The organism is Cupriavidus sp. SK-3 (genome assembly GCF_000611145.1).
Taxonomy (GTDB): Bacteria; Pseudomonadota; Gammaproteobacteria; order Burkholderiales; family Burkholderiaceae; genus Cupriavidus.
Genome location: NZ_JFJV02000129.1, coordinates 221 through 57,891 on the forward strand (window position 1 = coordinate 221; position 57,671 = coordinate 57,891).

A 57,671-nucleotide genomic window follows, 5' to 3' on the forward strand; every position below is an offset into this window, starting at 1 on the left:
CGATGTCGTACGCTTTTGGGTCCAACAACCAACACCGAAAAATTAAAATCAAACTCAAATAAAATTTAGATAAAATTCAGACAAAAAAACAATACCTACCCCTCCAAATGGCAAGCCACCATCTGCCCACCCCCCCTCTCCCTCAACACCGGATCCTCCACCCCACACCGCTCAGTAGCCTGCGCGCAGCGCGGATGAAACCTGCACCCCAACGGCGGATTCAACGGACTCGGCACCTCCCCTCTCAGCACTATCCGCTGCCGCTTCGCCTCCGCCTCAACACTGGCCACCGGCACAGCGGACAGCAACGCCCTGGTGTAGGGATGCCGCGGATTCGCATATAGCTCGTCACGGCTGGCGATCTCCACAATGCGGCCAAGATACATCACGGCAATCCGGTCACTGATGTGGCGCACCACCGCGAGATCGTGGGCGATAAAGACATAGGTAAGCCCAAGACGCCGCTGCAACTCCATGAACACATTGACCACCTGCGCCTGGATCGACACGTCCAGCGCGGAGACCGGCTCATCGCAGACAATCAGGCTGGGTTCGACAGCCAAAGCGCGGGCAATGCCGATGCGCTGGCGCTGGCCTCCCGAGAATTCGTGCGGGTAGCGGTCCGCCATGTAAGGCAACAGCCCCACCATCTGCAACAGCTCCGCGATGCGCGCGCTATAACGCGCCTTGTCGCCCGCCATGCCATGCACTTCCAGCGGCTCACCGATGATGTCGCGCACCTTCATGCGCGGATTCAGCGATCCGAACGGGTCCTGGTAGACCATCTGCACGCTGCGCCGGAAGTTCTTTTCCTGCGCCTTGCTGAAGGTAGAGAAGTCGTCCCCGTCGAAGGCGATCCGTCCGCCGCTGGCGGCGAGCATCTTGATGATGGCCAGCCCGGTCGTGGACTTTCCGCAGCCACTTTCACCAACAAGGCCGAGCGTCTCGCCACGCCTGAGCGTGAACGACACGCCGTCCACGGCCTTTACCGATCCCACTTGACGCTTGATGAAGATGCCTTTGGTCACGGGGAAATGAACCTTGAGATTCTCGACGCGCAGGATCTCGTCGCCGATCTCTCCGCACCGGGGCGCGGCAGGCCCGGCCTGTGTCTCAGTCTGCATCATGGAGGAAGCATGCCTTGTAGTGGTTCGGGCGAACGGCGCGCAGCGCCGGGCGCGACAGGCCGCATTGATCGGCGGCGAGCTTGCAGCGCGGCATGAAGGCGCAGCCGGGCGGCAGCGCGGTCAGGTCGGGCGGCTGGCCGTCGATCGGCACCAGCGGCTGACGGGTATCGCCATCGATGCGCGGCACCGAGGCCATCAGCCCACGCGTGTAAGGGTGCGACGGATGCCCATACAGCTCACGCGCGCTCGCGGTCTCGACCATGCGCCCGCCGTACATCACGGCCACACGATCGGCATAGCGCGCTACCACGCCCAGGTCGTGCGTGATCAGGATCAGCGCTGTGTCCGACTTGCTGGCGAGATCCTTCAGCAAGTCGAGAATCTGGGCCTGCACCGTGACGTCGAGCGCAGTGGTCGGCTCGTCGGCGATGATCAACTGCGGCTTGCAGGCCAGCGCCATCGCAATCATGGCGCGCTGGCGCATGCCGCCCGAGAACTGGTGCGGATAGGCGCCCAGCCGGCTCTCCGCTTCCGGGATCTGCACCTTGCCGAGCAGCTCGCCGGCAATGCCGAGCGCGGTCTTCCACGGCATGCCCTGATGCAGGTTGATCGGCTCGGCGATCTGCTTGCCCACGGTCAGCGCCGGATTCATCGAGGACATCGGCTCCTGGAAAATCATGGCGATGCGGTTGCCGCGAATCGCGCGCATGCGCGCCGGACTGAGCTGCAGCAGGTCTTGTCCGTCGAACAGGATCTCGCCCGATTCGATCCGTCCGGCCGGGCTGGGAATCAGCCCCAGGATCGACAGCGCGGTCACGCTTTTGCCCGAGCCGGATTCGCCGACGATAGCCAGCGTCTCGCCCGGCGCCACGTCGAACGAGACCTGGTCGACCGCCGTGACCACGCCACGGTCCGTACGGAACCGCGTAGTCAGCTTGTTCACCTGCAGAATGGGCTGCGTCATGCGTCTCCTCTGAGCGGCAAAGTGGCAAAGTGGGAAAGTGGCCAATTGCCTGAATGACGGTATTGCGCGGGCCGGGCGCTCCGGCCCGCGCGTTCGCGTCACGGGTTCAGAATCCCATCTTCTTCTTCATGTCCTGGTCGATCCACATCCGCGCGTAGATCGGGCCGGGACGCACCGCGCCTGCACGCAGTTCGGCGTCGTAGTTCCTCACCCAGGGCCACCATGCGGTGTACTGGTAAGGGATCGGCAGCCAGATATACGGCGCATCCGCCAGCACGTCCCGCGTCAGCGCGCGCAATGCCTCCTGGCGGCGGCCGAGGTCGCGCATCTGGAAGGCTTCGTTCACGCGCTGCTCGTACTTCGGATCGCCCCACTGAGCGGCGTTCCACACCTGGCCTTTCACAAAGCTCTTGCGGATCGTGGTGGTCGGGTTGGTATGCCCGTTGCTCATCAGGTAGCCGGGCGCGTTGGTCTTGGTGGTCATGGCCGACAGGAAGGCCCCGTACTCCATCGGCTGGATCTCGATGCGCACGCCGACCTGTTCGAGATAGGCGCCGATCAGCGGCAGCAGCTCCAGGTGCTCGGGCTGGCAGGCGCATACCTGCACCTTGAACGTGAAGCCTTTCGCATAGCCCGCCTCCGCCAGCAGCTTGCGTGCCTTGTCCGGGTTGTAGGTGAACAGCTCCTTCACCGGTTCCGGCATGGCGCTCAGCGGTTCGAAGTAGCCTGTGTAATCCGGATGCTGCGGATAGGCGAACAGTTCGGCATTGCCGCCGTAGAACTGCTTGACGATCTCCTGCTTGTTGACCGCCATGTTCAGCGCGCGCCGCACCCGGACGTCGTTGAACGGCTTGGTGTCGACGCGCAGCGCCACGTACTGGCCATTGGTCGACAACCAGCGCGACCACTTGAGCGCCGGCGCGCTCTTCTTGAGTTCATCGACAGCGGTCCAGCGGACGTACTCCAGCACGTCGAGCTTGCCGGTGCGCAGCATGGTGTTGCGGGTGGATTCGTCCTTGACCGTGCGCAGCACCACCTTGTCGACAAAGGGCAGCTTGTAGTCTTTGCCGCCGATCTTGTCGCTGTCCCAGTACTGCGCGTTCTTGGTATAGGTGCTGGAAGTGCCCTGCACGAAGTTGCTCAGCAGGAAGGGCCCGCTGCCGTTCACATTCTTCCAGTTGCCGGCGCCGGCGGCCGCCACTTCTTTGGGCATGATGCCGGAGTAGTAGCCCCAGCCGAAGCGGTAATCCCATTCGGCGTTGTATTCCTTGAAGCGGAATACCACGGTGTACTTGTCGGTCGCCTCGACCTTGGTGAGGTGGTCGTAGTAGGTCGGGATCTTCTTGGCGCTGCTGTTCATCCGGGTGTAGCTGAAGACCACGTCGTCGGCCACCAGCTCGCGCTCTTCCATCACGCCGGCCTTGGCGGGAAACTTGACGCCCTTGCGCAGCCTGACTTCCAGCGTCAGCGGATCGACCCACTTCCAGCTCTCGGCCAGCTCGCCGCGGATCGCATCCTCCGGCAGCCAGGCGTCTGCCTGGAAGGCATATTTGCCGCCGTTGCGCCTGGACTTGGAAAGATCGGCCACAAAGAGTTGCTCGTAGACCTGCCCGGTATCGTAGTTCTGCTTCCAGTTCCAGTCCGCCAGGTCCCAGGACAAGGCGGAGATGGTCGGGTACATCGAGCCGATTTCGAGATTGCCGCCGTATTTCGGCGCTTCGGCCTGCGCACTGGCCGCACCGGCGGACAGCGCCAGTGCCACGCCCGTTGCCACCGAGACTAATGTTTTTTTCAAACCGCGTCCCTCCATCGTTGTCTCCTAGTTGCGCCCGTCAAGTCGCGACGCAAGCGATGTGCCCGCGCCCCTGGATCCTCCCGGGCCGGCGTCATGGCGCCGGCTTCTGGTATCTCGTTACCGCGTGCCGCGCATGCGCGGATCGAGCAGGTCGCGCAGTGCGTCGCCATAGACGTTGATGGCATAGACGACCACAGTGAGGCAGATGCCGGGGGCCAGCGCCAGCCAGGGCCCCTGGAACATGAAGGTGCGGCCGTTGCCGGAGAGCATGCCGCCCCAGGTCGGCGCCGGCGGCGGCACGCCGAGCCCGAGGAAGGACAGTCCGGACTCGGCCAGGATGGCCGTGCCCACCCGCGTGGTGAACAGCACGATGATGGGCGGCAGCACGTTGGGCAGGATATGGCGCCACAGGATGCGGCCGGTGGAAGCGCCCATGGACTGCGCGGCGTGGACATACATGTTCTCGCGTACCGAGACCACCGCGCTGCGGATGATGCGCGATCCGCCGACGCCCAGCAGCAGGCCCAGCGTGCCGATGATCTGCCAGCTGCCCGGGCCGAGCACGGACACCACCACGATCAGGATCACCAGGTCCGGAAAACTCATCCACGCATCCACCATGCGCTGCACGATCAGGTCGAACTTGCCGCCAAGGTAGCCCGACAGGATGCCGATCACCACCGACACCGCGGTGGCCAGCGTGGCGGCCGACAGCCCGATGATCACGGAAAGCTGCGCGCCATACAGGCAGCGCGACAGCATGTCGCGCCCGAGGTTGTCGGTCCCGAAGGGATGCGCCCACGACGGCGGCTGCAGCCGCTTCATCATGCTGATCTCGTTGACGCCATATGGCGCCAGCCAGTCGGCGAAGACGCCGCAGAACAGGAAGATCAGGCAGATCACCGCGCCGGCGGCGCCCAGCGGCTTCTCCCGAAAGAGGCGCTTCACCAGGGCAAGGGCAGCGACAGCCCAACCCGTGCCGGACATCTCCCGCGGCGGTTGCGCCGCCTGGATTGCGGGGGCGTTTGCGATTGGACGGGCCATCAGCGATGCCTCACTTTCGGGTCGAACAGCCCGTAGCTCAGGTCCACGAGCAGGTTGATGAGCATGACCGCCACGCCGACCACCAGGAACACGCCGGTGATGACGGGATAGTCCCGCTGGTTGACGGCGTCCAGCAACAGCAATCCCATGCCCGGCAGCGCGAAAATCTGCTCGATCACCACCGCGCCGCCGATCAGCAGCGGCGCCTGCAGGCCGATGAGCGTCACCACCGGGATCAGCGCGTTGCGCAGCGCGTGGCGCAGGATCACCAGGCGTTCGTTCAGCCCCTTGGCCCATGCCGTGCGGATGTAGTCCTGGCGCAGCACCTCCAGCATCATCGTGCGCGTCATCCGCATGGTGATGGCGGACAGCGCCATGCCGAGGATGATGGCGGGCACCAGCATATTGCTGATGTGCTGGAGCGGATCGTCGAGGAAGGGGACGTAGCGCACCTCCGGCGACCAGCCCCACCACACCGAAGGAAACACCATGACCATCGTGCCCAGCCAGAAGCTCGGCACCGCCAGCATCAGGATGGAGAAGGAGCGCGCCACGTAGTCGGCCGCGGTGTCCTGCCGGATGGCCGACAGCACGCCGACGGGCAACGCTACCGACAACGCCACGAACAAGGCCAGCGCGCCAAGCGAAAACGTCGCAGGCATGCGCGCCACCACCATCTTCAGCACCGGCTCGCCCTGCCACAGCGACTGGCCCAGGTCGCCGTGCAGCACGATGCTGCCGACCCAGTGCAGGTACTGGCGCCACATCGGCTGGTCCAGCCCGAGCGCGCGGATCAGGTCGTCGCGGCTTTTTGCATCGGCGCTGATGTCGTTCTGGCTCAGCATCAGGTCAACCACATCGCCCGGCACCATGCGCACGATCACGAAGACGATCAGGCTGGCGAACAGCAGCGTGGGCAGCAGCGCCAGCAAGCGGCGCAGGATGTAGGCGCTCATAGCGTGGCGCTCGCTTCGAAGAAAGATACCGTAGATACGATAATTCTTGCCGCCCCGACCATAGCGTCTCCTGTTCGGTGCTTCATGTGGCTGACTCGTGCCGCACGCCTGAATCGTTTTACGCTCAAATAAAGCGAACTACGACCAGAAATAAAGAACCAGCACGACGATTTTCCACCGGACTACTGTTTATGCAGATAGCGTACTTAGCATACCCAGAGTTCTAATTCGTGACAACCGAACTCGCCCTTGAATGTCTAGTGGATTTACCTAGGGTCCGCGTTCGCGGCGCGCACGTTGTGCAATGCAAACCCGCCGGCGCAGGAGCAAGGGCGAGCGCAGGCCCCGCGCCTGCGCGCGGAAGGCCTGCGAACCGGTCTCAGGATGGTGCGCTGCGGCGCTCAGTAGCCGCGCAGCGTGGCCCAGCGATGCGCGTGGAAGTGGGTGTCGCCGAGCAGTGTCTGCGCGGCGCAGGCGCGCTTCATATAGAAGCCGATCTCGAACTCGTCGGTCATGCCGATGCCACCGTGCATCTGCACGCCTTCCTGCACCGCAAGCGTCGCCGTGCTGCCGGCCCGCGCCTTGGCGGCCGATACAAGGGCAACAGGCTGGGCGGGGTTTTCGTCGAGCAACTGCTGGCTGCGCAACACCGCCGCGCGCGTGATCTCGATTTCGCTGAACAGGTGGGCGGCGCGATGCTGCAGCGCCTGGAACTCACCGATGATCTTGCCGAACTGTCTGCGCTCCTTCAGGTACTGCAAGGTGCGTTCGAATGCCTCGTCGGCAATGCCGACGAGTTCCGACGCCAGCGCGGCGCGCGCGATATCGAGAACCTGGTCGAGCATGGCCGCGCCGCCGCCCACCCGGCCGAGCACGGCGCCGGCGTCGACCCGGACATCGCGGAACCGCACCCGGGCCGCATTGCGGGCATCCGCCATCACGGTGCGCTCGATGTCCACGCCATCGCTGCCGCGTGGAACCAGGAAGAGCGTAATGCCATCCGGGTCGGCCGTGTCGCCACTAGTGCGGCCCACTACGATCAGCGTATCCGCGATATGCCCGTCGACGACGAACACCTTGGCGCCGTTGAGCACGTAGCCACCGTCCTGCTGCGCCCCACGCAGCGCTTGCCGCTCCGGCCGGTGCGCTGCGCTCTCGTCGATCGCCAGTGCCGTCAGGTGCTTGCCGGCGGCGATGGCTGGCAACAGCTTCGCCTTTTGCGCTTCGCTGCCGAACCGTGAGATCAGCGATGCGCCAAGCAAGGCGGTGGAGAAGAATGGCGTGGGCGCCAGCGTGCGGCCAAGCGCTTCCATGAGGACGCCAGCCTCCACCACGCCAAGCTCGCTGCCGCCATACTGCTCCGGGATCAGCACGCCGGCAAAGCCCAGTCCGGCGAAGTCCTTCCAGAGCTGGATCGAGAAGCCGGTCTCGTCGCGCGTATCGCGCAGCTTGCGCAACATCGCGACCGGCGCGCTTTCGCGCAGGAATGCCAGGGCGCTGTCCCGCAGCATCTCCTGGGTCTGGTTCAATACGATGGCCATGGTTGTTTTCGAAGCGTGGAGTTCAGGCGGGGTCAGGCGCCGGGCAGGCCAAGCAGGCGCTTGGCAACAATATTGAGCTGCACTTCGCTCGTGCCGCCCTCGATCGAGTTGGCTTTGCTGCGCAGCCAGCCGCGCGCGGTGGCGCCATCCTGGCTGCGCTCGCTCTCCCATTCCAGCGCTTCGCTACCGCCGATCGACATCAGCAGTTCATGGCGCCGCTTGTTGAGTTCGGCCCCGTAGTACTTCAGCACCGAGGAGAACGCCGCGATGCCCTCGCCTTGCCTGGCAAGGTCCACCGCCCGCTCGCCCGCCAGCCCGAAGGCCACCTCGTCGATCTCGAAGGTGGCGATCTGCGCGCGCAGCATCGGCGCATCGACCTCCCCGCGTTCGTTCTGGCCCAGCGTGTCGCGGGCAAGCCTGCCCATCGGCGGGGGCCGCCCCCCGCGCCTGCCGATGGCGCTGATCATTTCCCGCTCGTGCGTCAACAGGTACTTGGCGATGGTCCAGCCGCCGTTCGGCTCGCCTACCAGGTTGCCGCGCGGCACCACGACATCATCGAAAAAGGTCTCGCAGAATGGCGACTTGCCCGAGATCAGCACGATCGGCCGCGTTGATACACCCGGCGTCTCCATGTCGAACAACAGGAAGCTGATGCCGGTATGTTTCTGCGCCGCAAAATCGGTACGCACCAGGCAGAAGATCCAGTCCGCCTTGTCGGCGTAGGAGGTCCAGACCTTCTGGCCGTTGACGACAAAGTGATCGCCACGCTCGTCGGCGCGCGTCTGCAGCGAGGCCAGGTCCGACCCGGCGTTCGGTTCCGAGTAGCCCTGGCACCAGCGGATTTCCCCACGTGCGATCCTGGGGAGATGCTCGCGCTTTTGCTGCTCCGTACCGAACTTCAGCAACGCCGGGCCAAGCATCCAGATGCCAAAACTTTGCAGCGGCACCCGGCAACCAAGCGCCTGCATCTCCTGGCGCAGCACCCTGGCTTGCTCGCGGGACAGGCCGCCGCCGCCGTACTCGCGCGGCCACTCCGGCACCGTCCAGCCCTTCTCGCCCATGCGCGTGAGCCAGAGGCGCTGCGCTTCGGACTGGAAGCGGAACTTGCGCCCACCCCAGCAGATATCGTCTTCGTTGCGTACCGGCTGCCGCATCTCGGACGGACATTGCGCTTCCAGCCAGGCGCGTACCTCCTGCCGGAAGGTTTCCAGGTCATCCACGCTTGTCTCCTTTTTTTAGTTTTGGCTTGCTACGTCCTGCCTGCCGTTCCATGCACATCGGCTTAGCTGGTTATATAAGTCAATCCCGGCAACGTCAATACTCCATTTCCTAAAATGGAGGGAGTGCCCAGCCGTCCCTGCCTTGTATCGCAAAAAACGGCCGAACTAGTATTCACAGACAGTGTGATAGGATTCCTAAAAAACATACCACAAACACGAAACCGCCAACGGCAGCACGCTGGTCCGTTCCCGTGGCGCGTAACGAGGAGACAACAATGGAGGGTGAAGCCATCGGCGCGGCGCGCTGTGCCGTCCCGGCCTTCCCTGGCAGCCGCGCACCGGACCGCACGCGCACCGTCAATGCCGACGGCATCCGCATTGCTGTCCATGAATGGGGCGAGCCCGACGCCACGCCCATCCTGCTGGTGCATGGCGCGCTGGATTTCGCGCGGACCTTCGACGCCTTCGCGCCGCTGCTGGCCGATGGCGGCTACCGCGTGGTCTCCTACGACCAGCGCGGCCACGGAGATTCCGAGCATGCCGACCTGTACAGCTGGGTTGCCGACGAGCGCGACCTGCTTGCCGTGGCCGACTCGGTCACACGCGAACCGCTGATCGCGATCGGACACAGCAAGGGCGGCTCCTTGCTGGTCCACGCGATCCAGGCGCTGCCGCATCGCTTCACCCGCTTCGTTGCCATCGACGGCCTGCCCTTCCGCAACCCGCACGCGGACAGCGCCGTGCGCGAGAAGAAGTCGATGACCGCCCCCATCATCACGCGCTGGCTCGATACGCGCAGGCAGAGCACAAGCCTCCAGCGTAAGCCCGGCACGTTGGAGGAACTGGCCCAACGGCGTGCCCGCATGAATCCGCGTCTGAGCCTGGCATGGCTGCGCTACCTGGCATCGCTGGGCGCGCGGCAGGATGCGGATGGCTGGCGCTGGAAGCTCGACCCCGTGATCGGCGCCTCCGGCTTCGGCCCCATGCGGGCGCGCTGGATGACCGACCGCCTGCCCGGCTTCCCCATTCCCATGCTGGCCATTTTCGGCACCGAACGCGAACCCATGGGATGGGATGCCACCGCCGCCGACCTGGCGCCGTATTTCCCGCCCACGACCCAGGTCCATGTGATGCGCGACACCGGGCACTTCATCCATATCGAGCAACCGCGCGCGACCGCGGACCTCATCCTGCGCCTTCTACGCTCATGACCGTCTACCTGCGCCACAACCGCCTGCGCCTCGCCCTGCATCCGCTAAAGCCCGGCAGTGGTCCCGCGCTGCTGCTGCTGCACGGACTTGGCGAACGCGCACCGCAGGCCCTGCCGCCGGAGTACGCGGCATGGCCCGGCCCGGTACACGCGCTGGATTTCACGGGCCACGGGCTGTCAGACATACCGCGTGGCGGCGGCTACAGTTGCGAGTTCCTGATGGCTGACGCGGATGCCGCACTGGCGCACCTGGGCCCGTCGACCGTGGCCGGACGCGGTCTCGGCGGCTATATCGCCTTGCTGCTTGCCGGCGCGCGGCCGGACCAGGTGCGCGGCGCCATCCTGCGCGACGGTCCCGGGCTTGCCGGTGGCGGCACCGCCGCGCGCAATCCGTATATCCCGGTGGTCGACACCACGCGAACCGGTCCGCCAGACCCTTACGCCATTGCCGACCTGGCCACCGACGTGCGCCCGCCCAGCTATGCCGCCAACTACGCGATGCTGGCGTCGCAGCACTCGGAGACGCCGCAGCCGATCTCGGTCTGTACCCGTGAGCGCCCGGACTGGCTGAAGGCGGTGATCGAGCTGCTGTCGCTGGAGCCGGTGGAACTGGACCAGGCGCTGCATCGATATGCGTCGCTGGCGGCCACGCGTGGAGGCTCGCCGGCATGAAAGCGGAATGCGCGTCAGAAGCCGTGGCGGTGGCCGTGGGCGCCGGAGCGGCCCTGCATGAAACACACGCCCCCGGCGCGCAGCACGAACTGGCGGAACACCATTTCCGCGCTCACGTGCAACAGCACCTGCCGCGCAACGCCCAGGCCTACCTGATCCACGGCATGCTGGGCATGACCGGATTCCGGCTGGTGACCGCCCCCACCTTCGTGCCGGCGTACATCTACCTGCTGTCCGGCTCCAAGCTGGTGGTGGGATGCGTGCTGTCCGCGCAGTACGCGGGCATGGCGATGTCCTCCATCTGGGGCGCGACGCAGATCGAGCATCGCCAGCGTGTGATGCCGCTGATCTACCTGGTGGGATGGCTGGTCCGCCTGCAGATCCTCGGCCTGGGCCTGTCCGCCTTCCTGCTGTCCGGCGACGGCGCGCTGACCGCCGCCGCCGTGTTCCTGCTGCTGTTCGGCCTGTTCAACGGCGTCCAGAATGTCACCTTCAATTACCTGACCTCGAAGATCATCCCGCTGGAGCGCCGGGGCATGCTGAGCGCGCTGCGCAATTTCCTCGGCGGCCTGATCGCGGCGGCGGTGGCTTATCTCGGCGGGCGCTTCCTCGTTGGCGGCAATGTGTTCGGCAATGGCTATGCCACCACCTTCCTGGCGGCGTTCGTCCTCACCAGCCTGGGCATCTCCGCGCTGACGCGGATGCGCGAACCGGTATTGCACGATGTACGGTCGCAGTCCGGCTTTCGCCAGCGCATCCGCGAAGTCCCTGCCCTGCTGCGCGCGGACAAGCACTATGTGCGCTTCTTCGTCGCCCGGGCGCTCGTGGCGTTCAGCATGATGGCGGTGCCGTTCTACGCCATCTACGTCGGCAGCCACCTCCCGCTGTCCGGCGCCACGCTGGGCTACCTGAGCATTGCCTACCTGCTGGCGCAGACCACCAGCAACCTCGCCTGGGGCCGCATCGCCGACCGCTACGGCTATCGCCTGGTGTTCCTGGGCAGCATCGGCCTCTGGGCCGTGTCGACCGCCGCGCTGCTGCTCTGCGATGGGCTGGGCGCATTCCTGCTGGTTTTCTGCGGACTGGGTGCCGGCTTCGGCGGCTACTTCCTGTCCGCGGACAATTTCGCCCTGGAGTTCGGCAACCGGCGCGACCGCCCCATGCTGCTGGCCGTCTCCGACACCGCCACCTACGCCATGATGGCATGCGGCCCGGTCCTCGGCGGGCTGCTGGCGCAGGGCGTGCGCTTCTCGCTTGTATTCGTTGCCGCCATCGCCGTCATGGGCATTGCCTTCGCGCTTGCCCTGCGGGTGGAAGAGCCGCGCCGCCGGCCGCGGCCCGTGCGCGAGGGGAGCGTGTAGCGGGACATCGCCTCAGGATCACCAGGATCGCAGAGATCGCCAGGAGACAAGATGGAATTCAGAACCTATCCGGAGTTCAGCACCCACTACCCGCTTCTGCTCACGACCATCATGAAGCGGCCGGTGCGGATGTACCCCAACGAAACCGGCGTTGTCTACCGCAACCCGGCCACCGGGGAATACTTCCGCTTTACCTGGATGCAGTGGTACCGCCGCGTGGCGCAGCTTGCCAACGGACTGAGCAGCGAACTGAAGGCGCGGGCCGGTGCGCCCGGCGAGCCTGGCGACCGCATCGCAACGATGGCGCTCAACACGCATCGCCACCTGGAGCTGTACTACGGCGTGACGGGCATCGGTGCCACGCTGCACCCGATCAATGTCCGGCTCTCGCCGCAGCACATCGTCTACACGATCCGGCACGCGGGAGACAAGATCCTCTTTGTCGACGACACCCTGATGCCCCTGCTGGAGGGCATCTACGACCAGATCAGGGACGTGGTCGAGACGGTGGTCTATATGTCGGACAAGCCGGGGCTGCCGCAGACGCGGATCCCCGGCATCATCGAGTACGAGACGCTGCTCGCCCGCCAGGCCGATACCTTCGACTGGCCCGCGCTGCACGAGGACGTCAACGCCACGCTGTGCTACACCACCGGCACCACCGGACAGCCGAAAGGCGCGACGTTTACGCACCGCCAGTTGTACCTGCTGACGATTCACATGATGGCGCAGCTCGCCATCGGCAACACGCCGGACCACGATATCGCCGATGGCCTGGGCACGCGCCTGGGCGAAGGCGCGGTGCCGCTGCTGAACACGCCGATGTTCCACATCCACGGCTGGGGCCAGCCGTTCGTCGCGGTCTACAGCGCGCAGAAGATCGTGCTGCACGGCACCTTCACCGTGCAGGGCTTCTGCGAGCTGGTGGAACGCGAGAAAGTGACTTCGGTCGGCATTGTCGCGACCATCGCTGCCATGCTGCTCGAATATCCGGACCTCGGCAAATATGACCTCAGCAGCCTGGTGCGCGTCAGCGTTGGCGGCGGCGCGCTGCCGCTCGGACTCAAGCGCAAGCTGGAAGCCCTGATCCCCACCTTCCGCATGAGCTCCGGCTACGGCATGACGGAGACCGCGCCCACCATCGTCGGCTCGTTCATCAAGAAGACCATGGTGCACCTGGACCGCGACGAGACCGATGCCGTGCTCGTCAAGTCCGGCCTGCCGATCCTCGGCGTGGAGGTGGAGGTCGTGGACGAACAAGGCAAGCCGGTGCCGCAGGACGACCAGACCGTCGGCGAGATCGTCGTGCGCGCGCCCTGGACGACCGAGCAGTACTACCGCAATCCCGAGAAGAGCGCCGAACTCTGGCAGGACGGCTGGCTGCACACCGGCGACATCGCCAAGGTGGATGCCGAAGGCTATATCACCATTGCCGACCGCATGAAGGACGTGATCCGCAGCGGCGCGGAAATGGTGCCCACGGTGCTGCTGGAAAACCTGATCGCGATGGCGGACTTCGTCCACGAGGCCACGGTGGTCGGCGTGCCCGATCCGCTATGGGGCGAGAAGCCCATGGCGCTGGTCAGCGTGCGCGCGGGTTATGAGGCCACCGAGGACAGCGTCATCGAGTTCCTGAAGGTGCATGGCGTGGCTACCGGCAAGATCACCAGGTGGATGTTGCCCAAGCTCGTGGCCATCACGCGGGACATCCCGAAGACCAGCGTAGGCAAATACAACAAGAAGCAGATCCGCGACGACCTGGAGAGATTCCTCGCCATCGCCAGGGATGTGTCCCATCGTCATGAATGAGCATTGAAAAATGCATTCCCAGACCTCAACGCACAGGAGATTTCAAATGCGTGAAGCAGTCATCGTATCCACGGCGCGTACGCCGATCGGCAAAGCCCATCGCGGCGCATTCAACAACACCCAGGCGCAGGAGCTTGGCGCCCACGCCATCTCGCATGCCGTGCGGCGCGCCGGCATCGACCCGGCCGAGGTTGCCGACGTGGTCCTGGGTTGTGCGGTCCAGCAAGGTTCGACGGGCGGCAACATCGCGCGCCAGGCACTGTTGCGCGCCGGCCTTCCCGTCACCGTGCCGGGCATGTCGATGGACCGGCAGTGTGCATCCGGGCTGATGGCAATCGCCACCGCGGCCAAGCAGATCATCGTCGACGGCATGCAGGTGACGGTGGGCGGCGGACTGGAATCGATCTCGCTGGTGCAGAACGACAAGATCAACCGCTACCGGGCGCAGGATCCGCAACTGGTCCGGACGCTGCCGCAGATCTACATGACGATGCTGGAAACCGCCGAGATCGTGGCGCAACGCTATGGCGTAAGCCGGGAGGCCCAGGATGCCTATTCCCTGCAATCGCAGCAACGCACGGCCGCGGCCCAGGAAGCCGGCCGCTTCGACGCCGAGATCGTGCCGATGACGGCGACGATGCTGGTCACGGACAAGGCGACCGGCGCGGTCAGCGAGAAGCAGGTCACGCTTGCCAGGGATGAAGGCAATCGCCCAGGTACCACGCTGGCCGACCTGCAGGCGCTCAAGCCCGTGTTCAAGAACGGGCAGCGCGTCGCGGAAGGCGCATTTATCACCGCCGGCAACGCGTCGCAGCTGTCCGACGGCGCATCGGCCATGGTGCTGATGGAAGCGAAGGAAGCGGAACGCCGTGGCCTGCAGCCGCTGGGCGCCTATCGCGGCATGGCCGTGGCCGGCTGCGATCCGGACGAGATGGGCATTGGCCCGGTCTTCGCGATCCCCAAGCTGCTCAAACAGCACGGCCTGTCCATGAGCGACATCGGCATCTGGGAACTGAACGAAGCCTTTGCGAGCCAGGTACTGCATATCCGCGACACGCTTGGCATTCCCGACGAGCGCCTGAACGTATCGGGCGGCGCGATCTCCATCGGCCATCCCTATGGCATGTCCGGCGCGCGCATGAGCGGCCACCTGCTGCTCGAAGGCAAGTGCCGCGGCGCGAAGTTCGGCGTGGTGACGATGTGCATCGGCGGCGGCATGGGCGCCGCCGGCCTGTTCGAAATCTTCTAGGGACGGCGGAAGCCGCCGGTATCAAGTCACCTACGCAGACCTATTGGAGCCAACCCACATGACAGCCGTCAACGCCGTCGCCGATCTCACCATTGAAGACGACATCGCCGTCCTCACGCTCAACTCCCCTCCGGTCAACGCCTTGTCGGCTGCCGTGCGCACCGGCATCCTGGAGGGCGTCGGGCTTGCCATCGCCGACAGCAAGGTCAGGGGCATTGTCCTGACCTGCGCCGGCAAGACCTTTATCGCCGGCGCGGACATCACCGAGTTCGGCAAGCCGCCGTCCGGCCCGTCGCTGGCCGACGTGCAGGCCGCGATCGAGAACTCGCCCAAACCCGTAGTCGCGGCCATCCACGGCACCGCGCTTGGCGGCGGGCTGGAAGTCGCACTGGTCTGCCACTACCGTGTGGCGGCCAGATCCGCCAGATGCGGCCTGCCCGAAGTCAATCTGGGGCTGCTGCCCGGCGCCGGCGGCACGCAGCGCCTGCCCCGCATCGTCGGACCCGCCAAGGCGCTGGAGATGGTGACGTCCGGCATGCACGTCGGGGCCGCCGCGGCTGCCGAGATGGGGCTGTTCGACCTGGTCACGGACGACGCCGCGCTGCGCGCCGACGCCATTGCCTTCGTCAAGCGCATCAACGCCGAGCAAAGGCCGCTGCGCAAGGTGCGCGACCTCAATGAGAAAGTGGAAGCCGCGCGCGGCAGGCCCGAGCTGTTCGCCGAGTTCCGCAAGGCCAACGCTCGCAAGTTCCGCGGGTTCGAAGCGCCCGAGTACAACATCCGCTGCATCGAGGCCGCGGTCAACCTGCCGTTCGACGAAGGCATGAAGGTGGAGCGCAAGCTCTTCCTCGAACTGATGAACGGCACGCAATCGGCTGCGCAGCGCTACTACTTCTTCGCCTCGCGCCAGGTCTGGAACCTGCCCGATATCCCCGCGGATACCCCCACCATCGAGGTGAAGAAGGTCGGCATCATCGGCGCCGGCACCATGGGCGGCGGCATTGCCATGAACATGCTCAACGCCGGCATTCCCGTCGTCATCGTGGAAACCGCGCAGGAAGCACTGGATCGCGGCGTGCGCACCATCCGCGCCAACTACGACAACACGGCAAAGAAGGGCCGCATCACCGCCGCCGATGTGGACAAGCGCATGGCGCTGCTGACCCCCACGCTGGATCTCGGCCAGCTGGCCGACGCCGACCTGGTGATCGAAGCCGTCTATGAAAACATGGACGTGAAGAAGGACATCTTCGGCAAGCTCGACAAGATCGCCAAACCCGGCGCGATCCTTGCCACCAACACGTCCGCGCTCGACGTCAACGAGATCGCCTCCGCCACCTCGCGCCCGGAATCCGTGATCGGCCTGCATTTCTTCTCGCCGGCCAACGTCATGAAGCTGCTGGAAGTGGTGCGCGGGGACAAGACGTCCAGGCCCGTGATCCGTACGTCGATGGAACTCGCGCGCAAGATCGGCAAGATCGCCGCGCTGGTCGGCGTCTGCCCGGGCTTCGTCGGCAACCGCATGCTCGCGCAGCGTCAGCGCGAAGCGCAGAAGCTGGTGCTGGAAGGCGCGCTGCCATGGGATATCGACCGCGTGCTCTACAACTTCGGCTTCCCGATGGGGCCGTTCGCCATGAGCGACCTGGCCGGCCTGGACCTCGGCTGGATCCGTGAGAAGAGCAGCAGCTCGACGCTGCGTGAAATCCTGTGCGAGATGGACCGCCGCGGCCAGAAAACCGGAGCGGGCTATTACGACTACGACGAGAATCGCAACGCGAAACCCTCGCCCGTGGTCGAGCAGATCATCCGCGACTTCGCCGCCAGGCAGGGGAAGACGAGCCGCGTCGTCTCGGAGCAGGAAATCCTCGAGCGCTGTGTCTACACGATGATCAACGAAGGCGCGAAGATCCTCGAGGAAGGCAAGGCCATCCGCGCGTCGGACATCGACGTGGTGTGGGTCAACGGATATGGCTGGCCAGTGTATCGCGGCGGTCCGATGTGCTATGCCGACACCATTGGCCTGGACAAGGTACTGGCCACGCTGAGGAGCTTCGAATCTACGCTTGGCGCGGATTTCAGGCCGGCGAAACTGTTGGTGGACCTGGTCGCGCAGGGGAAGAAATTCAGCGACCTGAAGTAAAAGCGGGCCGGCCGGGTGCTACCCGGTGATGTCATTGCCCGGCCAGCGCGGCGCCGCCGTGCCGGCCGGGCAAAGTCATGTGCGCAGTCAGGCTACCAGCTTGCCAAGGCTTTCAACGGTCTTGACGCAGGCCTGGGCCGCTTCCTTGCCTTTCACTACGAAATGCTCGCTGAAGAAGCGGCGATGCTCTTCGTGCTCGTGGAAATCCTTCGGCGTAAGCACCGCCGACAGGACCGGCACTTCGGTGTCCAGCTGCACGCGCATCAGTCCGCTGATGACGGCATCGGCAACGAACTCATGGCGGTAGATGCCGCCATCGACCACAAAGGCGCTCGCCACGATGGCAGCGTATCGCCCGGTAGCGGCCAGTTTGCTGGCGTGCAAGGGAATCTCGAATGCACCGGGGACCTCGAACACATCGATCACATCGCGGGAAATGCCTTGCGCGGCCATTTCCGCGAGGAAGGCGTCGCGTGCGCGATGGACGATATCGGCATGCCACTGGGCATGGATAAACGCAAAGCGGTTGGCAGCGGGAGTGTGCCGCGGGTCCGGCAGGCCGGCAGCGGATTGTTGAAACGAGGAGTAGGGCTGATTCATGGGTTGCCTTTTAGCAGGGGTTACCAGAATCAGGGCGCACGAGCCCGCGCCCCCGCCGCTTCCGGGCAGAGGCATGAACGTCGCGATTCTCTTTCATCCGGACTATGACCGTCGGCTTCGGAATCACACCGAATCTGCTGACCCCGGCCTTGGGAAAGCCGGGCGCTCGCGGGCTTATGCGAATCAATCGCCATCACCGCCGGTGGGGACTTTCACCCCGCCCTGAGAACGCTGCTGCGGGCCTTGGCCCGCAGCGCAGGCGATTATACGCCGGGAATGCGGATCGGGTTTTGGCCAGAACGGACTAGTCCGGTCGCCATGGGAGGTATGGGCGCCAATCGAGCCGGCGACACCGCCGGGATGAGGCGCCCGACCGTCGCGGAGAACGTGTGGCACCGCACGTGCGGCGGCCGTAAAGTTGTCGCACAATGCAAACCTCATCCAGCTTGAACCTCAGAGGCGAAGTCGCCACTTCCATGAGGAGAGACGATGAACAGGATCATGAGCCGCCTGACCATCCTCGTCGCATTGGGTCTTTGCTCCACTGAAGGCGCGCAGGCGTCTGACATCGTTTGCAAGGCAGCCCGCCGGGGCGCCTCGGCCAGCTGCGAAGACACGGTGGCAGGCGGGCAGCGATGCGCGAAGCAAACGGGCAATCGTCGCCCGACCGCGGATTCCCTGATCTGCGATTACGCACTCCTCTCCATAGGATACGACCGCATCTACGCCGAGCAGCAGAGGCTGCTGCGCCATGGCGCGATTCGCCAGGCGGATATTGTTGCGTGGCGCAAAAAGCGCGACGCCTGCGATTCGGTGAGCTGCATGGACGATGTCTTCGCGCAATGGCACAGGTACGCCGCGCAGAGAAAGTCCACGCGAGTCGCCGCTCAACCGAAGGAGCGCGTCGCCATCCCGCTTCCGGAAAAGCCGCAGAATATCGAGGCGCGCGGCAAGCCAAGGCGTGCCGAAGTCGTGGCGTCCTTGCCGCCCAGGCAGAATTCGCAAGCGCCAGCTCCGCTGACCGTGACGCAACGCAGCACGGAACAGGCAGTACGCACCCCCACGACCGACACTTCGCTGCGGAATTTGCCGGTAAAGCCTCCGGTGATGCCGGCCGCAAGCAAGCCATCTCCCGTCGCCAGGGGCTCGTTTGGCGCGCTGGCTTGCGCTGGCGTGATCGGCGTGGGCCTGGCCTACCGGCGGACGCGCAAACGGCACGGCGGCTTCCCGAGAGAGCACGCACCGCACGCGCCCGTACCGGCGGCCAGACTCGTCCTGTTTGCGCTGATCGCCCTCAATTTGCTGCTTCTGCTCCTGGCGCTGGTGCCGGCGTAGGAAGCCATGCGTGCCGGGGCAAGTGGAAGCCAGGCTCATGACGCGCGCAAACCCGCAAGCCACGCGCGCCATCGGCACATACACACGCCCTGTGCTTCTTCAGCCGCCTCAGACTGGCAGCGGTTCACCATTGACGATCCACGGGGTGCCGAACCTGTCGGTCAGCATGCCCCAGCGCCTGGCCCAGAAGGCCGGCTGCATGGGCATGGTTACCTGGCCGCCGCTGGCGAGGGCAGCAAAGACCTGCTCCGCTTCCGCGGTGGTCGCGTAGTCGACGGCGATGGACACCCCCTTGATGCCTTCATAAGGCAGGTGCGCCGGGCAATCCCCCCCGAAAAGCGTGCCACCGCCAGGCAGCACGAGCCGCGCATGCAGGATGCGATGGGCGAACTCCTTCGGGATCTGGTCGGCCATGGGTGAGTCAGCGCCACTCATCAGCACTTCGAGCTTGCCATGGAGGGCTTGCTCGTAAAAGCGCATGGCTTCGGCGCAATTGCCGTTGAAGGCGAGGTATGCGATGGCTTGGGTCATATGGATTCCTTTCGCTGTTAGCTTGGTGATCACAGGGCCGAACCGGTCGTCCCCGCACTGGCACGACGCGTGGACAGGCCGCGGATCGACAGGGCTTGCCCTCTTGTTACAAATTTCCCGCACGTTGGGCTGGTCACACCCCGGGTTCCGCGGCGGCCCGCCGCGTCAGAACGGCGTGCATCGCCGCCGGCGTTCCCGCATGCCCGGTGCATTCGTAGCCCAGGCCTTTGAGATCGATACCGGTCAGCAGGGACTCTCCGGCGCCCAGCAGGGCCGGCACCATGGCCAGGTGCACCTCATCCACCAGGCCGGCGCGCAGATACTGCCGCACGCTCGCTACGCCTCCGCCAAGCCGTACGTCCCGCCCGCCTGCCGCATCCCTCGCCTGCTTCAGTGCATCATGGATACCTTCGGTGACGAAATGAAAGGTTGTGCCGCCGTCCATCGAGACCGATTTGCGGGGATGGTGGGTCAACACGAAGACCTCGGTGTGGTAAGGCGGATTGGGTCCCCACCATCCCTTCCAGAGATCGTCGGGCCATGGACCACGGACAGGACCGAACATATTGCGACCGATAATCCAGGCACCGACGTTGCTGAATCCGCGCGCCGCGAAATCGTCATCCACTCCCGTCGTACCGCCATCGCCGCCGAACAAGTGCTGGAACGTGCGCGTGGCGATGGCCCATTCATGCAACGCAGTGCCTCCCACGCCAAGCGGATCCGCCAGGCTCTGGCTTGGGCCGGCGCCGTAGCCATCAATAGATACCGAAAAGCAGTGAACTCTTAACCTGGACATACGTGCCTCTCCGTGAATGCCATGTCTTTTGGCGGACCAGCGCTCCGGCCCGGCCTGCGGATCGCAACGCGCGCCGCATCAAAGCTTATGACGATCGAGGGCACGTGGTATCGACAGGCGATCTGAAGAATATCGTCTCCCTCCGTGTTCCTTATCACCCCTTGCATCCCACAGCGGCATCGCCCCGTTTTCTGCCGATATAAGCGGAAGCTAAAACGTATCGGCCGGGTGGCGCGCTGGCCGGCCCGATAATCCTGGCCGACGATGTTGTTTAGCTCCCGGCCTACAATGAGAACTGGCAGCAGAAGGAATGCTACGCGGGGCTACTTGTTGAGTGGCGTGCATTCTCCCAGCCTGGAGTAGCCATGCCCTTCGATTTCCGCAGGCGCCACAATGATGTACCCCAGTGATCTCAGTAGCGTCACCGCTTCGATTTCGGCGTCGGCGTGAGGCGCTCGTTTCGAAGACGCTGCGAAGGTTGTGGCCGCTCTCGGCGTCGCATTGTCCGGAAGCTTGCGGGGCTGGCCGTCCTGGTTGCGGGCAACGAGCTCGCAGCGCTGCACATTGGGTCTCCAGGTGACCTCCACCGCAGTACAGAATTTGCCGGTGAAAAGCCCCAATTTCATGCTTGCTTTCAGCCACGCCACGAAGGACTCACGAGATGCAGGCTGATATCCTTGCAGCACAGTTTCAAGATCTTTCTGCAGCAATCCCTCCGTTTTGGGGGAAGGCTCTTCCAGCAGTGAGAGCTGCAGCGCGACGCGCTCGCGGTCAGCTTCCTGGTAGATCAGGCATTCCGCGTCAACCACGCCTTCGCGCAGCAGTTCGCACAGCAATGCCCAGCCCCTGGGATTCTTCTCAATGCAGCCTTCCAGGCCAGGGTCCAGGCTCGCCAGAATGGCCGCCATCGATTCGTGCCTGCCAGACGTGACTTCCACTGCGAAGGAACCGGCATTGCGTGACGGGCTAGCCCTGCGGTAGAGAATCTGCAGGGACTCGTCCTTGTATTCCTCGATCTCGGCAAGGGTCTCGGCGGCTTGGATCCAGGCGTAGTTCTCGATATTCTCAGCAAGCTTTCGCGCGGCCCTGGCCATGTCATACGCAAGAATGCCAACATAGCTCTTGCACGCGGCGCATTGGCACTGGAGACGCCCGTAATGCAGAAATCCGGCATACACCCGCTCCTGATGCCCGCAATGATCGCATTCGAGCGCAAAGCCGCCCTGGCGCGACGAGCGCTGGCTGGCAAGTAGCCCGTCAACCTGGTATCGCGCCGGGTGATCGCAGCACGGACAGTCCCAGATGATCTTGTGCGCCCCATCGCGCGCCGCCACCCTGCCAAACTGACGCTCCAGCGCACTGCGCGGAATGCCCTGCGCCCGTCCGAGCACGTCGGCCGAGTAGCGCCAGTAGAAGTAAGAGTGAGCGGCAGCTGCCACCTCGGGGCCGTGTTCGCGCAACTCTTGTAGCACGCGCGGTGTGTGCCGAATCCGTTCGGAGAGGCTATCGACCATGAGGGATCTGCCGGGAACAAGCGTCTCCAGGGCCTGGCGGCTCTGCTCGACAAAGGCAGGCACGTGAACGCGACGGATGATGTCTTCGTCCTTGAGCCAGCGCGAATGTCCCGGCAGCGCGTTAAGCGAATCGATGGCGTCCTTGAGTTCCGCTATCGGTGGACAGGCCAGGAACGTAAACGGCTTGCTGAACAGCAATGCATCTATCATCGCATCGTCTCCGGCAGAACGGCGCCCCGCCCCGGGCGTGGGCGGGGTGCCACGAAAGCGCCTATGGTCAGTCAGTCATTCGGCTCGGCACTTCTCAACTGATCCCGCAGCCTATGCACGCACGCCCGGCCATCGCTAAAAGTGGGCGCCAGTGGGCGGGGCCCCAACAGCGCGGTATCGATCAGCCCGGCCGCAGGCACCGCACTCTTCAGGCAGTGTTGCGGGCGCGCCATGGCCCGGACGTCGGCGGAGAGAAAACGGACGCAGCAATTGCGTCAGTAGCTTGCGCACACGATTTCCCCCCCGGAACGTGACGTGTGAACTGCGGACCTGCGCGATCAAGCGGCAATGGTATCAACAGGCTACTGCAGGGCCACCGCCGCCGGGGCGCGCGGATTTGCGCAGTGTCGTTTTACCTGTCTCTACAACGTTATCCCAAATTGGAGCAGGGGCAAGGCCAAATTCGGTTGCGGAGCCCCCACTCACGTGGGGGGTGCTCCATATGACTAGTCAAGCATGAGGGACGGAATGGATGCCGCCGCGCGGCGTGGCGAACAATTCGCCGGCTCGGCGCCATTTGCAGCAGAACGTCAGCGCCAGGCCGTGTTGATGCTGCATGGGCTGCGGCTCGCGAAGGCGAAGCAACGTTACGCCACCACGCGCAAGCCTTGCAGCCTGGCCCCCAACGCACTGCGCGGCTGACCCCAATGGCAGGCTTTCGTCCTAATCGCCGCCCTGTGGCCTCGAACAACCTCGGCCCAGACGGCGCCTGCCCGCCCAAGCTACTTGAAGGCCAATGCGCACAGTTCCTTCCCGCTGCCAGTGAGGCTTGCAATACCGGTTCCGTCTTCGCGAACCAGCACATCAACAATGCCCGCAGCCGAGAGCTCCGTGAGGTACCGACGAAGCGTACTCATCTGCATCCCGCTTTGTTTGCTTAGTTTCGCCAACGACCACGGCTTTTCAGGAGCGCCCTGTGCGGCACACCAAAGCTGTGCCAGCAGTTCTGCAAGAATGGGATCCATGCCAACATCATCGCCCGCAATTTCCGCCCCGAGAGGATTGGTATCTTCTCCGATATTTCTTTTAATCGCTGACATCTGCTCGCCTCTTCAACAATGCGCAACCTGCGCCCGCTCACGATAATAGTTTCTGCACTGGCAGGGATAGACTACAGAAGCTAACGCCACGTTGGAGCACAGATAGCGCACGCCCAATGCAGGCTCGCTAGCGAGCGCGACCCATGATATGCCCCCCCAGCCGCACTTCCGGCTCGCAGCTGGTCAGCTTCTGCATCGGCACGGTCCACGCGATCCTCAAGCAGATCAAGATATACCCCGGCGACCTTCGCGATTGCGTTGACACGGATGCGACCAAACGGGAGCACGTGGCAATCCGCCCGATGCCAAAGTCCCGCCGATCGTCATGCCGCGCCACTGCGCGTGCGCTAGCAGTCGCCCCTCCATGGGCCATGGCCCCATTCCAGAGGACTGTGCTTCTTTTTCTTCTCGCAAGGTGTACGCGTTGACAAGCTTCCGCGCCTACTAATATTCAGTCCACGGAAGGCGCAAGAACAAACGGTGTCCCGATCAGGCAAGCTGCATGGGATGCGCCTTTCCGAGACGTTTCTTTTAACAAACAGATAGAGGGCAATACCATGAGCAACAAACTGATCAAGACGCTTTTTTCCGTCACCCTTCTTGGCACGGCACTCCTTTCGATGGGTCAGGCAGGCGCCGTTACCGTGAAGGACAGTACCTTTTCCGGAGATGAATCCGGCTACAACCTGCATGTAGGTACTCGTGACCCGTACACCGACGGCGCCCGGGTTGACGGCGTCCGCGATCCCTATACCGACGGAGCCCGGATCGGCACCGCCCGTGACCCCTATACCGATGGCGCCCGCCGCCAGGCCGTGAACGTCTCCGACAAGACCTTTAGCGTCGCCGGTCGTGACCGCACCGGTGTCTCGGCACCTCCGGCCAACGCATCCGACAATAGCGAGCAGGCTGCCTGACTGTAACGGACTGTCACGTCATCCGAAGCCATATTGGAGAATTGCTCGCAAAGGCAATACCCTCGAGTCCAGGTACACATACTGAAACCTAAGCATCAAAATGAAACCTAGCATCAAACCGCGATTCCTTGCACTCGCCGGAGCTGCTGCTTTTGCCTCGTCGCTATCAGCAATCGCAGGTCCGGACTGGACCGTCATCGAGCGCGCGCGCGCCGCGGCGATACAGTCCAAGCAGCATCAAAATCAAAAGCCGTCCCAATTTTCAGGTAGCGCGACCGCCTCCGGCACTCCACAGAAGGCCGCATGACACGCTGCCACCTCCTTACTGCAAGAACATCAGGCTAGCGACCGCAGATCGAGATGCCGCCTCTGCATCTGTACCGAGCGTCAGAGACACCGGCCGCCATACCTGCTGCCTTTCTCTTCCTGATTGAATTGAGATAACCATGCAAACCGCGCTACTGAAAACGCTGCTCTCTACCGCACTTGTGTGCGCGAGCGCCATGACTGTTTTGCCAGCTCAAGCCACCGCGCCGAGGGACAGCACGTTCCCCGGTGACAAGTACGGCTATGACTTGCACCAGGGCAAGCGAGATCCCTTCACCGATGGTGCGCGCTTCGACCGCTCCCGCGATCCGTTCAGTGACGGCGCACGCGCCAATGGCCCGTCCGCTCCCCCGGCGGACATCAGCCATGCTGCAACCGTTCTCCCAGGCTCGATCCCGCTCGCCGGAATGGATCGAACCGGCCCCTCGGCGCCGCCGGGGCACGGTTCGGCTCCCGCAGACAGCATGCCTGCCTGAAAAGCGGTGATTCTGGCGTCGAGCAGATCGACGCCAATCAATCCGGTATATCAGTCCGGTATCTTTGACCTGACAAGCCCAAACTCGAGCAGCGCAGGAACAAAGCAGTGGTTCTTGACGCCGCGCGCGGACAACTTTGTCAGCACATATCGCTTGAGAAGCGACAACCCGGACCAGACGTCGGGAGTCATCGGTGCCAATTCGACCAGGGAGAATTGCGTCAGGATGGAGTCAGGAATCGCAGATACCCGATGCCATGGAGAGGCCGGGTCTGGCGTGAACTTCTCCGGCGTCTTGTTCAGATATTGCTGGACCAGGCGCTGAAGCTCCGACACGAAGCCCGTCTCCTTCCCATCCGCGGCCGCTGGGAAACCCGCGAGCATCTCACGCGCGTCGAGAGGAAGGGCCTGCCACTCCGCGAGAGAGAATGTGTATCCATAAAAGTCCAGATTGAACCGGACGCACATGGGTACGTATTTGAGGTTTTCGCACGCTTCTATCTCAAACACAAATAATGGCAATTTCTCATAAAGAAGCATGTCAATCCCCATAAACTGAAAACGCAGTGAGATGAAACTCCAACGCCCTTTTCCGTCATATCACGACGCAGGCAAACACCACGTCCAAGCCACATCCCGTCGCGCGCCTAAAGTATAGGACAACGGGGGAATTTCCATATACGGGGAACCGCACGTCATCGTCCTGGCCGGCCGGCCCATGCGAGAGGTGGCGGGCAGTGCAGGACCTCCGCCGGGTCCATGAGTACCCATGGCACTAGTCCCACCATCGTGTTGTGAGCAACCCCAGCGCAATCGCCTTCTGCACTGCCTGAAGCCTGCTCGAAACTTCCAACTTTCTCATCACATTACGCATGTGGTGCGACACGCCGTGCTTCGTAATGCCAAGAAGCCTCCCCGCTTCCCAGGAAGTCTTCCCCGCGGCAACCCACCTCAGGGTTTCTATCTCACGGGCGGTTAAACCCACTACAGAATTCTTCGACGAGAACAGGATGGACTTGACGGAATTGACGGTACGCTGCGCAATGGCCGGACCGTACAGTTTAGCGTTGCGAAATTCCGGGCCTTCCGCATTGAGCGGCCGCGCGCTCAGCAGAGCAAGGAATCCACCGGTCCCTCGTGGCGTATGCACGGCCAATATGATTGCCGCGCCCATTGTCGAGTCCGCCGGAAGTGAGAGATCGGGGCCTTCTCTCTGCGACTGGATAGGTCCGACCCATAGCATGGGCACCAATGAGTCGAGTGCCTCGCTCGCAAGCGTTGCAAGCACCGGGCTGTAATCCTGCAAAGTCGGATTTCGCCCGTTCGAGAGGTTTGTCAGGCTTCCAAACGAAGACTCCCTCCCCGTCACATACAGGTTGTACTGCAGGTGGAAATGCGTGAATCCGAGAAGACGGGTGGAGCGTTCCAGATTCCCAAAAATTTCCTGGATCTTACTGGACCGATCAATATTTTCCAGAATCTCTGTGTGAATATCCGCCAAGCCATCATCAACGGAGTCCTGCTTAAGATGAATCATACGTCCGAACAAGCGTTACCGCACCTGCAAAAAATCAAACTTCCACGCATGGACCGCGATACGCATCCCTCATGGCTCCGGAGGAAGTGTATAGGGGTTGCCTTGCGCCATCAGTTACAGACGAGCCATCTCCCCAAGAACACAGCTGGCACCAGCAAGAAGGGACGACAGGAAGCCGTCACGGTCTTTCAGGGAAGGTGCAAGTGCGACGCCTGCACCGAGGTTCGTCTTCCGGATCTTCCGGATCTTCCAGTTCGTGCGGCTACGCGACACTTCCCAGTGTCGATGGAATCCCAGGCCAGAGCACGCCTGGCGGCCTGGGCTTCCCGAATAAATAGCCTTGCCCGAAGCCAACACCACATGCGATCACGATCTCACGCTGCGCACCGGTTTCGATACCCTCCGCAACGACGTTGGCGCCAAATCGCGCAGCCAATCCGCATATCACTTCCACGATATCCTGGCTTCGCTTGTTCTCCACAATATCCACAATGAACGCTCTATCTATCTTTATGCAATCAAAATGAAAGAGCTTCAGATATAGCAAAGAAGAGAAGCCGACACCAAAGTCGTCGATACAAAGCCTGAAGCCACACCGATGCAGGCGGCCCATGGCCTCCGCCGCCCCATCAATGGCAGAGAGCAGCGTCCGTTCCGTCACCTCGATCTCGATCAGGCTTGGTTTGATATCGTTCCTCGCGGCAAATTCCAGCAACTGCTCGCGAAAGGCCGAACTGCATAGCTGCCTGGGCGTGGCATTGATACTCAATGGGAAACAACGCTCACCGACGGTGTATGGATCCAGCGCCTGTAGCGCTTGCGCTTGAATCTGATTGGCCAATGCCTCCGCCTCGAATACCTCCAGGAAATCGGCGGCACGCTGCACCGTATCTCCAGTCTTGCGGCGAAGCAATGCCTCATAGCCGAAGGTCTCGCCATCCGGTAGTCTCACTATCGGCTGGAGGTCAAAGAAGAACTTCTGGCTCGCGAGCGCTTGTCGCGCCTCGATGTACTCTCGGATCACATTTTCTCCGCGGATAATGTCACCAATCACATTCAGGTATCTGCAACAAGAGGCCTCAAGGATGCGGATCCGTTTTCCCTTCGCCTGACCAAGTGTGACGTTTAAAGTCTACCGCGATCCAGCAATCGCTCCAGCTACACCGTTGTGTAGTGGGTTCGCCAGGCGGAATCGACGCAGAGCCGCGTGCGGAGCACCCCAGGCAGCCTTCTTCGCACCGAGATATCAGGCTTGCCGCTCCAAGCGGCTCCGGCTCCTCTTCGGTCATTCCTGCGGCGGCGCGAGCGACTGACATCCCCGACCCGCACTAGTGATCCGACCGGCGGAGCCGCCTGGAACTGTACTGCTACAACGCGTAGTCCACTGTATGCGGGGCCAACAGGCCGTCACCGCTATGCTCCCAGTCAAGTAGAAGTCGCAAGTGCCCTGCCGGCCCCATCGATGCATCCCGGCAAATCACCGGCTGACAAGACAACGCCATGCGCGGCGTAAAGGACATTAAAGTGAGTACAGACACTAAGGCTGGAGTCCAAGATCCCTTTCTGTTTGAGAGCCCTTCTGCCTTCGATGCCATATCGACGCGCACGCCTGTCTGCCTGGATCAGCTGCAGCGGCCGCTCAAGAGCCTGCGCCTATCGGTGATTGACCAGTGCAATTTCCGGTGCACCTACTGCATGCCAAAGGAGATCTATACAAAGGATTATCCTTTCCTGAAGGCGGGATCCCGGCTTTCTTTCCAGCAGATGGTCTCGATTGCCAAAGGGTTCATCAGTCTGGGCGTCGAAAAGGTCCGGCTACCCGGCGGAGAACCGCTCCTGCGCAAGGATATTGAGAAACTCGTCGAAGCGCTTGCACGGCTTGCCACCCCTGATGGAAGGCCCGTCGAGATCGTGCTGACCACGAACGGCACACTCCTTGCGGCGAAGGCGCGGGCATTAAAGGATGCAGGCCTGGCCGGAGTAACCGTCAGCCTTGACAGCCTGGATGACGCGGTCTTCCGGCACATGAACGACGTCGGCTTCCCTGTCGGCAAGGTATTGGACGGCATAGAGGCCGCCCGGAACGCAGGGATCGATACGGTCAAAGTCAATACCGTTATTGAAAAGGGCGTCAATGATAGTCAGATTCTCCCACTGGCAAAATACTTCCGGCATAGCGGTGTGACCCCGCGCTTCATTGAGTTCATGGATGTGGGTGGTGCCGAGTCATGGTCCATGCAGCGTGTCCTGAGATCGGAAGACGTGAGGGACCGCATTGCGCAGGCATACCCCCTGGTTCCTCGCCCGGGATTTCGCGGCAGCGATACGGCGCAACGCTTTTTGTACGCCGATGGCGGCGGTGAAGTGGGGTTCATTTCGAGCGTTTCCAAGCCGTTCTGTGGCGACTGCACGCGGGCGCGGGTCTCCGCCGATGGCCGGATGTTCTTGTGTCTGTTTGCCGAGCGAGGCGTCGACCTGCGGCAGTGGCTCACCGAATCCACCTCACCAGAGGCACTGCGTGATGCGATTCGCTCACGCTGGGAGCGACGAGATGACCGTTATTCCGAGCTACGTACCGAGAGACTGGCCAGGAACGGAAAGAAGTCATATCCGACTGTCCGCATGTCGCTGGTCGGCGGCTAGGTGTTCCCATAGTCAGCTTTAACCCTTATGCATACGGTAAAGAGATGAGGCTAACAATCAAGTACTTTGCAAGTATTCGCGAGACCGCAGGGGTATCCGAAGAGGTAGTCCATGTTGATGCGGATTCGCTCACGGTCGACAGCCTCAAACAATGGCTTGCGCAGACAAGGCCAGCACTTCAAGACGCGTTTTCGGACGATCGCCCCGTACGGGTAGCCGTCGACCATGCCGTCCAGCACAGTGCCTTCCCGCTACTCGACGGAAGTGAGATCGCTTTCTTCCCGCCCGTTACTGGTGGCTGAATTTCTCTCGCAAAAGAGGGCCGCGCAAATCTCCAGGCGTTATTCCTGGAAGTGCGCAGGTCCTTGCCGGAAGGCGGGACGAATTTTTCACTTCGTTACGTCCGGGCTATTCTGCCATCCGCCACCCAGGGCCAGGAAGAGATTGATCTGGTCGATCGCCACCTCGCTATCCGAAGCCGCCACGGCCGCGTCAGAACCGGCCAACGTACGGTCTGCGTCGAGGCTGGACAGATAGGGCGCGCGGCCGGCCTGGTACAGGAGCCGATTCTGCCGCGCCGCCTCGCTCGCATTGTCCCGTGCCGCCCTCAGGGCCAGGTTGCGCTCCAACTCCTTGGTATAGGCGCTGAGCGCGCTTTGGGTTTCCTGCAACGCCTTGTGCACCACGCCATCGAAGTTCGCCAGCGCCGCATCGGCCCCCGCCTCCATGCGGTGAATGCGTGGCCGCACCCCGTTGGTGGGGAGGTTCCATGTCAGCATCGGGCCAAGGGCCCAGTGAGCGGTCTGCCCCGTACCGAGGTCGCTGAGCAGCCCAGTGAGGCCCGCTGATGCCCCAATGCTGACCGACGGATAGAGATCGGCCGTGGCCACGCCGATTTTTGCCGTAGCCGATGCAAGCTCGCGCTCGGCCTGCCGTACATCGGGCCGGCGCTTGAGCAGCGCAGCACCATCCCCCACCGGAATCGCCTGGCGCAGCCTCGGTTCCTCGTGGCACGCCGCTTCTGCCGCGGGAAGCGCAGCCGGCGGCTTGCCCAGCATGACGGCCAGCCGGTATGCGGCCTTCTCCTGCTCTGCCTTGAAGTGCGGAAGGCTGGCCCGCAAGGTCTCCGCCTGCGCCTGCGCGCGCAGCGCGTCGACCGGCTGCCCCCGGCCGGCGGCAACCATCTTGCGGGCGATGTCCACCCCGCGCTCCTGCAACGCCAGTTGCCGCTCGGCCACTTCATACTCATGCGTGGCCGCGCAGCCTTGCACATATGCACGCACGGTCTCTGCGACAACCCCGACGCGTGCCATGTCGAGCGCGGCCTGACTCGCCTCGGCGCTTGCAAGGGCCGCTTCGTCGGCACGTTCGAGCTTGCCGAAGAAATCAACCAGGTAGGACACGGAGAAGCCAACGTCGCCAATGCTGAAGACCGGTATCTTATCCTTCATCAGGAAGCTCTCGCCAGAGATCTGCGTGCGCTCTGTTGCCGCGGAGATGCTTGCCTGCGGGAGGTTGTCCGCTTCCACCTCGTGATACATCGCGATGGCCCGCCGCAGGTTAGCCGCAGCGACCCGCAAATCGGTATTGGCAGTGAGCGACTCCCGGACCAGCTTGTCCAGCTTCGGGTCGTCGTACAGGCGCCACCAGGCGTCCGGCACCGGCGCTAGGGAAACCGCCGGATGCTTCGTACCAAGCAAGGGGCCATTGGCCTGCGGCGCGTGCACGGCGGCATGCGCCGGCACATGGTAATCAGGACCGACCGTGGTACAGGCATGCAATAGCGGCATCAGTACCGGTAGCAGGGCAAGGCTGAGTCTCTTCTTCATTTTGACTTCTCCGGTTGCGCCACGCCTGGATGCGCCCGCCCTGCCACTAGCGCTTCCCGCACGGCAACTGTCGCGGTACGGCCGGACACAAGCCGTACGCCGGACGGCACGTCATCAAGCGCGATGCGCACCGGCACGCGTTGCGCCAGTCTCACCCAGTTGAAGGTAGGATTCACATTCGGCAGCAAATTGGATCCACTGCTGCGGTCGCGATCTTCGATGCCGGCCGATATGCTCTGAACGTGTCCGTGCAGATGCTCGCCCTCGCCCATGATTAGCACGTCCACCGGATTGCCAATACGTATGCGATGCAGCTTCGTCTCTTCGAAGTAGCCCTCCACGTAAATGGAGTCCGCATCGATCATCGAAAGCACCGGCCGGCCGGCCGTGGCATAGTCTCCCAGCCGTGGCAGCCGGTCATTGAGATTGCCGTTCACCGGGCTAACGACGTTTGTACGGGCAAGGTTGAGCCGCGCGAGGTCGACGGCTGCTTCGGCTTGCACCAAGGCGGCCGCGGCCTGATCGACCTTGGCGAAGCCCTCTTCGACGACCTCCTTCGAGACCACCTCGGACAGGGTGCGGTTGCGCTCTGCCTCCCTGCGTAGCTGCGCCAGCGAGACGCGCTGCGCAGCCGCCGTAGCCAAGGCCTGCCGCAAGGCAAGCGCATAGCGGGCCTGGTCGACCACGAAAAGGAGCTGCCCACGCGTCACCTGCTGGTTGTCCTTGACCAGGATACGCGTCACCAGCCCCGACACATCAGGCGCGATCTGCACGATATCGGCACGCACATGACCGTCACGCGTCCACGGCGCGTTGGTGTAGTAATCCCATAGATGCCTGGCGACAAACAAGGCAACTGCCGTGGCGATTAACGTCAGCACCACAGAGCCGAGCGAACGAAGATGGATTTTCATGATTGAAGCGAACGCGCAATGGCGACTACGCCGCCCAGCACGATAAGGTAGATAGCGAGATTGAAGAGCGACCGATGCCACACCAACCGGTAGAAGCCGAGGCGGGCGAGCAGCGCGCGCATGCAGGTAGCGATAGCGAAGGTCACCAGCATCAACGCCAGCAGGGTAGGCACGAAGACGCCATAAACGTCGATCTCGCCGCTCAGCATGTTCCCTCCGTGTACAGCGCGGTTTCCGAAGGCCATTGCCGGATCAAGGTGATACCTCCTGCGATTCTTTCCCTATCGGATACAAGGTCAGCCGGAGCACCACCAGGGCAGCCAGAGCATGTCGAGTGCCGTCACCCGGGAAGGCGGCAAGTTCTCCGATGGCCCTCTCGATACATGCGCGGAGCATGGCTGGCGACTCCGAACCCGTCCCGGTTCCGAGCCGGGCGCGAAAATCGCTCGCGACCGCGTTCAACACACCGGTTACCGCCCTGCGCGCCTGGGGTCGCATGGCGGACAGACCGCGCCGCAGGGCCAGCAAGCTGAATCCGACCTGCAACTCGGCGAAACCATCCGAAGGCATGTTCCCGACGCTTGCCGTCAGCCGCGGCGCAAGTTGGTTGAGCCGGTCCACCATGCGGCCACCCAGCTTTGCCACTTTTGGTGCTTCGCTGCAGGTGGCAGCCTGCGCCAGGTCCTTCCAGCTCGCGCGGATCAGGCGGCGCGCCGCGACTCGGGCGCCAAACGGCCGGGTCGCCATGGCCCACAGGGGCGCGAACAGCATGCCGACGATGCTCGCCAGGCTACCGTTGATGGTGGCAAGAAAGTTGGCGTCAAAGACACTCTGAAAGTTCGCGAAGGACGCCGTATTCAGCGACAACAGCAGCGCGATGAGACTGAACCCCGGCCTTGGCAGCAGCAAGCCGATCCCGAGGTATGGCACTGCCAGCATGCCAGCAAGCGTCACGAAATCATGTGCATATGGCACCACCGCGAACAGGTAAAAGGCGGACACGGCGAAACAGACGCCGCTCCACCGCAAAAAGGAATACGCCGCCGACCGTGGCTCCTCAATCGTGGCAAAGAAGCAACTGGTGACTGCCGCCAACACGACGGCCCCGGCCCCGGCCTCCCACTGCGACACGATCCACAGCAGGCCCGCGCAAAAAACAGCAAGACTGGTGGAGCAGGCATAGAAGAGCAGCATGCCATGATCATGGTGACTGGCACGGTCGGCGGACGGCCCGCGCACCCTTAGCGGAGACTCGCTGGATCCGGTGGTCCGGTCGCCAATGCTGCGTTGCAGTGTCCGGCAATCTTCGCCCAACGCCGCCAGCGCGAGCAACTGATCGTTGGCGGTAGCCACCAGGCTCGCATGCCAGTCCGGTGCCATCCCATTCGCGGCGAGGGGCGTGGCTGGCGGTATCTGGGTCGGTGCCGGACCGTAAAAGCCTCCGCGGATCCAGCGGGACATGTCGGTCATATGGCGGGCCAGGTTCTCGGGGATGCCAGCCAGTTGACTCCGCAACGCCGGCACTACACCTGCCAATGACGACAGCAGCGGTAACAGCATGGCCATCCGCTCCCGCAGTGCGCGGGCATTACGCAGGGACTCGGTACCCTCGGTGTCATAAGAGAGTTGCTTGATCAACTGGTCTATCGTGGAAATGCCGGATACCAGGCGATCCCGATTTTCATGCGAGATAGCATTCGAGTCCGGCGCGGCCGACAGAATTTCCGTTGCCCACTGCCCCGCGTCGCCGAGCCAGACAGCCGCCCTGTCGCGCAAGGTCGGCGCCACTTTCGTGGGGAAGAACAAGGCACTCACCATGCCGGCGCAGACGATCCCGATGACGATTTCCTCGACGCGAGCGATGGCCAGGTCGAAGATTTCCGCAGGCTGGCTGACCGCCGGCAGCGCAACGATAGGCAGTGTGTACGCAGCCAGAAGGAAGATGTAGTTGCGCGGTGCCCGATCAAGCAGGGAGAGATAGAGCAGCGCGCCAGACCAGAGCGAAATCGCCCCCATTAGCAACACAGGCGCATTGACCAGGAGGGGCACCGTCACCACCGCGGCGGTTGCGCCCAACAGCGTGCCCACTACGCGATAGGCCGCCTTGGCACGCGTCGCTCCCGTCACCGGACTGGACACGAGATAGACCGTTGCCATTGCCCAGTAGGGCCGGGGCAATGCAAGGGCGAGCGCGATGTACAGCGCCAGCATCGCTGCCGCATACACCTTTAGCGAAAAAAGCCATTGCCGTGCACTCAGCCAGCTAGCCATATTGCACACCTGTAGTCACGATTGATTCCATTTAGCATCGCCCATCACCACGCGCTCCGAGCCACAGCGACGGGCTGCATGAAGAAGCTTTAGCCAGCGTCCGGTCTCGACCCGGCGACTGCAAATCGCAGCCTTCCGATGTGTCGACGTTTCTCCGCACTGGCAGCGCGCAACCGGGCCGATAATCAGCGTGCCGGATCACGTAGCCATCCCTTGCGCCCTGATCCGCTGCGGGCAGGTATGGCCTGTGCATCATCAAATTCGACCATAACTCGCGCTCCCTTGTATCACCCGCCTGTCGAAGCGAAGTGCGTCGCAAAGTTGCCGGGCAGGTAGGTGCAGTCCAACTGATCTCGAATGATTCCCTCCCACGCGGTCATGCAGGACTTGGTGGCTCCGGGAAGACAGAACAGCAACTTCCCATTCGCGTACCCGGCCAGCGCACGGGACTGGATCGTTGCGCTACCGACCTCCCCGTAGGAAAGCTGCCGGAAGATCTCCCCGAAGCCGGTTATCTCTTTGTCCAGCAGTGGCCTCACCGCCTCCGGGAGAGAATTCCCCAGGGAGAAGCCCGTGCCACCATTGCTGATGATCACCTGAATCCGGGAATCGGCAATCCACTCGCTAAAGATGCGCCGAATCTCGTAGATGTTGTCCTTGACAATATCGCGGTCTACACATCGATGCCCCTCACGTGAGAGTGCATCTACCAGATAGTCGCCTGAGCTATCATCATCCGGTGTTCGCGTGTCGCTCACCGTCATCACTGCACAGTTCAGGAACATATTATTTGCGTGATTCATTCGGTCTTTTCTTCCAGCCTCATTACGACGCAGCGCGCTTCCCGATCGCATCCTGGAGCCTGTGGCTTGGGGCGTGATTACGCTCAGATCCCGGTGTACTCAACGAAGCCGTCCTTCCTGCAGAAGCTCACAAGCTTCATGCCCGCCTGCTCGGCGATGCTGATTGCCAGGGAGGTGGGCGCGGAGATCGTGGCAAGCATTGGAATATTCATTCGCGCTGTCTTTCGCACCAGCTCGTAGCTGGCGCGGCTCGACAGAAAGACGAAACCCGCCTTCATGTCGACCCTTTTCATGGCCAGGGCACCGATGAGCTTGTCGAGGCCGTTGTGGCGGCCCACGTCCTCGTACACGGCGAGAATTTCTCCATCCGGATTGCACCAGGCAGCCGCGTGCACGCCGCCGGTCGCTCGCATAAGCAACTGATGGTCCTGTAGTGCCTCGGCAGCACGCGCAATGACGACATTCGTCGCGTCAACGTGCATCGCCGGTGGTTCAATGCGTTCCGGGTGCAAGTCCAGAAGTTCGATACTCTCGATTCCGCATACGCCGCAGCCAGTCCTTCCGGCAAGCGCGCGTCGTCGCCCCTTCAATGCGAGAAAGGATGGCTGTCCCACGGTCAGCTGCACCTCGGCGCTATCCTCGCGCATGAGTACCTCGATATCGAAGATCTCGCGGGCACTGCCGACAATTCCCTCGGTAAGCGCGAATCCAACTGCAAAGGCCTCCAGATCGCGCGGGGTCGCCATCATCACGGCATGTGAGATGCCGTTGAACACCAAGGCGGTTGGAAACTCCTCGGCCACCTTATCGTTGTCCCGTGTCTGTATCACGCCACGGTGACGTACGATCTCGCGCTCCCTGAATCCGCTGCGCTCGCTCCGGTCTTCGCAGTACATTGGCTTGCCCCTGGAAATAGTCAGCGCGGCGACGATCGCCGCTCACTCGTAGTAGAAGTGAATTGCACTGAAGCCATTGTACGAACCGGTCGCCGGACGCGAAGATACAGAATGACCAACAAGCAAGGACTACAGATGCAGTCGTCGAAAAGCGATTGCGAGGTCGGGTTCAGCCGGGCGCTTGTCATTGTGGCTTGCGTGAATCAAGACAGCCCTGTCGCGGAGACAGGACGCAGCCACCTCCGGATCGTTGTTCGATCGAGGCGAAGGCAGGCCAGGAATATGAGAGAAAGGGCGCCCGGCGAATGGGGAATCAACACGGCCGCTACCCTCTGAGGAGCCGGTCAAGAGAGTGCCAAGGCCGACACTTACCCACCGCCGAAACAACACCGGCAATGTAGTCCTGGGCGTGGGGGAGTCGCGGCTGATGGCAGGCGAGGGGATCCGCACTCTGGGGTACTCTCTGCCCAAGTGCGCCTTACTTCTGCGCAGGCACCTCGGGCTGCCGGCACCAACACTTGGTGAATATCTTTGAAGCGCCGCAGCACGATCCGCCCGGCCGTCGAGATCCGGCACGTCGCGGGGACAGCGCAAGCTGTCGTTTATTATTTGAAATGATTAGATTTGGCTGGAAGACAGGATGCTGCACATAAAAATAACAACGCCACCAAGCGCGATCAGAAACTCCACCGCCACCAGATATCTGTTCGAATCCGAATTTTCGTTCATTCCCAAACCCTCTCGCATTGTGTGACTGGCGGCCCACTCAAACCACCGCAGCGGCGCAATGAGCCGTACGTGTATCAGGCTACTGATTCCGCGATTCTCGAACGGCACGCATCCAGTAATTGCACGAGTGCTATCGACGGACGAGACGCACTGCAAGAGTAGACGCCAGTGGCGTTGGGAGGGGCATACAGGGGGGCGAAGAAGCGGGGATAACAGTCTCGCGGCGTTGCGGAAGTTCGCTCGCTCCGGCTGCCGCGCAAGTGCCTGTCAATGCCCAAATCGTCCTAGAAATGCGCCTTTGGCCGCATTCATTCGCGTGCCGGAGGAGGCGCACGGCCTCCAATCGAAACTCAAATGCAAGAGGTAACTATCTTGCCAAGCGTGATCAAGGCATTCTCCAACTGCGGCGTCCAGGCGTAGCTATAATTAAGACGAATGAAATTCTTGAACCCATTGGATGGGGAGAACATATAGCCCGGTCCGACCGTGATTCCCTGCTCGAGGGCGCTGCGATACAACCTCATGGAGTCTACGCTGTCCGGTAACTCGACCCAGAGGACATAGCCACCCATGGGGTGCGAAGTACTTGTTCCGGCGGGGAAAAAACGATTCACCATGGACACCATGATGCTAGCTTGCTGAGCGTAGGTACGCCTCACCTTTCGAAGGTGATGATCATATCCGTCATTTTTTAAATACTCGGCAATTGCCATCTGCGGGAGCGAGGGGGTCGTCAGTGTATTGAGGAATTTCAGCTTTTCCACTTTATCGCGATACCGTCCAGGCATGGCCCAGCCGATGCGATGGGCGACTGCAAGGCTCTTCGAGAAGGAAGCGCAATATAGAACCAGTCCTTTTTCGTCATAGGACTTCAGCGAACCGGGATGGCTCTCTCCATAATAAAGCTCGTTGTAGACATCGTTCTCTATGACTGGAATATCGTGTTCGGAAAGTAGCTTTACCAGCGCCCGCTTCTTCTCATCCGGCATCTGAAAGCCAAGAGGATTATGGAAATTTGGCATCACCATGCAAGCGGCAATCTTCTGTCCGCTGATTATCTTCGAAAGCGCACCCAGATCGATGCCCTCGCGAGGATCGGTCGCGACCTCGATTGCCTTCATCCCCATGCGCTCTATCGCATGCAGCATTGCGTAAAACGTCGGCGACTCGACGGCCACAGTGTCCCCATGCTGAGCCACCGCTTGCAGGCATAGGTTAATAGCCTCGGTTGCCCCGACCGTCACAATTATCTCGTTCGGGTCGACGGAAAGTCCATTTTCCAGGTGCCGCCGCGCAATTTGCCTTATCAATTGCGTGTTTCCGGGTGGCAAATCATCCATGACATCCCAGTGCGGATGCCGGCGCGCTATCGTGCTTGCATATTGATTAAGGCGCCGCCAGGGAAACAGGGACGGGTCGGGATAGGGAGAACCAAAGGGAACGGCATTGTGGCCGCGTATCGACCTAAGTGTGGATAACACAAGCCTACTAACATCAACCTCCGCGGAAATCGGAATCGGCTGCGATGCTCGCAGTTCCATGCCGACCGGCTCGCCTGCGCGCCGTCGCACAAAATAGCCGGACTGTGGCCGACTCTCAATAATGCCCTTGCTCTCCAGATGCACATAGGCACGTATCACCGTCGTCATGCTGACCTGGTGGTGCAGGCTGGTTTGCCTCACGGAAGGTATCTTTTCTCCCGGCAGGAGCACCCCATGCGAGACCATGGCCTCGATCTCGGCAACAAGTTTCTCATATAGTTTCAAGCCGCCATCTCCTCAAGCTCGTGAGGAAGACCGAAGTAGATCCGCCGCCACTTCGGTACGGTTTTCATTATAGTCATCAGGATGGCCGGAACGATAGCGGACAAACGCCTGACTGGCACTGAGTGCGTCCCCACCGGATACCAGCAGGTAATAGCCCAAGAGATTCTCGGGTCTATCGTATCGGCTCCTCCGGTCCCGTGTCGTCGCTACTCGGGTACTTGGATTGGCCAAAGCGCAGGATGAGCACACCCAGGGCGAGCAATACGATTCCCAGACTGGATGCGAGCAGATGCAACTCGGTCGCCTCGTTATAGCGGAGTATCAGGTCTCTGGCCAGCGAAACCATGGCGATATAGAGCGGAAAGCGGACCGGGAGTTGCCCTAGTTTCAGGTATCTTGCCACCATGGCCAGAACCTCGAGATAGAGAAACATGAGGAGCAGATCCGTCAGCGTTACCTGCCCAATTTCCACAACCTTCCACGCCTCATGCCCCATTGCAAAGCTTGTGGCCAATCCGATCAGAATCAGGCCAACCAGCTCCCCGACGCCAATGAATCTTTCGAATCGATTTCGAACAATCATCAACGAATCCCTTCGCTCTTCCACCATCCTCATCCTTTAATTTACACAAACCAGCCGATTCACGTTGAAATCAAGCGACAGGGGGTCTTCCATGGCCACCCTTTTCTGAAGGCAGAAGCCGCATGGCGCCATGCCATGCGGCCTGATGCCGGTTCCGCTGGGCTAGTGGTGGGCAACGACCTTCCCACGGAAAACGTGGTACTGGTAAAGGTTGTATCCAATCATGATGGGCAAGACGGTACCAATCCCCAACAGCATGAACACCAACGTCGGATTCTCCGACGCTGCTGCCGTGACAGTGAGATGGCCGGGGATAAGGCTCGGGAACAGGCTGATCGCCAGGCCCGCGAATGAAACGATGAAAATCAGCACCGATGCCCGGAAAGGTCCCCGGACACTGCCTACGCGCAGAGCATAGGCGATGTAGACAAACGACAGGATCGCGATCGTAGCCAGCGCAACAAGGACATGAAACACGCCAGGTTGCGCCCAGCGCGCTTGGACAATCGGGCTAAACAGCATGGTGCCGGCCGACAACAGGATGGCAGAGGCAGCCGTGAGGAGCATGCTGATGACGGTGTAGCGGCGGGCAATCTGCTCAAGCTGACCACTTACCTTCTTGACCAGGTACGTTGCGCCAAGGAGCGCATAACCTGCTGTTACGCCCACAGCAGCAACCACGGTGAAGCCCTCGCTAGCGATCCCGGGCGCAAGGCCTGTAATCACCTTGCCGAGAATGACACCCTGGGTAAGTGCCGCTAGCAAACTGCCGATGCCAAAAATGAGGTCCCAGCCGCGCTTGCGGTGCGCGGCGTGCCGAAACTCGATCGCCGCACCGCGCAGAATAAGACTCGCGATCAGCACCATGATTGGCACGTACAAGCTTTGCAGAAGCATCGCGTATGCGCCTGGAAATGCCCCGAAGAGGGCACCGCCGAGTGCGACCAACCACGTTTCATTCGCATCCCAGACGTGGGCGATCGAAGCGAAAATGGAGTCGCGGTGCTCTTCCTTTTTCGTGAAAAGGCTCAGTATGCCAACACCGAGGTCGAATCCATCGGTAATGACATAAAATATCAGAAATATACCAATAAGGCAGAACCACGCAATGGTAAGCATGGAGGTTGGAGACGAATTCATTTTTTCCCTCTATGTAAAGATTTCAGCTTCCTGCTTTCAAAGCCATATCAATAGCCAGAATGCGCGGTGGGGACGGCACGAACCTGCTCTACCGGCGGCATGAGTGTGAGATCCGGCCCCTTCTTCAGCCACTTCTTTGCAAAGACAAAGAAGGAAATGAACAGCACTACATAGAATGCGGCGAACATGAACATGCTCCCTGACACTGCACTTGCGGGAACCGCCGAAACCGCATCCCGGGTCCTCAGTAGTCCGTAGACGATCCAGGGTTGACGACCCACTTCGCGCACGATCCACCCGCACTCCACCGCGATATAGGGCAGAGGAATGCACAACACCCAGGCAAGCAGGAGCATCCGATTCTCAAGCAGTGCGCTCAGCCTGCCTCGGGTCTTGCGGAAAACGTATGCGGTCCAGAACGCCAGTACCACAAAGAGGAAGCCGATTCCCGCCATCACACGGAAGGCGTAGTAAAGCAGCGGCAGCATGGTAGGTTGGTCTTCCCGGGCGATATCGGCGAGGCCTGTCACCTTGCCCGTCAGGCTATGGGTGCCAAGGATGCTCAGCATGCCGGGTACTTCAATGGACCAATCGTTTTCCTGCCTGGCCTGATTCGGCCATGCCAATAGTGACCATGATGCGCCCTGTCCCGACGGATTCGTGTGCCAGTGGCCTTCGATTGCCGCGCCCTTGGCAGGTTGCGTCTCGAACACGTCGACACCGCTCGAGTCGCCCAGCCAAACCTGCAGCGGGGCAACGAACACCAGGAGCCAGAGCGCGAGCTTGAAGGAGCGGGCAAAGAACTCAGGATTCCGGCGCTTTAGCAAGTAGTAAGCGGAGATGCCGGCGACCACAAACAGGCCGGTCTCGATTGCGGCCACCCACATGTGCGTGACGCCCCAGATCATGTCCGGGTTGAAGATCGCGCGCAGATAGTCGGCAACCACAACCTTTCCATCGACCACAGTCACACCGGCCGGCGTCTGCATCCAGGAGTTGGCAACCATGATCCAGAAAGCCGAGAGGGTGGAGCCAAATGCGACCATGCCGGTCGCGAACAGATGCGTTCCGCGAGATACACGATCCCACCCGAACATCATCACTCCGACGAACCCAGCTTCCAGCATGAAGGCCATGGCGCCCTCAAAGCCCAGGATGTTCCCCAGGAACTGCCCGGAATGCTGCGAGAACGGAGCCCAGTTTGTCCCAAACTGAAACTCCATGGGAATCCCGCTCACGACACCCACTGCGAAGTTCAGCACCAGCAGCTTGCTCCAGAACCGTGCATGCCGGTAATACGCCACGTTGCCAGTCTTGATCCAAAGCATCTCGACGACGAGAAGAAACGCTGAAAGGCTAATGGTCAAGATCGGCCACAGTATGTGGAAGATTGCCGTCATGGCAAACTGGGCCCTTGATAAATTCAGGACATCACTAACTGGCATTTTGGTGCCTCCGCTCAAATGAAAAATGACCTTCCGACCTGATTAAGTAACCCCCGGGCGCGAGGCGAGTCGGCGGATCCCTCGAAAGGGAGCGGCCAACTCTCGATGCCGCCGGCGCCCCGCTAGGCGTCAGGAGTCGAGCGCTCGAGAAGAATCGGTATCGACTTCGAAGTAGGGGTACGCGCCACGTCGGCAAAGCTGTCAAGCGGAACCAATGGATTGGTTTCCGGGTAGTAAGCGCCCATGCAACCGCGCGGAATGTCGTATTCAACCAGGAGGAACCGGTCGGCGCGCCGCGAGATGCCGTCATCCCAGACGCCGATCAGGTCGACAAATTCGCCGGGCGCAAAGCCGAGCATGTCAATGTCCGCCCGATTCGCGAAAACCACGCGACGCTGGCCAAAGACGCCGCGGTAACGGTCGTCGAGGCCGTAGATGGTGGTGTTGTACTGGTCGTGCGAGCGCGTGGTCATCAGAACCATCAATTTCTCGCCGTACTTCGCGCGGGCCCGGTGAATCGGTGTGTTCTGTTCGATTTCATGGACTACGAATTGCGCCGTGCCACTTGGCGTCTTCCAGACACGCTCGCGAGACGCGACCCGGAGGTGGAAGCCACCCGGTTCGGCGATACGGGCGTTATAGTCATGGAAGCCTTCAATGACTTTCTCGATAGCGTCCCGGATTCGGGCGTAATCTTCGGCATACCAGAGCCAGTCAATTTTGCCGCCGCCGAGGGTGGCCTCAGCGATCCTCGCCACAATAGCGGTCTCTGACATCAGGTTGGGCGAGGCCGGCTCGTTGATGCCATATGAGATATGGACCATGCAGACCGAGTCTTCCACGGTCACACCCTGGGCGACTCCGGCTTGCATGTCGATTTCTGTGCGCCCCAGGGTCGGAAGGATCAGGGCGTCCCTGCCATGAATGAGATGGCTGCGATTCAGCTTCGTGGCAATTTGCACCGTCAGGTCGCACGCGCGCAGCCCCTCCCAGGTACGAGGCGTATCTGGCGTTGCCATCGCGAAATTGCCGCCCAGGCCGATAAAGACCTTAACCGTGCCATCAAGCATGCCGTCGACGGTCGCAACCACATCCATGCCGTGATGGCGAGGCGGGTCGAAGCCAAACACTTCCTTGAGCCGGTCCAGGAATGCTGGCTCCGGCTGCTCTTCGATGCCCATCGTCCGGTCACCCTGGACATTCGAGTGTCCGCGAACGGGCAGCAGTCCCGCCCCCTCCCGCCCGATGTTTCCCCGCATCATCATCAGATTGGACAGCATGTGAATTGTGGCGACGGAGTTCTTATGCTGCGTCAAGCCCATGCCCCAGGTCGCGATGACACGCTCACCCTTGCAATAGATTTTGGCGAGTGCATCGACTTCTTCATAGGGTACGCCGGACTCCTTGACGATAAGCGCCCAGCTTTCCGCTCTCAAATCTTCGGCGAACTGCTTGAAACCGGAGGTATGTGCCTTGATGAAGTCCACATCGAGCACTCGTGGCTTCCCGTTCGCGAGCGCTTCATCATCCAGTTCCACCACGCGCTTCGCTACGCCCTTCAGCAGTGCGAAGTCGCCGCTAAGCGTTGGGCGAATGAATGTCGAGCAGATCTGCGTACTCGACAACGTCAGCATCTCCAGGGGATGCTGAGGGCTGGTGAAGCGTTCGAGTCCGCGTTCTCGAAGCGGGTTTACCGATACGAGTGTCACGCCTCGCTTGGCGGCTTCGCGAAGTTCACCGAGCATGCGCGGATGATTGGTCGCCGGGTTTTGGCCAAACACGATGATCGTGTCGCAGTGCTCAAAATCGTCAAGCGTCACCGTCGCTTTGCCGATCCCGACCGTACCTGGCAGGCCGCGGCTGGTGGCCTCGTGGCACATGTTGGAGCAGTCGGGGAAGTTATTTGTCCCGTAGGCGCGCACAAAAAGCTGATACAGGAACGCGGCTTCATTGCTGGCCCGACCCGACGTATAGAAGGTTGCACGATTCGGGTCATCAAGCCGATTCAAGTGTTTGGCGATAAGCGCGAACGCATCGCCCCAGGCAATCGGCTTGTATTTGTCAGTCTTCGAATCGTAGACTACCGGGTCCGTCAACCTGCCATGCTGCTCCAGTTCAAAATCCGACTGCTTCAGCAGTTCCGCAACTGTGTGCTGGGCCAGGAAATCGGGCGTGACGCGCTTGCTGGTGGCTTCTGCAGCGACCGCCTTCACACCGTTTTCGCAGAACTCAAAGGTGGAGGCATGCTCCCGGTCCGGCCACGCGCAGCCGGGGCAGTCGAAGCCATCCGGCTGATTCTGCTTGAATAGCGTCCGGTACTTTCCTCCCGCTACCCTCTCTTTTAGAAGATTGATGGCGACATACTTTAGTGCCCCCCAACCAGCGGCAGGATGGGTATATGGTTCAATTCTTCCTTGAGTTTTAGACTCGTCCATAGCGATGGTTCCTATGTGGATGGGCGCCGCACCGCAACCGGGGATCGGGGCTGTGCGAGTAGAAGCAATCTGCAAGCGAAGAGTAGATGGAGCGGTCTAACCCAGGAGCACACAAATTCTGAGCAAGATGGGGAGTACAGTTTTCACGCCCTGCAGGTAGGCCGACCGCATCGCGAACGCGACACGGCAAACGCCTCGAAACCGGCGAGCATGGCTTGACGGATTGTCGGAAAGTGGCATCCGGATGCGACGCCTGCCGCGAGCGCCCTGTTCCGGATGAGTGCCAAGACTGGTAGCGCCATTCGGCGCGCCCGGGCGGGCAGCACACTGTGCTTGGCCGCAACCTGGCGAACTGTACTTATCCCGGGCCGCGCCGGCCGCTAGGCTTCATACCAGACGCGGCGAATCCGTGGAGGCGCCTCGGCGCTTCCAATCCGGAGGAATTCCGCAGCACTTCCTTGCGGCGTATAGCCACTGGCACGGGAAGCGACTCACGGAGAGGGAATCCTGCCGCAAATGCTCTTTTATCCACTCCCCCCACGGCAACGCGGAAAATACGCCTTTTTATGCACTTTTATTGCGGACCTGCCAAACTGCCGGATTGGGTGGTCGTGATTCTTATACGGAAGGATTAATCAGCTTCCGCCAGAATCCGCTTGCAATGAATCCAACTTAGAAAACAGTTGCACCCAAAATTGAAAATTGAATCGGATAGTTTCGATATTTCGTTGCCAGCTCGCCAGAACGCCGTAAATCGGGTTGACCAATGGCTTGGCGAGACCTCAAGCGGAGAAACCGACCTCGGGTACGATGACTGGCTCGAGGAGCATCTTACGGAACGGGTAACCGATGGACTGCAGTCTCCTATCGCCCACTTTCGGCAAGGGAAGGTCGAGTTTTCGCTCCGGCACGGCGCCGAGTATCTAATCACGCATGCAACGCTGGGATTCAGGATATTTCGATGCCTGCTGGACAAGGACCTCGCTCTTGTCGCATTCATTGATTCGAGAAGCGGGATGCGATTCCCCTGGATAACAATGAACCAGCTATTTTCTAGCGATGAGTTGAGTACATTAAAGGAGGTGCCGCGGGGAATAGCCGATTAATGCCTATTACGCCCAACGCTTCTACCCACCTGCCCCCCGATTTCCGTCACGCGGAAAGAAAAGGCAGTCTGTGCTCGATTTCCGGAGCATCGTCTTCGGCATGCCTGTTTTTCTCGCCGCCGATCCGCGAGAATATTTCTTGTTTCTCCGCACGCGCACGCCCCACTACCTGGCGTCGATCGGCATCGTCAAGGGCCTGCCATTTGCGCCGGACAAGGCCAGCAAGGACCCGCTTGTCGAGGCGGGCGCAGCAATGGCGCGCATGAACGCGTACGGTGACAGGTACCCGCACGCAATCGTGTACCCGGGCAAGCACTGGCAATGGGCACTACGTCAACTGATATCGATGGTCCGGTAGCTTTTGCTCCGGCAGCTCGCGATCGCAAAGCTCGAGCAGCGAGCGCTCGATATTGCGCGAGATCGCGTCCAGCGCCAGCGCGTTGGGGGCCATACTGAAAGGCTCGGAGATCTCATCGGCAATCGCCTCCAGCGCGATCAAGGTGTAGGCGACGAAGACGCAGATGATCGGGGTAAACAGCTCCGTCGAATCGACAAGACCGAAGGGGAGCATCACGCAGTACGCATATACGGTACGGTGAAGCAAGACCCCGTACGCAAACGGAATCGGCGTGGATGCGATGCGCTCACAACCACCAACGGTTTTCCCCAGCTCGTTAAGCTGGGCATCGAGCATCCAGAGCTTGGTTTCCGAGACCAGCTCACGCATCTGCAGCTCTGCGATGTTATGGCGTATCTCGTTAAGAATTGCCGTGGGCCCGTAGCACTTCGCACGCAGCCTCTGCATGGCGTCTTCCCCGAGAAGGCGCACGAGGTCCTGCGTCGGATCCGTCTTGCGCAGCTCATGCTTTAGGGAATAGGCAAAGGCGATAAGACGATTTACCAGCCGGATACGATCCTCGCTGCCGTCCGCGGGCAAGTAGCACAGTATTTGCGACGTAAGCGAACGCGAGGCGATAAGCGCGCTTCCCCAAAGGTGACGGGCTTCCTTGAAGCGCTCATAGCTGGCATTGTTTCTGAACGCAAGGAAGATGGTCAGCGCGACGCCAAAGAGTGTAAAGGGAGCCGTATTGAGCGGAATCTTTTCACCCAATATTCGCCCGTGGGTCAGGACAGCAAAGGCGCTGACAAAAGCCAGGACGAGAAGTTGCGGAATGATGGTCTGCAATACTGACCCGCTCCACACAAACAGCATGCTGAACCAGTTTCGCTTTGGCCGCACGATCATGATTTTCTCTTGCCTGGGAACATATTTCCGCTCGAACGACATACGATTCGAGGCAGGCGCCCCCACCAAGCCAAGTCATGCCCGCCCCTCGGCTATGTCACTTCCGAACGCAACACACGGACAGGAATACTCTTGTACGAGGGCGTACCGCTTTCCTTGTCAATGTAGTTCAGAGGCACCAGCACGTTCGCTTCGGGGTAATACGCCGCCACCGAGCCCCGTGCGATGTTTGCATAGGCGATGGCAGTGATCCTTTTTAAACTTAGCTGTCTGCCGGTTACGATGGTCTCGATATCCACCAGGTCCCCATGTTCCAAGCCTCGTGCGGCCATGTCGGCTTCGTGCATGAATAGCACATCGCGTCGACCGAATACGCCTCGATAGCGATCATCCAGTGCATAGATGGTGGTGTTGTACTGATCGTGACTGCGGATCGTCATGAGACGCAGAACATTCTCGCCGCCCAGGACGTCGGCGTCTTCCTTCACACCGCCATATACGGAGAAAACCGCCTTGCCCGATGGCGTAGTCCACTTGCGTTCGGTCGGTGGAAGTGGCAGGCGGAATCCGCCGGGGACGCGGATGCGCGCATTGAAATCATCGAATCCCGGCACTGTCTTTTCAATCAGGTCGCGGATCTTGTCATACTCGGCAACCAGGTCCGACCACGGCACCTTGCTGTCCGGCAAGGTCGCGGTAGCCATTCCCGCGACGATCGACGGCTCGGAACGCAGGAATTCCGAGGCCGGCGTGAGCTTGCCGGCCGAAGCATGGACCATGGACATCGAGTCCTCGACCGTCACCGATTGCGGCCCGCCAGCCTGCACGTCAAGCTCCGTGCGGCCCAAGCACGGCAGCACGTACGTTTCCTTGGCCACCAGCAGGTGCGAGCGATTCAGCTTGGTGCCGATGTGCACGCTCAGATCGAGCTTCGCCATCGCGGGGAAGGATTGCCCGGAATCGGGCAGTGCGACTGCGAAGTTTCCGCCCAGGCAGATCAGCGCCTTGGACGAGCCATCAATCATCGCCTGCATCGCCTTCACGGCATCGTGTCCGTGCCCGGTGGGCGGCTTGAAGCCGACGGTATTTTCGATGCGCTGAAGGAAGTCGGCCGACGGCTTCTCGGTGATGCCGACCGTGCGGTTCCCCTGCACGTTGGAATGGCCGCGCAATGGGCAAATGCCCGCACCGGGCTTGCCAAAATTTCCACGCAGGAACAACAAATCAGCAATCAGGCGGACGTTGGCGGTGCCTTTACTGTGCTGCGTCACACCCATGCCATAGGTGACAATCGTGGCATTCGATTTCGCATAGAGATCTGCGACTTGCTCAAGATCCGCGCGGGTCAGTCCGCTTGCCTTCTCGATATCCTCCCACGAGGTCGCAGCCAAGTCGGCCGAAAATGCGTCGAAACCTTCTGTATGCACCGCGATAAAATCGCGATCCAGGACATCCCCATTTTGAGCGTCCATATCCAGGAGCGCCTTCATTATGCCCTTGAGCGCGGCGGCGTCGCCGCCAGCGTCAACCTGATAATAGGTTGACGCAATCCTGGTCGACCCGTATGTCGCCATTTCCAGCCAGTTCTGGGGATCCGCAAACCGTTCGAGCGCACGCTCCTTGAGTGGATTGAATACCACTATCGGGACATTTCGCCGGGCCGCTTCATGAAGCGTACCCATCATTCGAGGGTGATTGGTCCCGGGATTGTGGCCGATGGAGATAATCAGCTCACAGCTGTCAAAATCCTCCAAAGACACGGTGCCCTTGCCGATACCGATCGACTGTGGCAAGCCAACGCTGGTTGGTTCGTGGCACATGTTCGAACAATCCGGGAAATTGTTCGTCCCATACTCCCGCGCGAACAGCTGGAACAGGTAAGCAGCCTCGTTCGAGGCCCTGCCAGACGTGTAGAACTCTACCTGGTCGGGCGACAACGCCCGCAGGATTTCGCCGATCCGGGCAAACGCATCGCCCCATTCGACCGCGCGGAACGTGTCAGTGGACCGATCATACACAAGCGGATGGGTCAGGCGACCCAAATCCTCCAGCTCGAAATCGGATCGCTGCAGCAGCGACGACACCGTGTTGCTCGCGAAAAAATCCGGCCGCACCCGTTTCGTCGTGGCCTCCCAAGTCACGGCCTTGGCACCGTTCTCGCAGAACTGGAACGTCGACCTATGCTCCTTGTCGGGCCACGCGCACCCGGGGCAATCGAACCCGTCGGGCTGGTTGGTCCGCATCAGTGTGAGCGGCGCCTTGACCGTTTCCATTTGCAGGCGGATCGCCTGGGTCGTCGCACGAAGCGCGCCCCAGCCGCCAGCAGGCCCGTCGTACGGCCTGATACCGGGCACTTCCCGTCGCGTAGCCATGATTGCTCCATGAAGCCGATTCGCCTCAGACTACCTGGGGCAGTTGTTGCCGCAGGGTCGCCGCCAGGCGAGCTTTTCCTAACAATAGCCTCGGCTTCCTGCTCGGCAAGTGCCAGTTACAAATGGCGCCGCCGTCAAGCGCATGACTGAAACCTCACACACGTTCTCTATTTTCAATATGAGTCATCCGAGACATGCAAATCGTAGCGTCTACTCTTGCCTGGCGTATACCCGCATATCGAAGACCTTATCAGCGTACAAAGCTGTTATGGTTAGTCGCATTCCGGGCTGGCATGGGACTAGTCGTGGAGTTGATCAGGCTGCCCATGGCCGCGGCCGGGATGAAAACGCATTGAGGCCACCAGCGGAGAGCCGATGAGGCGCGATTTGCCAGTGGAAGACAGCGGCGCAGGCATTGAAGATGTGCCGACGCAGCGCTCGTTCGCAGTCAGACGCTGGCGTCACGGCACCGTGACGGCCGAGGAAGACCGTTTGGCCGAGGAATTGCCGGTCGCGCTCGAGTACAACGGCATCTCCCATGCGGTCATGCTGGCTACACCAGCCGATCTCGATGACTTTGCCATCGGCTTCAGCCTCAGCGAAGGCATTGTCGACAGCGCGAGCGAGATCTATGGCATCGACGTCGAAGCCGGTGCGGAGGGCGTGACCGTCAAGCTGGAGATCGCCACCGCTGCCTTCGCCAGGCTAAAGACCCGGCGCCGCGCGCTGGCGGGTCGTACCGGATGCGGCCTGTGTGGCATCGAGTCACTGGGCGAGATCATGCGCGTGCCGCAGCCGGTGCATAGCCATGCCATCTTCGATCCGACTGTCTTCGATGCGGCGTTTGCCACCCTGGTCAAGCGCCAGGCACTGCTGCGCGATACCGGGGCGACGCACGCGGCGGCGTGGCTGCGTGCGGATGGCGCATTGGCCTTTGTGCGCGAAGACGTGGGTCGTCACAACGCGCTCGACAAGCTTGCCGGCGCGCTTGCGAGTACCAACGAGGATACCAAGCGCGGCGCGGTGATTATCACCAGCCGGGCCAGCTACGAGATGGTGCTCAAGACCGCATCGATCGGTGCGGGGATCCTTGCCGCGGTATCCGGTCCAACGGTGCTCGCCGTGCGGCTGGCAGACTCCGCTGCGATAACGCTGGCCGGCTTTGTGCGGAGTGGCAGCCTGGTCGTCTACACACATCCGGAACGGCTGCGTATCCCGCAGGTACGCTGACTGTCCAGATGTAAATCTACCCGCCCAACTCCAGTGTAGTTGCACTCGGCATCCCTCGCCTGGCAAGTCCGAAGGCGTCGTTCCGAACGAGGCTACCGCGCCAGCGCTTGTGTCGCGTTGAAGCCCGCCAGTGCGGCTGCCACAGTTTTCCTATCACCCTGTAGCGAGGTGACAGATACAACGCCCTCGCCAGGCTTGTCCGGATTGCGTCGCGCGATGAGAGTTGCAGGTCGGCTCCCGGATCGCGCAACGGGGCCATGGCCCCGGCCACTCCGCCTGGCTTATCCGGAATCCCTGCCCCCCATCAAGACAGCGCGCGGCGTCACAAGCGTCCCGCTTCTTACGCAAAGCTGATATCCGCTTTGCGAATCGCGCCTGTGTGGCGCAGCCGTTGGCGCTTGGCATGCAGGGATGCGATGTGGATCACGATTGCATACAAGCGCTTCCTGGGCAGCCCTGGCTAGGCTGCTGCCCCACGCAGAGCGCGAGCCAATCCCTCTAGTGCCCCCCGATGCTCCGCGCGGCGTAGCCAGATTGCTCCCACGGCAGGCAAATCCCACTGCAGCGCGTGAGATAGCATGGCACCGCCTCGTGCCACCAGTTCCTCTGCCACGCCGCGAGGCACGATGGTGATTGCCCGTGGCCGCACGCGCAGCAGCGCGGCCATGGTCTTGATCGAGAACGTCTCCACGATCGCGACCGGCGGAGCCGCGCTGGCCGTGGCGAACAGCGTATCGATCGTGCGCCGGATTGGCGTGTGGTCCGGGGGAAGGATCCAATCCAGTCCCGCCAGTTTTCCCCAGTCCAGAGCCGATGCGCTCAAACGCCGAGCCGCCGCCGCATGCACAACAATCGTGGGCTCCTCCGCATAGAGCTGCGTTTGCACGATATCTTCGCCGGGAGAGCAGTAGATACGCGCAATGGCGCAGTCGATCTCATGCGCGCGCAACGCCGCCACCAGTTCGTCAGTTGTCCCCTCATGCACCAGCACAGATACCGCAGGCGTTTGCTCCAGGCAGTGGGCGCAGACCGCATCGAGCACCGCGGTGGACACGTACGGGATTACGCCAAGACGTAGCCGTCCATGCAGCCCTGCCTCGATGGCGGTCAGTTCGTGTCCCAGCGCCTCCGTATCCGCCATCACCAGGCGCGCGTGCGCCAGCACGGCCGACCCGGTCGCGGTCGGCTCCAGCCCTCGACGCGCGCGAATGAACAGCGGCGCCAGGAAGATCTCTTCGACTTCGTGAAGCGCCTTTGTCACAGCCGGCTGCGACAGGTTCATCTCAGCCGCGACGCGCGAGACAGAGCGCTGCTTCTCCAGTGCAAGCAGCAGGGTCAGATGCCGGAATTTGAGCCGGGTGGCCAAACTGTGCTGAAGACGACCAGACGTTGTCATGATTCAAGTTCCCAATGTGAAATAACCGCAGGGTTATGCAACGATAATAAATATCAGTCAAAAAACTATACGATTTCAATAAACTCAATCGCATTCACGATAATTTCCTGCCATTTCACGCAATCATTCCGAGTTATCCAAAATGCCATTGACGGACCTCAATCATTTTCTGGTTATCGCAAAAGATATCGAGGCATCGCGTCGCTTCTATGTCGACGCCCTTGGCATGCGCGAGGGCGATCGTCCATGGGCGCCGTTCCCCGGGTACTGGCTTGCCATCGGTTCCCACGTCTGCGTGCATCTGGCCTGCGCCAGCAATGACGAGCAACTGCTGGCCTACTTCGAACGTAAGCCCGGAGCGTCTCCGCCTGGAAGCGGTGCGGTGGACCATATTGCATTCTTCGCCTCCGGGCTCGTGGAGTTTGAAGAGCGGTTCACACGCCTTTCGATCCCTATGCGCCGGCGCAGCCTGCCGCAATCCGGCCTTGAACAGATCTTTATCTCCGATCCCGACGGCGTCTCGATCGAGCTCAATTTCCCGAACCAATAAACCCCTAGTCAAACCCCACTATTCGAAGCCAACATGAACATGCGCGCCGAAATTCCCTCCGACTTCTCCATGGTCGACGCTGATGAAGCCATGCAGCGCGCCAGCTCCCTGGTCGCCACGCTTAGAGAGCGCGCCCCGGCATGTGAAGCCGCCCGGGCTCCCTTGCCTGAAACGTTGCGGGATCTGCATCAGCTGGGCCTGTTTCGTTACCATCAGCCGCAGTCCCGGGGCGGAATGGAGCTGGACTACGTCGCCATCGTCGACATCTCCGCCGAACTTGCACGCGGGTGCCCATCGACAGCGTGGAACGTGGCGAACCTTGGCTCGCATCACTTCCTGCTTTCGCTCTACCCGCAACAAGCGCAAGAGGATGTCTGGGGCGCGTCGCGGGATCATCTGATTGCCTCGGCCCTTGCGTTTCCGGCGGGACGCGGCAAAAAGGTCGACGGCGGCTTCGTCATCTCCGGCAGCTGGCCGTTCTCCAGCGGCGTCGACGCAAGCGAATGGAACATGCTGGCCGTCACCATCAGGACCGCTCCCGATGCGCCGCCCACCGATCACCGCCTGTGCCTTGTGCACAAGAGCGAGTACGAAATCGTCGACAACTGGTTCGCGGCCGGCCTGAAGGGTACCGGCAGCAAGCAGGTCGTCTGCAATGAGATCTTCGTGCCCATGCACCGCGCCCTTTGCATGGCAGACATCCGTGGCGGCGAACATCCCGGGGCCGCAGCGAATCCGGGGCCGCTGTTCCGGGTCCCCCTCGTGGCATTGGGTGGGCACACCCTTGCCGGCCCAGCACTTGGCAATGCGCAAGCGGCGTTCGAGATCTTCCTGGAGACCAACCGAAGCCGCAAGACGCACTACACGGCGGCGAAGATCAGCGATTTCCAGGCCGTGCAGATCAAGGTGGCTTCCGCCTCGGCGCAAATCGACGCAGCCCGCACGCTGCTGCGCGCGGACGCAGCCGAGGCCATGGCGATCGCCCGTGGCGGCCAGATTCCTGACCTGCACACGAAGCTGAAGTACCGCAAGAACGCGGCGTTCTGCGTGCAACTGTGCACGCAAGCGGTCGATACCGTATTCTCCATGACCGGCGCCAACGGACTCTACGAGAACAGTCCACTGCAACGATGTTTCCGGGATGCGCACGCTATTCAGTCTCATGTGAACTTTGCCTTTGATGTGGCCGGTAGCGCGTTTGGCCAGCATGCCCTCGGGGGCCAGGTCCGGAATCCCATGCTGTGACGACGAGACAAGGAACTCCGATGTCCTCCAACGTCCAATGCCAACTTTCGGCGCCCGGCAAAGATGCCGTGCAAGGCATGCCTCCCGCGGAAGAAGCCCGACGGTTGCGAACGGCCTTCTCCGCATTTGCCACGGGCGTTACCATCGTCACCACCACCGCACCCGACGCCACGCTGGTAGGCCTTACCGTCAATTCATTCAGTTCCTTGTCCATGAACCCGCCGCTGCTAGCGTGGAGTCTGTTTGTCGACTCGAGGTATCGCAGCGCTTTCCAGGTTGCCGATTACTTCACCGTCAACGTGCTCAGCCACCGGCAGGCTGCCCTCGCGCAGCGGTTTGCAAAGCCGGCGGAAGACAGGTTCGACGGCGTTGCAAACCGCAGGCTCGACGGCGGCGGCATTGTCCTCGAAGAGTCCATGGCCTGGTTCCACTGCCGGCGCGAGCATAGTCTCCTTCTCGGAGACCACATCATGTTTGTGGGCCGCGTAGTTGAGTTCCACGAAGAATCGGCGTCTCCCCTGATCTTCTGGCGAAGCCGATTCCTGGAAGACCGTCAATCGGAAGCCCAGCGCTGATCCCGTTTGTAAGCACGCTCGATTGTTAGGCGCCACCTCCCGGACGCGGAGGATATCTCCTCCACGTCCGGCGGATACCTGAACGCTTCCCAGTTCGAAACCTATTCCGTATCGAGACAACGATTCCGATCCATGCATCGGCAAGGGAGGATTTTCGCCAGATTTCCATCAAGGAATACGAATTCCATTCTTTAAATGATCACGACATGCCATGACTAGTAACAATGGAGGAGAATAATGATAAAAAAAATAACGCAAAAACGAAGCAGAAAAATCCTTGCACTACTCCCGATACTCCTGGGGTCCCAGGGGGCGGCGCATGCCGCCGGCGCCCAGCTTTACGGCGCCGTCGACACCTTCCTTGGCAGCAGCAAGGCCAGCGGCGACCCGAAATCCGTGCTCGGCGTCCAAAGCGGTGGCATGACGACGTCCTTTTGGGGCTTTGCCGGCAGTGAAGACCTCGGCAACAACTTGACGGTCAACTTCCGGATCGAGTCCTACTTTCTCGCGGATACCGGCGCCGGCGGACGTGCCGCGGGCGATGCGCTGTTCGCGCGTAATGCCTACGTTGGCCTGGAAAGCAAAGTGGGCGAGATACGCGCTGGCCGGCTGGCCAACCCGATGTTCCTCGCTACCGCGCTCTTCGACCCCTTTGGCGGCTCGACCAAGTTCTCCCCTTTGCTCAACGTACTCTGGACTCCATCCTATGGCCGCTATTTCGCGGCGGACACCGGCTGGAGCAATGCGGTCGGCTACTACACTCCCGAGATCAACGGTCTGTCTGGCCGCTTCGTCTACGGCCTGGGGGAGGTGGCTGGGACCAACTCCAGCAACAATGCCGTTGCCATGCTGTTGTACGACAAGGCGCCCTGGGGCGCGACCTTCGCGATCCAACGCACGCGCGCGGGCGCCGGCTTTCTTGCGAAGAGCTGGGCTCAGACCGCACTGGCCGCTGCCGTCTCCTACGACTTCAACTTCCTCAAAGCGTTTGTTCAATACGACAGCACGCGAAACAGCGGGGACAGCATCAAGACCGATACGGTGCAGGTTGGGATGACCGTGCCCTACGGCAATGGAAAATTCATGGCATCCGCGGTGCAGACTGTCATCAAAGCCGACGGCGTTGCCACTATCCGGCGCAGTGATCTTGGGTTCGGCTATGACTACTTCCTCTCCAAGCGGAGCGACCTGTATGCCAACGTGCTCTACGACAAGTTGAGCCGCCAGGGCAGCGGGACCGCTTTCGGCGTCGGTATCCGGCACAAGTTCTGATCGGGAGGCTGCCTGACCGGCAGCCTCCGTCATCTTGTCGTGCTCAGGGCTTCACGGACTTCACGTCCATGGCTTCATCGAGCCAATCGAAGATCTTCCGCCCCCCCGCGGCTTCCGCACCTGCCTGGCAATGCTCGCCGACGGCCTCCGACGACGGGAAGTGCATAAGTGTCTTCTCGCAGGTCAGCGCGTCGTACAGCTTCTGCGGTTGCCCTTCGAAGAACCCCTCCTGCTCGGAATCAATCACCAGGGTGGTCGCGCGCACCTGGGCGGCATCGGCAGCCACATAGGGCTTCGTGCTGTTGACGTAGTCGAAGGCATTGTCCACGCCGAATACCAGCTTGCCGTGGTTAATTGCCCATCGGGACATCGTATCCGTCTTGATGGCAGCATTCACGGCCTGGTCGAAGCGTTCGCGGTTGGCAGGCACAGCCTCCGGGAAGCGAGCGGAGACGACGTCGTAGAAGCTGTAGAGCCCGCCATTGGCAACCAGCGCCCGGATCCGGCGATCCTTGGCGGCGGCGATGGGTGCGAGCACGCCCCCGAGGCTGATGCCGAGCAACGCGATGCGCGAGGGGTCGACGTCCGCGCGCGTGAGCGCGAAGTCGATCACCGGGGAAACGACCTTGTCCCAATCGGGACGGAACGCACGCCGGGTCTCGCGCACAACCTCGCCCTGGCCCGGTCCGTCGAATGCCACGACTGTGTATCCGCGCTCTGCCGCGGCCATGCCGGGAAACAGCACCAATTCTTCCTTGTTTCCGTCGAATCCCGAGTGGCAGATGAGTGTCGGGCGCTTGCCGGCCGGCGTGCCCTTCTTCTTGACGACATAGCCAGGTAGCCACGCGCCTTCATAGGGAATCTCTACGCGCGCGACCTCGAAATCCAGGCCGGGAATCGCGGCCATGAAAGCGGCGCGGCTGGCGCGGCCCGATGCCAGGATGCGGGGATCGTCCGTGTTCGCATGCAGGTAAAAGTCCGAGATCATGAAGTACATCGCCGCGCGCAGATACGTCTGCGACGCGCTCTTCAGATGCCCTTTTTCCTGCGCTTCGTCCGCAGTCACCTTGAGGCTTTCTGCCAGTGCGTTCCAGGCTTCGTACCAGCCTTCGTCGTCGCCCGGCGTCAGGCGGCCCGCAATCTGAAGGACTTCCTGCACATCCGAGCCTCCATAGTAGGCATGGCCAAGAATGCGAAGAAGCTCGAAATGGTGCGAGTGATCGATGGATAGTTTCATTGTGCCGGATGGGTTGGTGGTGGCGAGAGACCCCGCTTTGCATGCAAGAGGAGTCTGGTCCAGCAACAGGCGGCACGGTGCCTTCCCGGGGGAATGTGTCGCTAGCGTGCATGTGGATCATCTTGTGTGAGATGAAAAACGAAACGCCTGTTGCAAACCGTAGTTTCCTATAGGAAACTGTAGTTGACAAGGCCTCGCGCGCAACCGCCTTGCTCAGGCTGTCACCGCGCCCCTTGCCGCGAGCGTATGGGCAGTATCGTCAATGCACCAACGCAGCACATCACCGGAATTCAGTCTTGCTTCCACCAGACCATCAGCGCTTCGCATTCTTCATCGCCGGCTGCCTCGTAGCGGTGCGGGAGCGAACTGGAAAAATGCAGCGAATCCCCCGGATTCAGCACCAGCTTCTTGCGACCCCGGATGCTGATCTCCAGGCCGCCCCGAATGACGTAGATCAGTTCGTTGCCGGCATGGCCCATCTGCTGGAGCTCCGGGGCGTGAGGGCGATACACCTGCCGCATGATCACGATGTTGCCGTGCTCCGCGCCGCCGAGAAGGATGTCCCGGTGGACCGCGGGATGCTCGATGCCGACCTGGCTTCCGGCCCGTACCAGCTTGACGAAGGGCTTTGCATTCTCGGCATCGGCCTCGAAGAACCAGTCGCCGGGGTTGGTCTGCAGCGCCGCGAGCAGTTTTGAGAACACTTCCACCGTCGGCACCATCTTGTTGTTTTCGATCTTCGAGATGGTGGAGATCGCAAGCCCGCTATGGGCGGCGAGATGCCGCACCGACCAACCGCGCTCCAGGCGTTTTTGCTTGATGCGCTGGCCATCCGCCGCTGGGCGTGCTTCGGCGGCCGTGGCGGGCCCGGTGGGGGTCGGGGCCAGCGAGGCTTTGGAGGTTGTCTTCTTATTGGTAGTCATGGCAGCGAGTTTTCAGATCGTCTGCCATTGTTGCACATCCCGTTTTTTCACCACCACAGGGCCATCAAGAGCCCTCCAACTTAGCCATAACAACGAGAAGGAGACTGAATGAAACGCCTGCTACGCCATTCCCTGTGCTGCATCGGACTCGCGGCAACCGCCCTTGTGGCTTCAGCGGCGAGGGCCCAGCCGAGCCCGGATGTGGTTCGCATCGTTGTGCCGTTCCCAGCCGGAAACGCGCTGGACGCCAGTGCGCGCATGCTTGCCGAGAGCCTTCGGCGAATCACCAAGCGGCAATATTTCGTCGAGAACAAGCCCGGGGCCGGTGGCCTGATCGGCACGGCCGAGGTCGCGCGCGCCAAACCTGACGGCAGCGTGCTGCTCTTCACAACAGGCGGGCATTCGACCAACGCCGTCTTATACACGAAGCTGCCCTATGACTCTCTACGCGACTTCACGCCGATCACGCTGCTGACCAGCGCGCCAGGGTTCGTGGTCCTTGTGCGCACGGAATCGCCGTATAAGGACCTGGGGCAGTTGATCAAGGACGCGCACGCACGGCCGGGCACGGTGAGCTACGCATCCTGGGGCACTGGCAACACCACCCACTTGATTGGCGAGCTGTTTGCACG

Annotated in this window: 50 protein-coding genes and 1 riboswitch (1 of these 51 cut by a window edge); of the genes, 19 read left to right on the top strand and 31 right to left on the bottom strand. The window is 61.6% G+C overall.

Features of this window, described 5'->3' with window-relative positions:
* Positions 1-95: 95 nt before the first annotated feature.
* From CF70_RS13555 to CF70_RS13585, 7 genes are all read right to left on the bottom strand, one after another.
* Positions 96-1,124 carry an ABC transporter ATP-binding protein gene (locus CF70_RS13555; protein WP_051648401.1) on the bottom strand — a complete coding sequence of 343 codons (1,029 nt, stop codon included), beginning with the start codon at positions 1,122-1,124 and terminating at the stop codon, positions 96-98.
* Positions 1,114-2,091, bottom strand: a complete 978-nt coding sequence (locus CF70_RS13560) for an ABC transporter ATP-binding protein (RefSeq protein WP_035865202.1) — start codon at positions 2,089-2,091, stop codon at positions 1,114-1,116. The genes CF70_RS13555 and CF70_RS13560 overlap by 11 nt, the downstream gene beginning before the upstream one ends.
* Positions 2,092-2,197: 106 nt before the next feature.
* The gene (locus CF70_RS13565) at positions 2,198-3,901 is read right to left on the bottom strand and encodes an ABC transporter substrate-binding protein (protein WP_035865204.1); all 1,704 of its coding nucleotides are present in this window, start codon (positions 3,899-3,901) and stop codon (positions 2,198-2,200) included.
* 102 nt (positions 3,902-4,003) lie between these two features.
* Positions 4,004-4,873 carry an ABC transporter permease gene (locus tag CF70_RS13570; RefSeq protein WP_045235745.1) on the bottom strand — a complete coding sequence of 290 codons (870 nt, stop codon included), beginning with the start codon at positions 4,871-4,873 and terminating at the stop codon, positions 4,004-4,006.
* Positions 4,874-4,929: 56 nt separating this feature from the next.
* A complete protein-coding gene (locus CF70_RS13575) occupies positions 4,930-5,886 on the bottom strand; it encodes an ABC transporter permease (RefSeq protein WP_035865205.1) in 957 nt (318 codons plus the stop codon).
* A gap of 401 nt (positions 5,887-6,287) precedes the next feature.
* Positions 6,288-7,427, bottom strand: a complete 1,140-nt coding sequence (locus tag CF70_RS13580; protein WP_035865207.1) for an acyl-CoA dehydrogenase family protein — start codon at positions 7,425-7,427, stop codon at positions 6,288-6,290.
* Positions 7,428-7,459: 32 nt separating this feature from the next.
* Positions 7,460-8,647: an acyl-CoA dehydrogenase family protein gene (locus tag CF70_RS13585; protein ID WP_035865209.1), complete on the bottom strand. Its 1,188-nt coding sequence runs from the start codon at positions 8,645-8,647 to the stop codon at positions 7,460-7,462.
* A 275-nt stretch (positions 8,648-8,922) separates the two neighbouring features.
* On the opposite strand from CF70_RS13585, the gene CF70_RS13590 reads away from it, so the two are divergent.
* Genes CF70_RS13590 through CF70_RS13615 form a run of 6 tightly spaced genes read left to right on the top strand, consistent with a single transcriptional unit; the run spans position 8,923 to position 17,088 of the window.
* The gene (locus CF70_RS13590) at positions 8,923-9,858 is read left to right on the top strand and encodes an alpha/beta fold hydrolase (RefSeq protein ID WP_035865211.1); all 936 of its coding nucleotides are present in this window, start codon (positions 8,923-8,925) and stop codon (positions 9,856-9,858) included.
* On the top strand, positions 9,855-10,529 hold the full coding sequence (locus CF70_RS13595; RefSeq protein WP_035865214.1) for an alpha/beta fold hydrolase: 675 nt from the start codon (positions 9,855-9,857) through the stop codon (positions 10,527-10,529). Before CF70_RS13590 ends, CF70_RS13595 begins: the two co-directional genes overlap by 4 nt.
* The gene (locus tag CF70_RS13600) at positions 10,526-11,890 is read left to right on the top strand and encodes an MFS transporter (RefSeq protein ID WP_035865217.1); all 1,365 of its coding nucleotides are present in this window, start codon (positions 10,526-10,528) and stop codon (positions 11,888-11,890) included. The genes CF70_RS13595 and CF70_RS13600 overlap by 4 nt, the downstream gene beginning before the upstream one ends.
* Before the next feature lie 51 nt (positions 11,891-11,941).
* Entirely contained in the window at positions 11,942-13,699 is a 1,758-nt protein-coding gene (locus tag CF70_RS13605) for a long-chain-fatty-acid--CoA ligase (RefSeq protein ID WP_035865218.1), read from the top strand.
* Positions 13,700-13,745: 46 nt separating this feature from the next.
* Positions 13,746-14,948, top strand: coding sequence for an acetyl-CoA C-acyltransferase (locus CF70_RS13610; protein ID WP_035865219.1), 1,203 nt, complete (start codon positions 13,746-13,748; stop codon positions 14,946-14,948).
* A 58-nt stretch (positions 14,949-15,006) separates the two neighbouring features.
* Positions 15,007-17,088 (top strand): 3-hydroxyacyl-CoA dehydrogenase NAD-binding domain-containing protein, encoded by a 2,082-nt coding sequence (locus CF70_RS13615; RefSeq protein ID WP_035865220.1) that lies wholly within the window; start codon positions 15,007-15,009, stop codon positions 17,086-17,088.
* A gap of 87 nt (positions 17,089-17,175) precedes the next feature.
* On the opposite strand, the gene CF70_RS13620 is transcribed toward CF70_RS13615, so the two are convergent.
* Positions 17,176-17,688, bottom strand: coding sequence for a 6,7-dimethyl-8-ribityllumazine synthase (locus CF70_RS13620; protein ID WP_051648380.1), 513 nt, complete (start codon positions 17,686-17,688; stop codon positions 17,176-17,178).
* Positions 17,689-17,768: 80 nt separating this feature from the next.
* Positions 17,769-17,922: riboswitch (FMN riboswitch) on the bottom strand.
* A 255-nt stretch (positions 17,923-18,177) separates the two neighbouring features.
* On the opposite strand from CF70_RS13620, the gene CF70_RS33810 reads away from it, so the two are divergent.
* The gene (locus CF70_RS33810; protein WP_051648382.1) at positions 18,178-19,023 is read left to right on the top strand and encodes a hypothetical protein; all 846 of its coding nucleotides are present in this window, start codon (positions 18,178-18,180) and stop codon (positions 19,021-19,023) included.
* Between the two features lie 108 nt (positions 19,024-19,131).
* On the opposite strand, the gene CF70_RS13630 is transcribed toward CF70_RS33810, so the two are convergent.
* The 3 genes from CF70_RS13630 to CF70_RS13640 all read right to left on the bottom strand — a co-directional run bounded on the left by CF70_RS13630 (position 19,132) and on the right by CF70_RS13640 (position 22,077).
* Positions 19,132-19,554 carry a VOC family protein gene (locus CF70_RS13630; protein ID WP_035865221.1) on the bottom strand — a complete coding sequence of 141 codons (423 nt, stop codon included), beginning with the start codon at positions 19,552-19,554 and terminating at the stop codon, positions 19,132-19,134.
* A 133-nt stretch (positions 19,555-19,687) separates the two neighbouring features.
* The gene (locus CF70_RS13635) at positions 19,688-20,353 is read right to left on the bottom strand and encodes a dihydrofolate reductase family protein (protein WP_035865223.1); all 666 of its coding nucleotides are present in this window, start codon (positions 20,351-20,353) and stop codon (positions 19,688-19,690) included.
* A 323-nt stretch (positions 20,354-20,676) separates the two neighbouring features.
* Positions 20,677-22,077 (bottom strand): hypothetical protein, encoded by a 1,401-nt coding sequence (locus tag CF70_RS13640; RefSeq protein ID WP_035865224.1) that lies wholly within the window; start codon positions 22,075-22,077, stop codon positions 20,677-20,679.
* Positions 22,078-22,605: 528 nt separating this feature from the next.
* Between CF70_RS13640 and CF70_RS36600 the strand changes: the two genes are divergently transcribed.
* Positions 22,606-22,779: a hypothetical protein gene (locus tag CF70_RS36600; protein WP_160172258.1), complete on the top strand. Its 174-nt coding sequence runs from the start codon at positions 22,606-22,608 to the stop codon at positions 22,777-22,779.
* A gap of 80 nt (positions 22,780-22,859) precedes the next feature.
* On the opposite strand, the gene CF70_RS13645 is transcribed toward CF70_RS36600, so the two are convergent.
* Positions 22,860-23,177, bottom strand: coding sequence for an ArsR family transcriptional regulator (locus CF70_RS13645; protein ID WP_235185033.1), 318 nt, complete (start codon positions 23,175-23,177; stop codon positions 22,860-22,862).
* 557 nt (positions 23,178-23,734) lie between these two features.
* Between CF70_RS13645 and CF70_RS13650 the strand changes: the two genes are divergently transcribed.
* Both CF70_RS13650 and CF70_RS13655 read left to right on the top strand, forming a co-directional pair.
* On the top strand, positions 23,735-24,094 hold the full coding sequence (locus CF70_RS13650; protein ID WP_035865225.1) for a hypothetical protein: 360 nt from the start codon (positions 23,735-23,737) through the stop codon (positions 24,092-24,094).
* Between the two features lie 446 nt (positions 24,095-24,540).
* Positions 24,541-24,897: a hypothetical protein gene (locus CF70_RS13655; protein ID WP_035865227.1), complete on the top strand. Its 357-nt coding sequence runs from the start codon at positions 24,541-24,543 to the stop codon at positions 24,895-24,897.
* A 50-nt stretch (positions 24,898-24,947) separates the two neighbouring features.
* Here the strand turns inward: CF70_RS13655 and CF70_RS13660 are convergent, their stop codons facing one another.
* The 3 genes from CF70_RS13660 to CF70_RS13670 form a co-directional block, all read right to left on the bottom strand.
* A complete protein-coding gene (locus CF70_RS13660) occupies positions 24,948-25,436 on the bottom strand; it encodes a nitrate reductase associated protein (protein WP_035865291.1) in 489 nt (162 codons plus the stop codon).
* A gap of 235 nt (positions 25,437-25,671) precedes the next feature.
* The gene (locus CF70_RS13665) at positions 25,672-26,433 is read right to left on the bottom strand and encodes a helix-turn-helix transcriptional regulator (RefSeq protein ID WP_035865229.1); all 762 of its coding nucleotides are present in this window, start codon (positions 26,431-26,433) and stop codon (positions 25,672-25,674) included.
* Between the two features lie 262 nt (positions 26,434-26,695).
* The gene (locus CF70_RS13670) at positions 26,696-27,457 is read right to left on the bottom strand and encodes an EAL domain-containing protein (RefSeq protein ID WP_035865231.1); all 762 of its coding nucleotides are present in this window, start codon (positions 27,455-27,457) and stop codon (positions 26,696-26,698) included.
* Positions 27,458-27,933: 476 nt separating this feature from the next.
* Here CF70_RS13670 and moaA point away from each other — a divergent pair, with 476 nt between their 5' ends.
* Together moaA and moaD are read left to right on the top strand one after the other, a co-directional pair.
* Positions 27,934-29,076 carry a GTP 3',8-cyclase MoaA gene (moaA, locus tag CF70_RS13675; protein ID WP_081862166.1) on the top strand — a complete coding sequence of 381 codons (1,143 nt, stop codon included), beginning with the start codon at positions 27,934-27,936 and terminating at the stop codon, positions 29,074-29,076.
* Between the two features lie 44 nt (positions 29,077-29,120).
* Entirely contained in the window at positions 29,121-29,378 is a 258-nt protein-coding gene (gene moaD / locus CF70_RS13680; RefSeq protein WP_035865234.1) for a molybdopterin converting factor subunit 1, read from the top strand.
* Positions 29,379-29,465: 87 nt separating this feature from the next.
* On the opposite strand, the gene CF70_RS13685 is transcribed toward moaD, so the two are convergent.
* The 11 genes from CF70_RS13685 to CF70_RS13735 all read right to left on the bottom strand — a co-directional run bounded on the left by CF70_RS13685 (position 29,466) and on the right by CF70_RS13735 (position 43,887).
* On the bottom strand, positions 29,466-30,905 hold the full coding sequence (locus CF70_RS13685; protein ID WP_035865236.1) for an efflux transporter outer membrane subunit: 1,440 nt from the start codon (positions 30,903-30,905) through the stop codon (positions 29,466-29,468).
* Positions 30,902-31,819, bottom strand: a complete 918-nt coding sequence (locus tag CF70_RS13690) for an HlyD family secretion protein (protein WP_035865238.1) — start codon at positions 31,817-31,819, stop codon at positions 30,902-30,904. Before CF70_RS13690 ends, CF70_RS13685 begins: the two co-directional genes overlap by 4 nt.
* Positions 31,816-32,028 carry a DUF1656 domain-containing protein gene (locus tag CF70_RS13695; protein ID WP_200876745.1) on the bottom strand — a complete coding sequence of 71 codons (213 nt, stop codon included), beginning with the start codon at positions 32,026-32,028 and terminating at the stop codon, positions 31,816-31,818. The genes CF70_RS13690 and CF70_RS13695 overlap by 4 nt, the downstream gene beginning before the upstream one ends.
* Before the next feature lie 43 nt (positions 32,029-32,071).
* Positions 32,072-34,090 carry an FUSC family protein gene (locus tag CF70_RS13700; protein ID WP_035865240.1) on the bottom strand — a complete coding sequence of 673 codons (2,019 nt, stop codon included), beginning with the start codon at positions 34,088-34,090 and terminating at the stop codon, positions 32,072-32,074.
* 287 nt (positions 34,091-34,377) lie between these two features.
* Positions 34,378-34,893, bottom strand: a complete 516-nt coding sequence (locus tag CF70_RS13705; RefSeq protein ID WP_035865243.1) for a molybdenum cofactor synthesis domain-containing protein — start codon at positions 34,891-34,893, stop codon at positions 34,378-34,380.
* 83 nt (positions 34,894-34,976) lie between these two features.
* The gene (gene fdhD, locus CF70_RS13710) at positions 34,977-35,789 is read right to left on the bottom strand and encodes a formate dehydrogenase accessory sulfurtransferase FdhD (protein ID WP_035865245.1); all 813 of its coding nucleotides are present in this window, start codon (positions 35,787-35,789) and stop codon (positions 34,977-34,979) included.
* 1,079 nt (positions 35,790-36,868) lie between these two features.
* Positions 36,869-38,284: a PLP-dependent aminotransferase family protein gene (locus CF70_RS13715; protein WP_035865246.1), complete on the bottom strand. Its 1,416-nt coding sequence runs from the start codon at positions 38,282-38,284 to the stop codon at positions 36,869-36,871.
* 172 nt (positions 38,285-38,456) lie between these two features.
* On the bottom strand, positions 38,457-38,867 hold the full coding sequence (locus CF70_RS13720) for a phosphate-starvation-inducible protein PsiE (RefSeq protein ID WP_235185034.1): 411 nt from the start codon (positions 38,865-38,867) through the stop codon (positions 38,457-38,459).
* 162 nt (positions 38,868-39,029) lie between these two features.
* Positions 39,030-40,007 (bottom strand): cytochrome d ubiquinol oxidase subunit II, encoded by a 978-nt coding sequence (locus CF70_RS13725; RefSeq protein ID WP_035865250.1) that lies wholly within the window; start codon positions 40,005-40,007, stop codon positions 39,030-39,032.
* Between the two features lie 47 nt (positions 40,008-40,054).
* On the bottom strand, positions 40,055-41,452 hold the full coding sequence (locus CF70_RS13730; protein WP_035865253.1) for a cytochrome ubiquinol oxidase subunit I: 1,398 nt from the start codon (positions 41,450-41,452) through the stop codon (positions 40,055-40,057).
* A 122-nt stretch (positions 41,453-41,574) separates the two neighbouring features.
* The gene (locus tag CF70_RS13735) at positions 41,575-43,887 is read right to left on the bottom strand and encodes an FdhF/YdeP family oxidoreductase (protein ID WP_035865255.1); all 2,313 of its coding nucleotides are present in this window, start codon (positions 43,885-43,887) and stop codon (positions 41,575-41,577) included.
* Between the two features lie 1,176 nt (positions 43,888-45,063).
* On the opposite strand from CF70_RS13735, the gene CF70_RS36935 reads away from it, so the two are divergent.
* Positions 45,064-45,351 (top strand): hypothetical protein, encoded by a 288-nt coding sequence (locus CF70_RS36935; protein WP_035865257.1) that lies wholly within the window; start codon positions 45,064-45,066, stop codon positions 45,349-45,351.
* On the opposite strand, the gene CF70_RS13750 is transcribed toward CF70_RS36935, so the two are convergent.
* Together CF70_RS13750 and CF70_RS13755 are read right to left on the bottom strand one after the other, a co-directional pair.
* Positions 45,322-46,239, bottom strand: a complete 918-nt coding sequence (locus tag CF70_RS13750; RefSeq protein ID WP_035865298.1) for a bestrophin family protein — start codon at positions 46,237-46,239, stop codon at positions 45,322-45,324. The two genes, CF70_RS36935 and CF70_RS13750, sit on opposite strands and share 30 nt — an antisense overlap.
* A gap of 92 nt (positions 46,240-46,331) precedes the next feature.
* The gene (locus tag CF70_RS13755; RefSeq protein ID WP_035865259.1) at positions 46,332-48,611 is read right to left on the bottom strand and encodes an FdhF/YdeP family oxidoreductase; all 2,280 of its coding nucleotides are present in this window, start codon (positions 48,609-48,611) and stop codon (positions 46,332-46,334) included.
* A 375-nt stretch (positions 48,612-48,986) separates the two neighbouring features.
* On the opposite strand from CF70_RS13755, the gene fdhD (CF70_RS13760) reads away from it, so the two are divergent.
* Complete coding sequence (gene fdhD, locus CF70_RS13760; RefSeq protein WP_035865262.1) at positions 48,987-49,841, top strand: formate dehydrogenase accessory sulfurtransferase FdhD; 855 nt, start codon at positions 48,987-48,989, stop codon at positions 49,839-49,841.
* Between the two features lie 460 nt (positions 49,842-50,301).
* Here fdhD (CF70_RS13760) and CF70_RS13765 read toward each other — a convergent pair whose 3' ends face one another.
* The gene (locus CF70_RS13765) at positions 50,302-51,237 is read right to left on the bottom strand and encodes a LysR family transcriptional regulator (RefSeq protein WP_035865265.1); all 936 of its coding nucleotides are present in this window, start codon (positions 51,235-51,237) and stop codon (positions 50,302-50,304) included.
* Positions 51,238-51,379: 142 nt separating this feature from the next.
* Between CF70_RS13765 and CF70_RS13770 the strand changes: the two genes are divergently transcribed.
* The 4 genes from CF70_RS13770 to CF70_RS13785 all read left to right on the top strand — a co-directional run bounded on the left by CF70_RS13770 (position 51,380) and on the right by CF70_RS13785 (position 54,879).
* Positions 51,380-51,787, top strand: coding sequence for a VOC family protein (locus tag CF70_RS13770; protein ID WP_035865267.1), 408 nt, complete (start codon positions 51,380-51,382; stop codon positions 51,785-51,787).
* Positions 51,788-51,820: 33 nt separating this feature from the next.
* The gene (locus CF70_RS13775) at positions 51,821-53,032 is read left to right on the top strand and encodes an acyl-CoA dehydrogenase family protein (RefSeq protein WP_051648391.1); all 1,212 of its coding nucleotides are present in this window, start codon (positions 51,821-51,823) and stop codon (positions 53,030-53,032) included.
* A 20-nt stretch (positions 53,033-53,052) separates the two neighbouring features.
* Complete coding sequence (locus tag CF70_RS13780; RefSeq protein ID WP_051648393.1) at positions 53,053-53,607, top strand: flavin reductase family protein; 555 nt, start codon at positions 53,053-53,055, stop codon at positions 53,605-53,607.
* Between the two features lie 237 nt (positions 53,608-53,844).
* Positions 53,845-54,879, top strand: a complete 1,035-nt coding sequence (locus CF70_RS13785) for a porin (protein ID WP_035865269.1) — start codon at positions 53,845-53,847, stop codon at positions 54,877-54,879.
* Positions 54,880-54,922: 43 nt separating this feature from the next.
* On the opposite strand, the gene CF70_RS13790 is transcribed toward CF70_RS13785, so the two are convergent.
* Both CF70_RS13790 and CF70_RS13795 read right to left on the bottom strand, forming a co-directional pair.
* Positions 54,923-56,182, bottom strand: coding sequence for an alpha/beta hydrolase family protein (locus tag CF70_RS13790; protein WP_152561802.1), 1,260 nt, complete (start codon positions 56,180-56,182; stop codon positions 54,923-54,925).
* A 224-nt stretch (positions 56,183-56,406) separates the two neighbouring features.
* Entirely contained in the window at positions 56,407-57,039 is a 633-nt protein-coding gene (locus CF70_RS13795) for a helix-turn-helix domain-containing protein (protein WP_035865273.1), read from the bottom strand.
* A 108-nt stretch (positions 57,040-57,147) separates the two neighbouring features.
* On the opposite strand from CF70_RS13795, the gene CF70_RS13800 reads away from it, so the two are divergent.
* Positions 57,148-57,671, top strand: partial view of a Bug family tripartite tricarboxylate transporter substrate binding protein gene (locus CF70_RS13800; protein ID WP_051648396.1) — the 5' portion only. It continues 448 nt past the right edge of the window; 524 of the gene's 972 nt are visible here — the first part of the coding sequence; the start codon lies at positions 57,148-57,150; its stop codon lies beyond the right edge, outside the window.

Coding starts and splice junctions, on each gene's coding strand:
- CF70_RS13570 (WP_045235745.1), bottom strand. CDS start 4,873: ATGTCCGGCACGGGTTGGGCTGTCGCTGCCCTTGCCCTGGTGAAGCGC.
- CF70_RS13655 (WP_035865227.1), top strand. CDS start 24,541: ATGCAAACCGCGCTACTGAAAACGCTGCTCTCTACCGCACTTGTGTGC.
- CF70_RS13735 (WP_035865255.1), bottom strand. CDS start 43,887: ATGGACGAGTCTAAAACTCAAGGAAGAATTGAACCATATACCCATCCT.
- CF70_RS13720 (WP_235185034.1), bottom strand. CDS start 38,867: ATGATTGTTCGAAATCGATTCGAAAGATTCATTGGCGTCGGGGAGCTG.
- moaA (WP_081862166.1), top strand. CDS start 27,934: ATGCGCGGCGTAAAGGACATTAAAGTGAGTACAGACACTAAGGCTGGA.
- CF70_RS13780 (WP_051648393.1), top strand. CDS start 53,053: ATGTCCTCCAACGTCCAATGCCAACTTTCGGCGCCCGGCAAAGATGCC.
- CF70_RS13600 (WP_035865217.1), top strand. CDS start 10,526: ATGAAAGCGGAATGCGCGTCAGAAGCCGTGGCGGTGGCCGTGGGCGCC.
- CF70_RS13640 (WP_035865224.1), bottom strand. CDS start 22,077: ATGATAGATGCATTGCTGTTCAGCAAGCCGTTTACGTTCCTGGCCTGT.
- CF70_RS13580 (WP_035865207.1), bottom strand. CDS start 7,427: ATGGCCATCGTATTGAACCAGACCCAGGAGATGCTGCGGGACAGCGCC.
- CF70_RS13565 (WP_035865204.1), bottom strand. CDS start 3,901: ATGGAGGGACGCGGTTTGAAAAAAACATTAGTCTCGGTGGCAACGGGC.
- CF70_RS13690 (WP_035865238.1), bottom strand. CDS start 31,819: ATGAAAATCCATCTTCGTTCGCTCGGCTCTGTGGTGCTGACGTTAATC.
- CF70_RS13620 (WP_051648380.1), bottom strand. CDS start 17,688: ATGAATCAGCCCTACTCCTCGTTTCAACAATCCGCTGCCGGCCTGCCG.
- CF70_RS13775 (WP_051648391.1), top strand. CDS start 51,821: ATGAACATGCGCGCCGAAATTCCCTCCGACTTCTCCATGGTCGACGCT.
- moaD (WP_035865234.1), top strand. CDS start 29,121: ATGAGGCTAACAATCAAGTACTTTGCAAGTATTCGCGAGACCGCAGGG.
- CF70_RS36600 (WP_160172258.1), top strand. CDS start 22,606: ATGGATGCCGCCGCGCGGCGTGGCGAACAATTCGCCGGCTCGGCGCCA.
- CF70_RS13795 (WP_035865273.1), bottom strand. CDS start 57,039: ATGACTACCAATAAGAAGACAACCTCCAAAGCCTCGCTGGCCCCGACC.
- CF70_RS13785 (WP_035865269.1), top strand. CDS start 53,845: ATGATAAAAAAAATAACGCAAAAACGAAGCAGAAAAATCCTTGCACTA.
- CF70_RS13665 (WP_035865229.1), bottom strand. CDS start 26,433: ATGATTCATCTTAAGCAGGACTCCGTTGATGATGGCTTGGCGGATATT.
- CF70_RS13630 (WP_035865221.1), bottom strand. CDS start 19,554: ATGACCCAAGCCATCGCATACCTCGCCTTCAACGGCAATTGCGCCGAA.
- CF70_RS13705 (WP_035865243.1), bottom strand. CDS start 34,893: ATGAATCACGCAAATAATATGTTCCTGAACTGTGCAGTGATGACGGTG.
- CF70_RS13595 (WP_035865214.1), top strand. CDS start 9,855: ATGACCGTCTACCTGCGCCACAACCGCCTGCGCCTCGCCCTGCATCCG.
- CF70_RS13635 (WP_035865223.1), bottom strand. CDS start 20,353: ATGTCCAGGTTAAGAGTTCACTGCTTTTCGGTATCTATTGATGGCTAC.
- fdhD (WP_035865245.1), bottom strand. CDS start 35,789: ATGTACTGCGAAGACCGGAGCGAGCGCAGCGGATTCAGGGAGCGCGAG.
- CF70_RS13750 (WP_035865298.1), bottom strand. CDS start 46,239: ATGATCGTGCGGCCAAAGCGAAACTGGTTCAGCATGCTGTTTGTGTGG.
- CF70_RS13700 (WP_035865240.1), bottom strand. CDS start 34,090: ATGGCTAGCTGGCTGAGTGCACGGCAATGGCTTTTTTCGCTAAAGGTG.
- CF70_RS13725 (WP_035865250.1), bottom strand. CDS start 40,007: ATGAATTCGTCTCCAACCTCCATGCTTACCATTGCGTGGTTCTGCCTT.
- CF70_RS13615 (WP_035865220.1), top strand. CDS start 15,007: ATGACAGCCGTCAACGCCGTCGCCGATCTCACCATTGAAGACGACATC.
- CF70_RS13660 (WP_035865291.1), bottom strand. CDS start 25,436: ATGCTTCTTTATGAGAAATTGCCATTATTTGTGTTTGAGATAGAAGCG.
- CF70_RS13645 (WP_235185033.1), bottom strand. CDS start 23,177: ATGTCAGCGATTAAAAGAAATATCGGAGAAGATACCAATCCTCTCGGG.
- CF70_RS13695 (WP_200876745.1), bottom strand. CDS start 32,028: ATGCTGAGCGGCGAGATCGACGTTTATGGCGTCTTCGTGCCTACCCTG.
- CF70_RS13730 (WP_035865253.1), bottom strand. CDS start 41,452: ATGCCAGTTAGTGATGTCCTGAATTTATCAAGGGCCCAGTTTGCCATG.
- CF70_RS13610 (WP_035865219.1), top strand. CDS start 13,746: ATGCGTGAAGCAGTCATCGTATCCACGGCGCGTACGCCGATCGGCAAA.
- CF70_RS13605 (WP_035865218.1), top strand. CDS start 11,942: ATGGAATTCAGAACCTATCCGGAGTTCAGCACCCACTACCCGCTTCTG.
- CF70_RS13770 (WP_035865267.1), top strand. CDS start 51,380: ATGCCATTGACGGACCTCAATCATTTTCTGGTTATCGCAAAAGATATC.
- CF70_RS13590 (WP_035865211.1), top strand. CDS start 8,923: ATGGAGGGTGAAGCCATCGGCGCGGCGCGCTGTGCCGTCCCGGCCTTC.
- CF70_RS13765 (WP_035865265.1), bottom strand. CDS start 51,237: ATGACAACGTCTGGTCGTCTTCAGCACAGTTTGGCCACCCGGCTCAAA.
- CF70_RS13560 (WP_035865202.1), bottom strand. CDS start 2,091: ATGACGCAGCCCATTCTGCAGGTGAACAAGCTGACTACGCGGTTCCGT.
- CF70_RS13755 (WP_035865259.1), bottom strand. CDS start 48,611: ATGGCTACGCGACGGGAAGTGCCCGGTATCAGGCCGTACGACGGGCCT.
- fdhD (WP_035865262.1), top strand. CDS start 48,987: ATGAGGCGCGATTTGCCAGTGGAAGACAGCGGCGCAGGCATTGAAGAT.
- CF70_RS13650 (WP_035865225.1), top strand. CDS start 23,735: ATGAGCAACAAACTGATCAAGACGCTTTTTTCCGTCACCCTTCTTGGC.
- CF70_RS13685 (WP_035865236.1), bottom strand. CDS start 30,905: ATGAAGAAGAGACTCAGCCTTGCCCTGCTACCGGTACTGATGCCGCTA.
- CF70_RS33810 (WP_051648382.1), top strand. CDS start 18,178: ATGAACAGGATCATGAGCCGCCTGACCATCCTCGTCGCATTGGGTCTT.
- CF70_RS13555 (WP_051648401.1), bottom strand. CDS start 1,124: ATGCAGACTGAGACACAGGCCGGGCCTGCCGCGCCCCGGTGCGGAGAG.
- CF70_RS13575 (WP_035865205.1), bottom strand. CDS start 5,886: ATGAGCGCCTACATCCTGCGCCGCTTGCTGGCGCTGCTGCCCACGCTG.